The organism is Stieleria mannarensis, assembly GCF_014154935.1.
GTDB lineage: Bacteria > Planctomycetota > Planctomycetia > Pirellulales > Pirellulaceae > Stieleria > Stieleria mannarensis.
The window spans coordinates 1-57,671 of record NZ_JACEHH010000024.1 but is presented as its reverse complement, the minus strand read 5'-3'; the positions used below and the strand labels follow the sequence as shown (position 1 = coordinate 57,671).

At 59.7% G+C, this 57,671-nt stretch carries 36 protein-coding genes (1 of these 36 running past the window's edge); 15 read left to right on the top strand and 21 right to left on the bottom strand.

Annotated features, from left to right (window positions below; all coding sequences use genetic code 11):
• Together H1B37_RS17140 and H1B37_RS17135 are read left to right on the top strand one after the other, a co-directional pair.
• Positions 1 to 115, top strand: the final stretch of a protein-coding gene (locus H1B37_RS17140; RefSeq protein WP_182867879.1) for a vWA domain-containing protein. Its footprint begins 2,129 nt before the window's first position; the window shows 115 of its 2,244 coding nt (coding positions 2,130-2,244); the start codon falls outside the window, past its left edge; it ends in the stop codon at positions 113 to 115.
• Entirely contained in the window at positions 112 to 948 is an 837-nt protein-coding gene (locus H1B37_RS17135; protein WP_182867878.1) for a hypothetical protein, read from the top strand. Before H1B37_RS17140 ends, H1B37_RS17135 begins: the two co-directional genes overlap by 4 nt.
• Here H1B37_RS17135 and H1B37_RS17130 read toward each other — a convergent pair.
• The gene (locus H1B37_RS17130; RefSeq protein WP_182867877.1) at positions 917 to 1,687 is read right to left on the bottom strand and encodes a TlpA family protein disulfide reductase; all 771 of its coding nucleotides are present in this window, start codon (positions 1,685 to 1,687) and stop codon (positions 917 to 919) included. The genes H1B37_RS17135 and H1B37_RS17130 overlap by 32 nt on opposite strands.
• 231 nt (positions 1,688 to 1,918) lie before the next feature.
• On the opposite strand from H1B37_RS17130, the gene H1B37_RS17125 reads away from it, so the two are divergent.
• From H1B37_RS17125 to H1B37_RS17105, 5 genes are all read left to right on the top strand, one after another.
• The gene (locus H1B37_RS17125; RefSeq protein ID WP_182867876.1) at positions 1,919 to 2,557 is read left to right on the top strand and encodes a sigma-70 family RNA polymerase sigma factor; all 639 of its coding nucleotides are present in this window, start codon (positions 1,919 to 1,921) and stop codon (positions 2,555 to 2,557) included.
• A 128-nt stretch (positions 2,558 to 2,685) separates the two neighbouring features.
• Positions 2,686 to 4,875, top strand: a complete 2,190-nt coding sequence (locus H1B37_RS17120; RefSeq protein WP_182867875.1) for a serine/threonine-protein kinase — start codon at positions 2,686 to 2,688, stop codon at positions 4,873 to 4,875.
• 152 nt (positions 4,876 to 5,027) lie between these two features.
• Positions 5,028 to 7,208: a sensor histidine kinase gene (locus H1B37_RS17115; RefSeq protein WP_182867874.1), complete on the top strand. Its 2,181-nt coding sequence runs from the start codon at positions 5,028 to 5,030 to the stop codon at positions 7,206 to 7,208.
• 22 nt (positions 7,209 to 7,230) lie between these two features.
• Entirely contained in the window at positions 7,231 to 9,270 is a 2,040-nt protein-coding gene (locus tag H1B37_RS17110; RefSeq protein WP_182867873.1) for a putative bifunctional diguanylate cyclase/phosphodiesterase, read from the top strand.
• A 302-nt stretch (positions 9,271 to 9,572) separates the two neighbouring features.
• A complete protein-coding gene (locus H1B37_RS17105) occupies positions 9,573 to 10,910 on the top strand; it encodes a sulfatase (RefSeq protein ID WP_220498246.1) in 1,338 nt (445 codons plus the stop codon).
• A 106-nt stretch (positions 10,911 to 11,016) separates the two neighbouring features.
• Here H1B37_RS17105 and H1B37_RS17100 read toward each other — a convergent pair whose 3' ends face one another.
• Entirely contained in the window at positions 11,017 to 12,066 is a 1,050-nt protein-coding gene (locus H1B37_RS17100; RefSeq protein WP_182867871.1) for a hypothetical protein, read from the bottom strand.
• A gap of 61 nt (positions 12,067 to 12,127) precedes the next feature.
• Positions 12,128 to 13,651: a hypothetical protein gene (locus H1B37_RS17095; protein WP_182867870.1), complete on the bottom strand. Its 1,524-nt coding sequence runs from the start codon at positions 13,649 to 13,651 to the stop codon at positions 12,128 to 12,130.
• Between the two features lie 875 nt (positions 13,652 to 14,526).
• Here H1B37_RS17095 and H1B37_RS17090 point away from each other — a divergent pair.
• Entirely contained in the window at positions 14,527 to 16,197 is a 1,671-nt protein-coding gene (locus H1B37_RS17090) for a sigma-70 family RNA polymerase sigma factor (RefSeq protein ID WP_182867869.1), read from the top strand.
• Between the two features lie 385 nt (positions 16,198 to 16,582).
• On the opposite strand, the gene H1B37_RS17085 is transcribed toward H1B37_RS17090, so the two are convergent.
• On the bottom strand, positions 16,583 to 18,004 hold the full coding sequence (locus tag H1B37_RS17085) for a POT family MFS transporter (protein WP_353620857.1): 1,422 nt from the start codon (positions 18,002 to 18,004) through the stop codon (positions 16,583 to 16,585).
• Positions 18,005 to 18,317: 313 nt separating this feature from the next.
• Positions 18,318 to 19,598 (bottom strand): glucose-1-phosphate adenylyltransferase, encoded by a 1,281-nt coding sequence (gene glgC / locus H1B37_RS17080; protein ID WP_182867868.1) that lies wholly within the window; start codon positions 19,596 to 19,598, stop codon positions 18,318 to 18,320.
• Between the two features lie 450 nt (positions 19,599 to 20,048).
• Here glgC and H1B37_RS17075 point away from each other — a divergent pair, with 450 nt between their 5' ends.
• A complete protein-coding gene (locus tag H1B37_RS17075; protein WP_182867867.1) occupies positions 20,049 to 21,551 on the top strand; it encodes a Do family serine endopeptidase in 1,503 nt (500 codons plus the stop codon).
• A gap of 92 nt (positions 21,552 to 21,643) precedes the next feature.
• Complete coding sequence (locus H1B37_RS17070; RefSeq protein ID WP_182867866.1) at positions 21,644 to 22,129, top strand: 6-pyruvoyl trahydropterin synthase family protein; 486 nt, start codon at positions 21,644 to 21,646, stop codon at positions 22,127 to 22,129.
• Positions 22,130 to 22,352: 223 nt separating this feature from the next.
• Here the strand turns inward: H1B37_RS17070 and H1B37_RS17065 are convergent, their stop codons facing one another.
• The 4 genes from H1B37_RS17065 to H1B37_RS17050 all read right to left on the bottom strand — a co-directional run bounded on the left by H1B37_RS17065 (position 22,353) and on the right by H1B37_RS17050 (position 27,781).
• On the bottom strand, positions 22,353 to 23,366 hold the full coding sequence (locus H1B37_RS17065) for a serine/threonine protein kinase (protein ID WP_182867865.1): 1,014 nt from the start codon (positions 23,364 to 23,366) through the stop codon (positions 22,353 to 22,355).
• The gene (rplU, locus tag H1B37_RS17060; protein ID WP_147866372.1) at positions 23,366 to 23,680 is read right to left on the bottom strand and encodes a 50S ribosomal protein L21; all 315 of its coding nucleotides are present in this window, start codon (positions 23,678 to 23,680) and stop codon (positions 23,366 to 23,368) included. The genes H1B37_RS17065 and rplU overlap by 1 nt, the downstream gene beginning before the upstream one ends.
• Positions 23,681 to 23,774: 94 nt before the next feature.
• Entirely contained in the window at positions 23,775 to 25,193 is a 1,419-nt protein-coding gene (locus H1B37_RS17055) for a DUF1501 domain-containing protein (RefSeq protein ID WP_182867864.1), read from the bottom strand.
• A 158-nt stretch (positions 25,194 to 25,351) separates the two neighbouring features.
• Positions 25,352 to 27,781, bottom strand: a complete 2,430-nt coding sequence (locus tag H1B37_RS17050; protein ID WP_220498245.1) for a PSD1 and planctomycete cytochrome C domain-containing protein — start codon at positions 27,779 to 27,781, stop codon at positions 25,352 to 25,354.
• Between the two features lie 193 nt (positions 27,782 to 27,974).
• Here H1B37_RS17050 and pgi point away from each other — a divergent pair, with 193 nt between their 5' ends.
• The 4 genes from pgi to H1B37_RS17030 all read left to right on the top strand — a co-directional run bounded on the left by pgi (position 27,975) and on the right by H1B37_RS17030 (position 34,677).
• A complete protein-coding gene (gene pgi, locus H1B37_RS17045; protein ID WP_182867863.1) occupies positions 27,975 to 29,597 on the top strand; it encodes a glucose-6-phosphate isomerase in 1,623 nt (540 codons plus the stop codon).
• A 347-nt stretch (positions 29,598 to 29,944) separates the two neighbouring features.
• Positions 29,945 to 31,420 (top strand): cytochrome ubiquinol oxidase subunit I, encoded by a 1,476-nt coding sequence (locus H1B37_RS17040; RefSeq protein ID WP_182867862.1) that lies wholly within the window; start codon positions 29,945 to 29,947, stop codon positions 31,418 to 31,420.
• Positions 31,420 to 32,448 carry a cytochrome d ubiquinol oxidase subunit II gene (gene cydB / locus H1B37_RS17035; RefSeq protein WP_182867861.1) on the top strand — a complete coding sequence of 343 codons (1,029 nt, stop codon included), beginning with the start codon at positions 31,420 to 31,422 and terminating at the stop codon, positions 32,446 to 32,448. Before H1B37_RS17040 ends, cydB begins: the two co-directional genes overlap by 1 nt.
• Positions 32,449 to 32,787: 339 nt before the next feature.
• Positions 32,788 to 34,677 carry a tetratricopeptide repeat protein gene (locus H1B37_RS17030; protein ID WP_182867860.1) on the top strand — a complete coding sequence of 630 codons (1,890 nt, stop codon included), beginning with the start codon at positions 32,788 to 32,790 and terminating at the stop codon, positions 34,675 to 34,677.
• 9 nt (positions 34,678 to 34,686) lie between these two features.
• Here H1B37_RS17030 and H1B37_RS17025 read toward each other — a convergent pair whose 3' ends face one another.
• From H1B37_RS17025 to H1B37_RS16970, 12 genes are all read right to left on the bottom strand, one after another.
• Positions 34,687 to 36,849: a DUF1559 family PulG-like putative transporter gene (locus H1B37_RS17025; RefSeq protein ID WP_220498244.1), complete on the bottom strand. Its 2,163-nt coding sequence runs from the start codon at positions 36,847 to 36,849 to the stop codon at positions 34,687 to 34,689.
• The gene (gene pilM / locus H1B37_RS17020) at positions 36,846 to 39,029 is read right to left on the bottom strand and encodes a pilus assembly protein PilM (RefSeq protein WP_182867858.1); all 2,184 of its coding nucleotides are present in this window, start codon (positions 39,027 to 39,029) and stop codon (positions 36,846 to 36,848) included. Before pilM ends, H1B37_RS17025 begins: the two co-directional genes overlap by 4 nt.
• A 72-nt stretch (positions 39,030 to 39,101) precedes the next feature.
• On the bottom strand, positions 39,102 to 40,289 hold the full coding sequence (locus tag H1B37_RS17015; RefSeq protein ID WP_182867857.1) for an Ig-like domain-containing protein: 1,188 nt from the start codon (positions 40,287 to 40,289) through the stop codon (positions 39,102 to 39,104).
• 120 nt (positions 40,290 to 40,409) lie between these two features.
• The gene (locus tag H1B37_RS17010; protein WP_182867856.1) at positions 40,410 to 41,675 is read right to left on the bottom strand and encodes a DUF1559 family PulG-like putative transporter; all 1,266 of its coding nucleotides are present in this window, start codon (positions 41,673 to 41,675) and stop codon (positions 40,410 to 40,412) included.
• A gap of 1,339 nt (positions 41,676 to 43,014) precedes the next feature.
• Entirely contained in the window at positions 43,015 to 43,752 is a 738-nt protein-coding gene (locus H1B37_RS17005) for a 3-keto-disaccharide hydrolase (RefSeq protein WP_182867855.1), read from the bottom strand.
• Positions 43,753 to 43,954: 202 nt separating this feature from the next.
• Positions 43,955 to 44,962 (bottom strand): ABC transporter ATP-binding protein, encoded by a 1,008-nt coding sequence (locus H1B37_RS17000; protein WP_182867854.1) that lies wholly within the window; start codon positions 44,960 to 44,962, stop codon positions 43,955 to 43,957.
• The gene (locus H1B37_RS16995) at positions 44,955 to 45,947 is read right to left on the bottom strand and encodes an ABC transporter ATP-binding protein (protein WP_182867853.1); all 993 of its coding nucleotides are present in this window, start codon (positions 45,945 to 45,947) and stop codon (positions 44,955 to 44,957) included. Before H1B37_RS16995 ends, H1B37_RS17000 begins: the two co-directional genes overlap by 8 nt.
• Before the next feature lie 4 nt (positions 45,948 to 45,951).
• Complete coding sequence (locus H1B37_RS16990; protein ID WP_182867852.1) at positions 45,952 to 47,178, bottom strand: ABC transporter permease; 1,227 nt, start codon at positions 47,176 to 47,178, stop codon at positions 45,952 to 45,954.
• On the bottom strand, positions 47,175 to 48,104 hold the full coding sequence (locus tag H1B37_RS16985) for an ABC transporter permease (RefSeq protein WP_182867851.1): 930 nt from the start codon (positions 48,102 to 48,104) through the stop codon (positions 47,175 to 47,177). The genes H1B37_RS16990 and H1B37_RS16985 overlap by 4 nt, the downstream gene beginning before the upstream one ends.
• 8 nt (positions 48,105 to 48,112) lie before the next feature.
• Positions 48,113 to 50,017 (bottom strand): peptide ABC transporter substrate-binding protein, encoded by a 1,905-nt coding sequence (locus H1B37_RS16980; RefSeq protein ID WP_220498243.1) that lies wholly within the window; start codon positions 50,015 to 50,017, stop codon positions 48,113 to 48,115.
• A gap of 785 nt (positions 50,018 to 50,802) precedes the next feature.
• The gene (locus H1B37_RS16975) at positions 50,803 to 52,407 is read right to left on the bottom strand and encodes a protein adenylyltransferase SelO (protein WP_182867849.1); all 1,605 of its coding nucleotides are present in this window, start codon (positions 52,405 to 52,407) and stop codon (positions 50,803 to 50,805) included.
• 588 nt (positions 52,408 to 52,995) lie between these two features.
• On the bottom strand, positions 52,996 to 56,751 hold the full coding sequence (locus tag H1B37_RS16970) for a translocation/assembly module TamB domain-containing protein (protein ID WP_182867848.1): 3,756 nt from the start codon (positions 56,749 to 56,751) through the stop codon (positions 52,996 to 52,998).
• 409 nt (positions 56,752 to 57,160) lie between these two features.
• Between H1B37_RS16970 and H1B37_RS16965 the strand changes: the two genes are divergently transcribed.
• Positions 57,161 to 57,661: a hypothetical protein gene (locus H1B37_RS16965; protein WP_182867847.1), complete on the top strand. Its 501-nt coding sequence runs from the start codon at positions 57,161 to 57,163 to the stop codon at positions 57,659 to 57,661.
• Positions 57,662 to 57,671 lie beyond the last annotated feature (10 nt).

The window sequence follows — 57,671 nt, the reverse complement described above, 5'->3', positions numbered from 1 at the left end:
GATCGCGGCGCGTCAGGCGAAAGCCCAATTGAAACAGTTGCCACAGTGGGGATCCGCGGTCGAGCAAGAGGAATCGGAGCTGATCCGAATGATGGACGACACGCGACGACGATGACCGAATCAACGCCACGCAAACCACAACTGCAATCAATCGTGCTTTGCAGTGTCGTGTTGATCCATGCGGTTGCCTATTGGGCACTGGTCTTCCAGTGGCAATACCTCGACCAAACCACCTGGCGAGTGATCGCGTTGGGCGTCGTGCTCGGTCAAGGTTCGCTGCTTGCGTTGACGGCGACGCTATTGGCACCCACCCTTCCCGTTCGGATCGCCATGCCGTTGTGCGGGGCATTGGGGTGTTGGTACGGGCTGGCAAAGATCGTCCACTGGGGGTTCGGAGAGCCGGCGGCGACGTGGTGGGGTATCGCGATCGCGGTTCAAACGATCGTGTGTGTGGCCGGTGCCGAAGTGATGCGAGAGAGAGTCAGGTATTGCATGGCGGCGGTCACCAACGCGCCCGGGGCGATGGAACCGCCATTGCAGTTTCCGATCCGTTCTCTGATCGCGCTGACGACGATGTCGGCGATCGGGTTCGCCCTGATCCGTTATGGTCAGCGGAGTGGTTGGTGGTCGCCCGACGCGATCGACATCAACGAGAACCTGATGATGGCGGCCGTCGGATTGACCCTCGGCCTGTCGGCGTTGATCGCGCTGTTTGCCTGTTTATCGCGCAGAATTCACGTCATCGCGGTCCGCATGGCAGCCGTGGTCGTGTCCGTTCCGGTGCTGGGCTATCTGTTGAACGCCGGTGCGGTCCGGGCGGGATTGAGCGGAGCGTCGGAGTCCTGGTTGACGATCGTCTTGCTGGCCGCCCACGTCGCGTGCGTCTTGATCACCTGGGTGATCATCCGATGGTCGTCTAGCCGGCCAGCTTTTCGACAAACGGGATGATGTCCGATTCGTAAGAGAACCCGACCGTGTCACCGGCGTCGACGAATTGTTTGACCAGTTTTCCGCTGGCGTCAAAAATCAGCACCGCGGGGATCGACGGGATGTCGACGGCTGCGAACACGTCGTCGCTGGGCGTGTTGCACAGATAGTTTTCAAACCCCGCCCCCATGGCATTCAGGAACGCGGTGACCTTTTCCTGATAGTATTCCGGCGGACGCGATTTTCGCCCGTCGTAGTCGACCGCCACGCCGATGCAGGAAACGTCCTCGGGCATGGATTGGCTGAGCCGGACCAGGCCGGGGAATTCTTTGACGCAAGGCTCGCAGACGGTCGACCAGAGATCGACGACGGTGATTTTGCCGGTCGATTTGGCGTGCGATTCGATCTCTTGCCAGCTGGCGAATTGCAACTGCACGCCGTTTCGGTTTTCAGCGGCGCCGGATGCCGAATCCTCCGCCGGCGGCAAGGCGTCCAGGTCTGGCATTTCAATGCCTCCGGCCCCCGGCCGGGCCGGCCCCCCCGGCTCTGTCTGGTCCGCGCCCGGGACCACCTGATCGGGCAGCTGCAGGCCGCCGGCGGCGGGCGCGTCCGGGGTGGAGTCCGCTGACGGGGCAGCGGACGCGGATGGGGCAGCAGATTGGCCGGCGTTTTCGTCCGCCGTCGAGTCGGCGGTGCCGCCGCCGGCCGGCTGGGGCGCGGGGGCGTCGCTCGAATCCCCGCCGCCGCAGCCGACGACCAAGGCGGCTGAAAGGAGAAGAAGAACGCGGGACAGCTTCCGTACCGAGAGGTGAAGCGGCCTTTGATCCGAGGGACACATGGACATCGTTGAAGTCTGCCGAAGTTTGACGGGGAACGGGGGAATAGCGACAAAAAATCGGCGACCGACACGATCCGCTGGGTTTGGAGACAGCGTTCTTCAGATAAACTGTGTCCAGTCCGCCGAGCCCCAACATTGTCCAGAATTCGATCGATGACCGCAACTGATGGAGATATGTCGACGACCGAATTAGTGGTCGCGTCCAAACAGGGCGACAATGCGGCGCTCGGTCAATTGCTGGAACAGTACCGCGGTTACCTGTTGATGTTGGCTCACCGCAACCTGTCCGAACAGCTCCGTCGCCGCGTCGATCCGGTCGACATCGTGCAGGTCACTTTTTTGGAAGCAAAACGCGACCTGCATTCCTTTCGCGGCGATTCACCCGGCGAGTTTGCCGCATGGTTGCGCGGCATGTTGAAAAACAACGTGGCCACCGCCGTGACGCGTCACGTGATGACCCAAAAGCGGAGCATCCGGCGCGAAGTCAACGCGGACGCCAAGCCGGGGAATGATTCCGGCGGAGCTCCCTGGATCGCCCAATTGCCCGGCAGCACCACCAGCCCTTCCGGCGTGGTGATCAAAGAGGAAACCGCGATCGCGTTGCTCGAAGCATTGCACCAATTGCCCGAAACGCAGGCCGAAGCGATTCGGTTGCGTTACATGGAAGGATTGCCGTTGGCAAAAATCGTCGACCGGATGGGAAAATCCGACACGGCCGTCGCGGGCTTGCTAAAACGAGGTCTGCAAAAATTGCGGACCATCATTGATCCCAAAAACAACCCCTACATGTAGGGCCGGAGCACGAGGCCGCAAGCGCGCCGGTGCAAATCTGCCGGCCGCCGCGCCCCCGGACCGCGGGGATGTGGCCCTTGACTCTGGCCGGTGCAAACAACCTCTTCCTCCTTTCACCGATCCCCTCGATGCCCGTTCCGTCCGAAGCCGACGACCCGATCGACGAAGCGTTCGCAGCCTACCTGCGTTCGTGCGATGAAGGGTCGGTCGGTTCGCGGGACGAATTCCTGGCGCAGTTCCCCGAGATGGCCGAGGAGTTGCGCAGCTTGATGGACGCGGCCGACGCCATCAACCGATTCACCGGGGCAGCCGCCGCGGATTCGGCGGACGTGGTCCAGGGCGGCGCCGCGGCAGACACCGTCGACGTGCTGGTGGTCGGTCCCGACGATTCGGGCGAGGACCCGGCGGCGACCTTGCCCGAGGCGCATCGGGCCAAGGGCGACCCCGGACCGACGTTGCCCTACACCCTCGGCGATTACGAATTGCTGGAGGTGATCGGACGCGGGGGGATGGGCGTCGTGTACCGCGCGAACCAACGGATGCTCAACCGAACCGTCGCCGTCAAGATGATTCGCGGCGGCATGCTGGCCTGTGAAAACGATGTGCGTCGGTTCTACACCGAAGCCCAAGCGGCGGCCCGCCTGCACCACCCCGGCATCGTCCCGGTTTACCAATTCGGTCACGAAGCCGGGCACCATTTCTTTTCGATGGCATTGATCGAAGGAACCGATCTGCAACGCAAAATCAACGACGGCGAACTGCCGATCGATACGGCAGCCCGCTATGTGCGTGACGTGGCGCGGGCGCTCGATCACGCCCACCAAAACGACCTGCTGCACCGCGACATCAAACCCGCCAACATCTTGATCGATCAAAAGGACCGGGTCCACATCACCGACTTCGGTCTGGCAAAGAATCTGGGCAGCGACAGCAGCGTGACCGGCAGCGGCGCGGCCGTGGGCACGCCCAACTACATGGCGCCCGAACAGGCCGGCGGGCACAGCGATCGGGCCACGCGGCAAAGTGACGTGTATTCGCTCGGCGCGATCCTGTTCGCCTGCGTCACCGGGCGTCCGCCTTTGGTCGGCGACTCGGTGGTGGAAACCTTGATGCAGGTCGTTCACGAACCGCCGCCGACGATGCGTGCCTTTCGCAGTAACGTGCCGACCGATTTGGAAACGATCGTCGCCAAGTGTCTGGAGAAAGAACCTCGCAAGCGTTATCGGACCGCCGGCGATCTCGCCGAGGACCTGGACGCGTTCATGGAAGGACGCCCGATTCTGGCCCGTCCCCGCGGGCGGGTGTTGAAACTCTGGCACTGGGTCTGCGGCGTCCCCCTGGTGGGCGCGTTGATCGGGCGAAAGGTCGTGCGGACCTCGCCGGGACACCGACGATTCCAAGCCGCCATGCTGCTGCTGTTGGCCCTGTCGCCTTTCTTCTTTGTCATCGGCGCGATGCTGTGGAGCCGACACATCGAAGCGATGCCGCAACAGGTGGTGCTGGCCGGTGGGCTGAAACAAGGCGTCTACACCGGCATCTCCCAGGCGATCGCCGATCGCTTGCATCAGTCTGCCGGGGTGGCGGTCCAGGTGATCGCGACCGATGGTTCGTTGGACAATCGCAATCGCTTGCTCGATCGCCAAGTCCAACTCGCACCGATGCAGGCGTCGGCGATTAGTGGTGACGACCTGTGTGTGATCGCCCCGCTGATTTATGAAGCCGCGCATCTGCTGGTCCGCGCGCCCGATCTGTTGCAGCACGACCGACCACTGAACATTCAGATGCTCGCCGGACGCAAAATCGCCGTCGGCCCCCGCGGCAGCGGATCCCGCCGCACCGCCGACATGATCCTCGATTCGCTGAACCTTGCCGCCGATGACACCCCGCGCGAAGTCGTCGCGTGGGAACGGTTGCAAACACCTGACGCACCGGACATCGCCCTGATTTGCATCGGCCGCGGCAGCAGTCTCGTATCGGGTTTGTTGCAAAAACAATGGCGACTGGTGCCCATCCCCCAGGGCATCACCATTTCGATGCAGCACCCGACCTTGCGGACGATCACGATCGATCCATCGCATTACCGGAACGCCGACATCCCCGATGAGGGCTTGGCGACGGTCGGCACAACCGCGTTCCTGGTCACCCGACGCGACGCCCCTTCGGCCTTGGTCCAGACGACGTTGGAATTGCTGTACCAGCCGCCACGGTTATTTCCCGACCTGATCCCCAGGGAACGCGCCGCCGAATGGCAGGGCCTGGATCTTCATCATGCGGCACGACGCTACTTCGAATCCCTGGACGCCGGCGGCAACCGGTGAAAGCGGGCCGCCGGCAGGACTGCTAACCGGTCCAATCCACAAAACCGGCCTTCACGATTCCGCTCCGGTCTGGTTCGTCATCGAGGGTGCGGCCAGTTTGATAACGCGAAACCTAGGGTTGGCTAAGTCTTCGGTCCCTAGGAACAAACCGCATGTCGCCGCAATCGCCTTCTCCACACCATGCCTCCACCGCCGAGGGACTCTCAGCGGGGAAGCCGTTGGATGCTTCCGGCGATGTGGCCAGCGATCTGCAGAATGATTCGCCGGGATCAAATGCCGGAGCCGAACCTTCAACGACGATTCTATGCGAACGCGAACATTCCCAATCGCTGCGTAGCAAGTTGGTCCTGGCACTCGCGCTGATGTTGGGCGTGGTCGTCGGCATCGATGAAATCGTCCGACAAAAGGTCATCGCGCCGGAATTCGCGAACCTGGAACGCGTCGCCGCGCTCAAGGACACCAACCGTGTCCTGTCGGCGATCAACACCGAAGTTGAATTTCTGTCCGAAACGGCGTCCCAAGATGCGATCCGCATCGAAAACCATCTCCGCCGAACCCCGGCACGCGGCTCGACGAAACAGCTTGCCGCCGAACTGCCCCCTGAACTGCCCCCTGGACTGCTCGGCCAGGGGAAACGCGTCGAGTGGGCTGCGATCGTCGATCGGGGCGGTGACTGGACGTGGCTTTCAACGGCCGCATCTGACGCGGACGAAGGCGACGACGGCGACGAAGGCACGCCCGAGACGACATCGTCACGGCCCGACCTGACACAAATCCGATTCCCGGGCATCGTGCAGCGGATCGCGGCTGGCCGCAACACGGTGGTTGATCCCCAAGACATGCCCGCGGTACGCGGGATGACTCGCGGCAGTGACGACCAATTGTATTTGTTCGCCGCCTTTCCGGTTCATCACGCCACGCTCGGCCGAACGGGTCGAAGGGGTACAGAACTGTATTATGTCGTTGGTCGGCGTTTCGGCGACGCGGTGATGACGGACCTGCAACAGCGGACCAGCGTGTTATTTTCGGTTCTCCCGCTCGCCGAGGGCGCATCATTGCAGCAATCGATTCAGATTGAACCGACCGACAAGTCGCTGTTGTGTGTCAATTGGCCGTTGCTAAGTCCATCGGGCCGCCCGCTCGCGGCGTTGGAGGTCCGCTTGCCGCGTGAGGTGACCAGTCGGAGCAATCGAACCACCGCGTTTGCGCGGTATCTATCGCTGTGTGGGGCATGTGCTTCGTTGCTGTTGCTGTTGTTGCTGCTGCAACGGATCGTGATCGGACGCATCGAACGGATCCGCGAGCACACCGAGCAGATCGCGCGGACCGGATTGATATCCGAAGAATCCAGCGCCCCGGTGCTGCGTGTCGCCGGCCGCGACGAGATCGGTCAACTGGCGCAGTCGTTTGATCGCATGCGAACGCGTTTGGGAGACGCCCAGCGTCGCCTTTCGGATGCCTCGCACGCGGCCGGGATGAGCCTGGTTGCCGACACGGTGATCCACAACGTCGGGAACGTTCTGACCAACGTCAACAGTCTGATCGAAACTGCGACCCGTCGGGTGGAACGGTTGCGTATCGAACCGCTGGAAAAACTCGCCGATCGTCTCCGCGGAGAGGACGTCGACCAAGCGTTACAAAGAGCGACGCCCGATTATCTGCATCGTTTGAGCGCGACGCTGGAGGACGACAAAGACGACTTGGCCGCCCTGCTGCAAACGCTCAACGACAACATCCAGCACATCCATCAAGTGATTCGCGACCAGCGCCGTCATGCCAACCAGCCGATCAGATGGGTGCACCTGGACGCCAATCATGTGATCACCGAAGCCGTCCGGTGCAGCCAGGCACGGCTGGAAAAAGACAACGTCCTGGTCGACTTTACCTGCGACATCGACGCCCGGATCTGGACCGATCGCTCGTTGCTGCTGCAAATCCTGATCAACATCATCACCAATGCGGGAAACGCCACCCAACACATCAAGAATCGGCAACCGACCCTCACGATCGATCTGGTCCGCAACCAGTCGAATGTACAGATTCGGTTTCGTGACAACGGATGTGGGATGGATGAAGCCACCCTCGGGCGAGTCTTCGACGCACACTTCACGACGCGACAATCCGGAAGCGGTTTGGGGTTGCACTTTTGCGCGATCGCGATGAAGCGAATCGGCGGCTCGATTCATGCCGAAAGTGACGGGCCGGACCGGGGCGCGACCTTCATCATCGAAGTACCGGTCAACAAACCGTCGTCGCAACGCGACGCCGACCCTTCCAACCACGATCCAGATCTGGTCAACAGCGCCAACCGATCTCCCGACAGCCAGAAATGACGGGGAATCACGGAGAGAATAGATGACAGATTTCGAAACGGAACGCCGCGTTCTGATCATTGATGACCAATCACAGATTCACGAGACCTTTGACCGAATCTTCCGTGGCGCTCAACGCAGCGAGCACGAGTTGGATGATTTCGAAGCGCGTTTTTTGTTGGATGACGCCGAACAACCCGAATCGAAATCCTCCAGCGCCCCCGTGTTTGCGCTCACCCATGCCTACAGCGGTGAGGAAGGGGTCTATGAGGTTCAAAAATCGATCGATGCCGATGAACGGTTTTCGGTCGCGTTTGTCGACATGCGAATGCCCAAAGGAATGGACGGTTTGGCGACCATCCGTCGACTGTGGCGGATCGATGCCGATTTGCAGGTCGTGATCTGCACCGCGTACAGCGATCATACCTGGGACGACATCGTCCGCACCCTCGGTTACAGCGACCGGTTGCTGTTGCTCCGCAAACCGTTCGAACACGACGAGGCGCGACAGCTGGCGTTGGCGCTGAGCGAAAAGTACCGTTTGTCGATCCGCCAGGAGGAAAAACTGGAACTGCTGAAAAACGAAGTCAATCGCCGTCGCAAGGCGGAGTCGGAACTGCGCGACATGGCGCATCGCGACGCCTTGACGGCGCTTCCCAACCGACCCTTCTTGATCGAAAAATTGGAACAAGTGTTGGCCAACCAAGGCCCGCGCCGACGGTCCTACGATGCTTTGCTGTTCCTGGATCTGGACAACTTTAAAATCATCAACGACAGCCTGGGGCACGAGGCCGGAGACGATCTGTTGAACCAGGTTGCCGCGCGGCTTCAGGAATGCGTCCGCGATCATGACACCGCGTCGCGGTGCAGCGATTCGGTCGAAACCCATGACGACGGCGCCGGCGATGAAACCATCCGTCTGGGCGGCGATGAATTTGTCGTGCTGTTGGAACGCTTGGCCCATCGCGACGACGCGTTGCTGGTCGCCCGACGGATCGTGCAGCGAATCTGCGAACCCTTTGAATTGGGCGATCGACTGGTCACCGTCGGCACCAGCGTCGGTGTGGCGTTCATCGATGACTCGTTGACCGACGGCCACGAGGCGCTCCGCAACGCCGACACCGCGATGTACCAGGCCAAGAATTCGGGCAAGGGGCAGATCGCGGTGTTTGACCAAACCATGCACGATGCCGTCGTCGCCCGACACGAACTGGAAGCTCAGCTTCGTGTCGCCCTGCGAGAAGAACGCTTCGAATTGCGTTACCAACCGATCGTGAATTTGAAGACCTGCCAGATCCAAGGCGTCGAAGTCTTGTCCCGCTGGCGAGGCGCCGATGGGGCCTACGTGCCGCCGAGTGAATTTGTGCCCTTCGCCGAAGAAATCGGCTTGATCAACCATTTCGGCGAATGGGTGTTGGAACGATCGATGCGTGAATTCAGCGCGATGATGGCGTCGTTCTGCGACGACCAGCGCCCCCAGGTTTACCTGGGCGTCAATATCTCGCGACGACAACTCGCCGACCCGTTTTTCATTGATCGATTACAGGCGATCATCGATCGCACGCGATTCAAGTGGTCGCTGAAATTGGAAATGTCCGAAAACGGCGACTCGCGACACAACGAACGCTCGCTGCAAACGATGCTGGACCTGCACCAGAGCGGTGTCGGGATTCACATCGACGATTTCGGCAAGGGCAACTCGTCGTTGACGTGCTTCCACGACTACCCGATCGAAACCGTGAAAATCGATCGCACGTTCACCGCGTCGATCACCAGCGACCACGGGCACGCGATCATCACCCAAGCCATCGTCCAGCTCGCGCACCACCTGATGGCAAACATCGTCTGCCAGGGCGTCGAATCCGCCGAACAAGTCAACTTGCTGCAACGCTGGGGGTGTGACCTTGCTCAAGGTTATATCTTTGCACCGCCGTTGGATATCGTTGAATTGGAACGGTTGCTGGTCACGCCCGGTGAAAGCGACGGCATCAAAATTCTAACGTCATTGGCCACCGCGCCGTTGACCTTGCCCGGCGGTCCGACCAGTGGAACGACCGGCGGCATCCAACTGCCGGCACGCTGAAGCGTCCGAAAACGTCACGACCTTCGCAGAGGGAGGGTGAAGTCGTAAACGCCAGTTAAATCAGAGGTCAAAAACCGCTCGACCTCTGGCAGGGAGGGTGGCTTACTTGATCGATGGCTTCACGTCTTGGATTGGTGCGTATGCCTTGGCGATCGCAGCCAGACCGAACGGGCGCGACCAGAAACGCGTGACCCCGGTGGCGGTTACAATGACGGCCCGTCGATTCATCCCACGACACGCCGCTGCCCCCCGCGACCATGATTCCACGACTGACCCTCGTCTGCTTTGTCTTGATCTCCTTGATGGTCGACTTCGCCACGGCCAAGTCACCCGGCGAGATCAAAAATGTGGTGCTGATCGTCGCCGACGACTTGAAAGCGAGTGTGCTGGGGTGCTATGGCGACCAAGTCTGTTCGACGCCGCACCTGGATCGTCTGGCCCGGCAGGGGATGGTCTTTCGGCGAGCGTATTGCCAGGGCACGTGGTGTTTGCCGTCGCGGATTTCGTTCATGTTCGGCCGTTATCAGGACAAGCAGAACGTGTCGCTCGGCCAGCACCTGCAGCGCCACGGGCTGACCAGCACGCGCGTCGGAAAGATCTTTCACATGCGCGTCCCCGGTGACATCATCGCCGGGACCGATGGCCAGGATCATCCGGAGTGTTGGTCGGCGCGGTTCAATTCCCCCGGCCCCGAGGCCCATACGCCGGGCGAGTATGCGTGTTTGAACTTGAACATCGTGACGCGTGATCTGGAAAACCGTCAATCGACTCGTATGCCCCATCGCATGTTCGTTTCGGTCAAGGGCGATGGCGACGGACGTGAACAACCGGATTACAAATCCGCCAGCAAGGCGATCGAGTTGCTTGAGCAACCGCGTGAGCGACCGTTCTTCCTGGCCGTCGGGTTGGTGCGGCCGCATTACCCGATGGTCGCCCCCAGCGAGTACTTCCAGCCTTACACGATCGATCGAATCAACATGCCGGCCAATTGGCAGGACGACACCAACGACATCCCCAAGCTCGGGATCGCCAAGACCAACAATCTGAAAAACTCGATCGGTAAGTATCCCGACAACCAAAAACGGATGTGGGCCGCCTATTACGCCAGCGTCACGTTCATGGATCGTCAAGTCGGACGCATCCTGGACGCCCTGGACGATTCACCGCATCGCGATCAGACCGCGGTGATCTTTACCAGCGATCATGGTTACCACCTCGGGGAGCACGGATTCTGGCAGAAGAGCAACTTGCACGAGGAAGTGATCCGGGTGCCGTTGGTGATCCGTGCCCCCGGAATGCCATCGGGACAGACCGATTCGATCGCCGAGCTGGTGGATTTGTATCCGACGATCTGCGACCTGGTCGGAGTCCCCGCCCCGCCCGCGGCCGAAGGCTCAAGCCTGACCCCGGTGCTTGCCGATGCATCGGCGAGCGTGAAATCAGCAGCGTTTTCGTTTCAAAATGGAACATCGATTCGCACGCCGCGCTGGCACCTGATGCGTTATCGTGACGCCAGCGAGGAACTGTACGACATGGAAAATGACCCCGGTGAGACGCGCAACCTGGTCGGGGATGACCAATACGCCGACACGCTTGCCAAGCTGCGGGATCGGTTGCATCAACGAGCGAATAACGACTGATTGTAGAACCATTGTCCCCAATTGTTCCCCTCAGCCGTCTGGCTGAGAGGACAAGCTGGCTGCCCGCAGGGCGGTCAGCGGAACAGTTGAGGACAACGGTTCGACACTATTTCACCGAACGAAAGACCCAGCGGTAATTCAGCGGGTCTGTCATGCCGTACTTGTCCAGGACATAGGCTTGTTCTTCGGGATCGTCGAACGATGGCATTCCGAAGCGGATTAGGTCTTCGGTTTGATTCATCGCATCACCGGGGCGGAAGAAGTTCAGTTGCAGTGCTTTGCGACGATACGGTGCCTGTTCGCCTTCGCCGTCCTGTTGGAAGGCGTTGGTCAATCCGGAGACATACAACGACAGGTAGTCGACGTTCGGATTGACATCCATCCAGGTCAACACGCCCCACACGCCGGGAGCACTCTCGTCGGTCGACAGCGGGATGCGTTGGCGGGTGATTTCGACGCTGTTGTACAGCGGCGCGGTGATCTGCTCGCGGGCGGCGATCACGTTCTTGGCACTGGGGATGATGCGGTCCAAGTATTCTTGGCCGCTGACGTGGTCTTTCAACGTCACCAGCGGGAAGAACCGCCGCGACTGGTAGGAGATTTCTTCGAGGCGTTGGTAAAGTTTGGATCCGCCCACTTCATCGGCCGCCGGACGCAGGTCGCCGCCGCGATACCGCACGCGATAGACCATGTACCAAACCAGTTTGCGTTGCAGCTTGCCGCCTCCGACCGGGACGTCGACGTACATTTGACGCAGCGGTTTGAAGGAGAACTCCAAGCAATAGATCTCGCGTCGCAAGACGACCTGCTTGGCCATTTCGACCAGCGTTCGCGAGCGGGGATCGAAGTGCGGGGCGCCGTTTTCGAACGTCGGTGCTTTCCATTCCAATTCGGGATGGGCACTCAGAAACGTCTTCAGCGTCAGCGGCCCGTCAAAGGTCTCCTCGGGGCTGGCATCGCCCGGGATGACGTTGACCACGCCGGGGGCGAACTGGGTTTGTTGCTGGGTCGAGGGATCCTTCACTTCGCCGGCGTCTTGGGCGACGGCTTGCCGGCAGCGCACCGACACCAGGCAGACCAACATCAGTCCCAACAGCACTGCGGCACTCCGCGGAATCCTTCGCGCGGGCGTCATCTGATTTTCAGCAAGGGTCATGTTAGGAACTCGGTCAGAGAGAATCTCGATTGCGGGTGGACTTTGGCGGCAAGTGACTTGCCTACCTCAAATCACTGGAACTGGTGGTTTCGGCATCGCCCGGCGCCGATCGGGCAGCGACCTCCGAAGGGGCGGCGACCTCCGAAGGGGCGGCGACCTCCCCGGCGAGCGATTTTTCCTCAACCGGTTTCCCGTCGTGGATTTCCGCTTTCTCCAGGAATCGCAGCGAGTCGGCCAATTGGGCATCGTTGCCGGCAAAGGATTCCACCTTGTCGCCCGACATTGTAAACGTCGCTTGAACTCGGTTTCCGTCGTCATCGGAGAAGTGCATCATAATCCATCGGATCGGCACACCTTGGGTTTCTCCGTCGGCGACGACCCGCAAAACGCGTAATCCTTGGGCGCTGACCCGCTGGTCCCCCTCGATCAGCCGAGTCAGTTTGTCGCCGAGTGTCTGGCGGACGGCCGCCTCAAACGCCTCCAACGTCCACTGCTTGCCTTCGGGCAACTGGACCAGCGGCCGCAAGTTGCACTGGGCGATGCTGGTATTGTTGTCGATCATTCGCATCACCGCCGAACCGGGCGCGTCGCTGATCATCCGCCATTTTCGGTCCATCATTGTCCCGACCCCCAGCTGGCGACTTTGCAGTTCGACATACAGGCGTTCTTGGGGGATCGGTTGGTCGAAGTCGATCACGGCGGGTTGGGCCGGCAGGGCCACCACTTGGGGCAACGGACGGCGGACCATCCGGATGGTGGCCGAGACATCAAACCCTGGCACGGCGCGGCCGATTTCACGGGTCTCGTGAATCGCCAGCGCCAGCCACGTGCAGGTTTTCTCGCGGCGGTCGAAGGTCATTTTCCCGATCAGCCGGAGCCGTGTGCCGACACCGTCGACGGAGCCTTCGATGTCGCCTTCCAATTTGAAACGCACGGCGTCGGCCGAGATCTCCGCCACCTCGCTTTCCACACGCCCGCTGTCGACCGACGTCAGATTCAACACCGAACACAGGGCTTCGGAATCGATCTCATAGCGGTCGCCTTGGATCACGCTTTCGCCCGGCAAAAACCGGTTGACCGAGACGCTGGAGACCGGCGATTTCAACAGCGAAAGCTCGCCGTGGGTGAAAAAGCTGTCCGGGGAATAAATCGATTCGGGCAGGGATTCGCGACGGACGATCGCGTGCCGCATCGACTCTCGCAGATCCTGGTCGGTGGACGTCTTGTTCAAAACGCTCTGGTTGGTCGCGGAGTGATAGTACCGCTCCGCTGCAACAATCTCCGACGATTCGGCGGCATCGGTCGGTTTCAAATACCGCTCTTCGTAATCCAGCACGGCGTCGGATTTGATCGGGAACGTCTGCCGCGTCTGCTGGGACGCGAGCGCGTTGTCCGAAACCCGGACGTTGCCTTTGACGTCGATTTCGATCCGGACACGCATCAGGTCGTGGGCGGCCGCGACCACACTGGCCGACTCAGCCGACACGATCGCCGCTCGCGCGGGAGACGCAATCGACGCCGATGCAACCGCGAGTGAGCTGGCGAGGAAGGCACGACGACTGGCCGTGGCGTCATTGATGGGCATCTGAAAATCCATTTCGGGGGGCTGACCGGGGACGCGATGCGTTCCCCACGGCGTGAGTTGAGGAACGCCGATGCGGGAGAAGCGCATGCCGGGATCGCGTGCTGGAAACCGCTGGTGTCGCTATTGATCGACCGTCCGCGCGGGGCCGGTTCAGCCGAATTGGGGCAGCCGAGACGATTCGGGGGTCAGTTCTCGGGCCCCCGAGGCGTGTAGTCGTCTTGTTCCGCAAAGTCGGTTGTTAGACGACATGTCGCAATGCGAGACTGCCTTTTGTGCAGTCTGACTGAAATTTTTACACGCAATGCAGGCAGCGCCGTGAAAAGCGTTGGTTCGCCGAAAACGCCGCAAAATCTATAAGTCATTCAATGCGAACGACTTAGGGGCGAAACCAGGAAAAAAAGTGACAAATTCCTGCAGAATTGGCCCCAAATTTCCTACAAGGTGTCCTGGACGCAGGCAACCGCTGCCAGGCTCACCGAGCTCGAATTGTAAAAAAAATCTCTCCAAACGACGGGTTTTTGCCCCAAGTAACGAGTTGATTCTTAGAAACTCATTCGAGCCGAGTGAACCGAGCGGCGGAGGCTCTCGTCCTACAGGCATCCGCATTGAGGGGCGGCACCGTTTTTAACGGCTGTTGCCTTGCGACTGTCATTTCGGTCGACATGGAGTCGGCAGGGAACTTGTTCTGGGCGTCCGACCGTTTGGCCGGACCAAAGGTGTCGTGCGAATCGCGACATTCATCCCAGGCCGAGCGACCAAAATCACCTGGAGGAGACAGGTGCCCCCGGGCAACCGAGGCAATTGGACTGGGCGATCCGCCGGGATTGCAAGGACGTTTGGCCAGTCTACGCCAATAGCGCTGGGAGACCACACTGATGCACGACAATTACCGCGATACCAAGATCAAGGACCTTCGAGATCAACTTCGCTTCAATCAAAAAACCAAATTGATTGAGCAGGCTGCCGCTGCAGAAACACTGCTCAGCGAAATCGAAGAAGGCCGCGAATACGCTTACGACTTTCTGTGCTTCCGAATCACCAATTATCGCTCGGACCGTCCGGGACGACACAATATCGCATCGGCCGATCTGGCCCATGATTTACGACTGTTGATCGAAGACCTGAGCGAATTGGCCGATCTGTCGGTCGAAGAGATCGCTGAACAGGTGCACACGGTTCAAGATTTGAGCCGACAGTTCAACGTGTCGACCAAAACGATCAGCCGCTGGCGCGAAGCCGGTCTGGTCAGCCGTCGATTGTTGTTCGGTGGCCGCAAACGCGTCGGATTCCTCAACAGCAGCGTGGAACAGTTCGTCGCCCGCAACAAGGCCAAGATCCAGCGTGGCGAACGGTTCAGCCAGCTGACCGAGGACGAAAAGAGCGAGATCATCGAACGCGCCCGACAGTTGGTCGAAGGCGGTGCGGCGCTGGCCGATGTGACGCGATTGCTGTCCGAGCAGATGGGCCGCAGCGCCGAAACGATCCGCTACACGCTCAAGAATTTCGACGCCGACAACAAGTCGATCGCGATCTTCCCCAACCACCGCGGCGTCCTTTCGGACGACGACAAACGGTCGATCTTCAATCAGTACCTGGGCGGTGTTTCGGTTCCGCAATTGTGCCGACGGTTCAAGCGAACGCGAAACAGCATCCAACGGATCCTGGTCGAAATGAGACGCCAACGGATCATGGAACTGCCGCTGGATTACATCTACAACGAAGACTTTGAGGTCACGTCGCGCGAAGCGGAGTACCTGGGGGTTGAACCCGAACCGGCCAGCGCCCCACGGAAAGTCCGCGTGCCCAGCGATCTGCCCAGCTACCTGGCATCGTTGTACGACGTGCCGCTGCTGACCCGTGAACAGGAATACCACCTGTTCCGCAAGATGAACTACCTGAAACACAAGGCCAGTCGCTTGCGAGAAACGATCGGGACCGAAGCGGCCGGCAAGTCGGCCGTGATGAACGAGATCGAAGCATTGTACGAGCAGGCGGTCAAAGTCAAGAATCGAATCGTCCAAGCCAACTTGCGGCTGGTCGTCTCGATCGCCAAACGCCACCTTGCCGGTACCGACGATTTCTTCTCACTGGTCAGCGACGGGAACATGTCGCTGATCCGTGCTGTCGAAAAATTCGACTACTCGCGGGGCAACAAGTTCAGCACGTACGCCTCCTGGGCGATCATGAAGAACTTTGCCCGCACCATCCCCAACGAATTCAAACACCGAGATCGGTTCCGAACGACTACCGAAGAACTGTTCTTGGCGCGACAAGATGACCGGGTCGATCCGTACGTGGAAGAATCGGCACAACGGACCCGGAAACGCGAACTGTCGCGGATTCTGAATCGTTTGGATGAACGCGAGCAGAAGATTATCTCGGCCCGATTCGGTCTCGAACGCGGCAGCGAACCGTTGACGTTGAAAGAGGTCGGCGAGGAGATGGGCGTGACCAAAGAACGCGTCCGCCAACTCGAAGCCCGGGCGCTAGCCAAGCTGCGAACAGCCGCCAGCGAAAACAACATCGAAATCGATTTCGATCAGTAAGGCGTGCCCTGTTTGAAAACCGTAGCGGAAGCCGCCAAGGCTTTCGCGGGCCACGCGGCACCTGCCGCTCCACTCCGCTGCAGTGCCCTCGTGCCGTCGGCGGTAGTCAGGAGAGGGACGGCAGAATGATGCGGGGCAGAATGATGCGGGGCAGAATGATGGGGCGCGGGTAGGGACGGTCCAGCGCTGGAGCGTTCATCTTTCGGCATACGACAGCCCTTCCGGGCTGTCGCCCGTAGGGCTCAGCGCGACGACCTCGAAAGGACGTCGTACACCCCTCCGCCGACCACCTCTTACCCCAATCGGTTAGGTCATTTGGATTTGTCGCGTTTCGCTTCAGCCCGAAACTGGACGATCCCTGTAGTCGGTGGGCTAACGGCGGATCCTACGCGGTTCCTTCTGCTTCCGATTCGGCTTCGACTTCGGACTCTTGAATGTACTGTTTGCCGCGGTAGGTCAGTGCGACGCCGATGAAGATCACTGCGGCGACCAGCATCAACCCGGTAAAGAACCAATAGTAGGACGCGCCGGGTAACTTGGAGGTCCCATCGGCATTGCTGATGACCGCATTCACGCCGGCGGTGATGAAGTTGCCCAACGACACCGACAGCATGTAGAAGCTCATCACGATGCTCTTCATGCTGTTGGGCGCTTGGGTGTAACTGAATTCCAGGCACGTGATGGACACCATCACTTCGGCCGCCGTCAACAAGATATAGGCCAGCACTTGCCAGGAAATGTTCGGCGTCCCTCCGTTTTGAATCGACGTCTCGATCAGGGCACTCAGCGAGAACGCGAAAACGGTGACGAACATTCCGATCGTGATCTTGCGAAGAGGTGTCAGCGGAAAGACTTTGCTGATTGCCGGGTAGACCGCGTAGCTGAACAGCGGCACCAGGATCAGAATCAGGAACGGGTTGGCCGCCTGGATTTGACTCGAAAGCAGTTCGACGCCCATGACGTTCCGATCCATGTGCTCGGCTTGCAAAACCCAGGCGCTGGCCGTCTGGTCGAACAGACTCCAAAACACCGCAACCAGGATGTAGATCGGCGCCAATCGCAACAGCGCCCGGCCGCCTTCGCCGGTGAACGCATCGCGGAACACCTGGGGGCCGCGGGCCGGAATGTGAACGAATCGGTTTCGCCCCATCCAGAACAACAGCGTCGCAACGGCCATCAAAATGCCCGGCACGCCGAAGGCGACCTGTGACCCGTAGCGGTCCAACAACCAGGGCGTCAGCAGCGTCGATGCGAACGCCCCCAGATTGATCGCGACATAGAACCAGCCAAAGACCTTGCTCAGCAGGTGTGAATTCTTGGTGCCGAACTGGTCACCGACGTGGGCCGACACACAGGGCTTGATCGCCCCGGTGCCCAACGCAATCAAGCTGAGCCCGACGGCCAGCCCGATCCGAGTCTCGTTCAGCGCCAGAGCCAAGTGGCCGAAACAGTACAGCACCGACAGGTAGAGGATGGTTTTGTACTTGCCGAACAACCAGTCGGCGACGAATGCCCCCAACAGCGGCGTGAAATAGGCGGCCATGACGAAGATATGGACCCAGAACTTGGCGTCGTTGTCGTTCATCGGGTCGACGTTGCCGCCGCTGCCGAGCAGATACTGCGTCATGAAGACGGTCAGAATCGCCTTCATGCCGTAGAAACTGAACCGTTCGGCCGCTTCATTGCCGACGATGTAGGGGATCCCCGGCGGCATCGTGGTGATCGGGTACGGCGTCGTCTGCCAGCCCGTGGAATTGTTCGATGACGTGTTCGAATCAGACGCTTCGCTGGGCGGGGTGTAGGGCACGATGCTTCGCCATGGTTGCGTGAAAGGAATCGTTCGCTTTGCCGCACATCATCGCTGACCGGCCGGATTGTCACAACGGAGGTTTGCCAGCGCCCCCCGCGTTTTGCCCGGTTGGCAGCCCTTCGGAACCGCCCAACGCAGGAGGATCGGTCTTATGAGGACGACAGCCCCTTCCAGGCTGTCGTCCTTCGGACTCCGCGCGACGACCTAAAAAAGGACGTCGTACAACCAAACGCTGACCACGCCCTGCCGAATCGGCTGGATCGATCCGTTTTTTTGCCTTTCGCCACTGCCCCCAAACGGGGCGATCCTCTCAGTGGCCCGCCGCGGCGGCCTCGGCCGCGTGGTGCGGCTGGATCAATTCACCCCGGCTGATCACCACCAATCCGCTGTCGGTCACCTTGAACCCGCGTTGCTCGTCGGCGACGCGGTCGAATCCGATCTCGGTTTCCGGTGGAATCGAAACCCCTTTGTCGACGATCACGCGGCGCAGTCGACTGCGGCGGCCGACGTTGACGTCATCGAATAAGATGCTGTCCTCGACCGACGAGTAGCTGTTGATCCGCACGCCGGGCCCGATCACGCTGCGGGCGACGCTGCCGCCGCTGATGATCGCGCCCTGACAGACCAGCGAATCCATCGCCGAACCGCGACGGGTCGAGATACCTTCGCTGCCGAAGACAAACTTGGGCGGCGGCAACATCGGCTGGAACGCACGCACCGGCCAATGCTTGTCATACAGGTTCAATTGGGGATCGATGCTGATCAGATCCATCGTCGCTTCGTAATAGGCGTCGATCGTGCCGACGTCACGCCAGTAGGCGTCGGACTTGCGGTTTTCATCCAAGAACGGGAACGCGCACACCAGGTGCGAATCGATCGCCCCAGGGATGATGTTCTTGCCGAAATCGTGGTCGCTATCCATCCGCGTCGCGTCGGCACACAGCTGCTCGTACAAAAATCGAGCGTTGAACACATAAATTCCCATCGACGCCAAGCAATACTCAGGGTCCTCCGGCGTCGGGGTCGGATGCTCCGGTTTTTCCTGGAACCCGATCACGCGGCCGTCCAGGTCGGTTTGCATCACGCCGAATTGCCGCGCCTCATCGACCGGCACACGCAGTGCCCCGATCGTGATGTCGGCATCCAGCTTGCGATGGTGATCGACCATCGGCCCATAGTTCATCTTGTAGATGTGGTCGCCGGCCAGCACAACGATGTGTTCGGGTTGCTCACGCTCGATCGCATAGATGTTCTGATACACCGCGTCGGCGGTACCCGAGTACCAATTGCCGGCGATCCGTTGCTGCGGCGGGACGACATCGATGAACTCGCCCAGTTCACGACAGAAGTACGTTCGCCAAGCCAGATTGATGTGACGGTCCAGCGACTGCGCCTTGTACTGCGTCAGCAACAACAGCCGTCGCATGTCACTGTTCAGGCAATTGCTGAGCACGAAATCGATGATCCGGTACAGACCACCAAATGGCACGGCGGGCTTGGCCCGGTCTCGTGTCAGGGGTTCCAACCTCGAGCCCCGACCACCGGCCAAAATCACCGTCAAAGTATCACGCATACAAGCCACCCGTTCCATGGTCAGCCGAACCGCCCGGACAAAGGGGCGCGTCGGCTAGTAAATCGTTGCCAATCAAATGGAGTCGGAATCAGTCTCCCGCAGGGACACTCGGCTTGCTGCCGGCGGCCCCTCTCCCAAAACAGCAATAGTCAATAACGTAACAAATATATCGGACCAGACGCAGCGGTAAACGGAAATTAACCCGCCCAAAAAAGCGGATATCGCCGGAATCCCCTCCGTGAATCGCGATTGGCCTAACGTTTGCTACCGACACGCTCTCCCCTGCCAAGCTGTCAGCCCGCGATGCGGTTGCAGACGCAATCACACGTGCTGGCCGTTGGCAAACGCCGTTGACAAACAATGTTGACAAACAATGGCGACTCACGGCGGCCGGCGATCGGATCGGCTGGGCGTGTAAAAATGTCACCAAGGCGGAAGTTTCTACAATCAACAAGGGAGTCCAAAACGATGCCCAACACTTGGAAACCTATCAGTGGTGCCCTCGGCGCAATGATCTTGGGGTCGCTCGTCACCGGGGCGGTGATGACCATGCCCGGATTCATGCGAAACGATCCCGGTGCTCAAGACGCAGCTGTGGGGCAAGCCGTCCCCGCCGCGGGGCAGTTCGGCCAAGCCACGCCGCTGCCGGCCCAGAACCTTGGGGCCGCCCAAGACCTGTCGACCGCGTTTCGCAACGTCGCCAACCTGATGCGTCCCAGCGTGGTCAGCATCAACACCAAAGCGACACAAATCATTCGCGGGCAACGACTGCCGCCGGGCTTTGAGCAATTCTTCAACATCCCCGAAGGTCAGCCGCAACGGCGCGAAGAAAGCGGCATGGGCAGCGGCGTAATCGTCCGCAGCGACGGGTACATCCTGACCAACAACCACGTCGTCGAAGGTGCCGATGAGCTGGAGGTGGAATTCTCCGACGGCAAAAAAGCCCCCGGCCGCATCATCGGGACCGACCCGCAAACCGACCTGGCCGTCGTCAAAGTCGACCGCAATGATCTCAAGCCCGCCCAACTGGGCAACTCCGATGCGATCCAAGTCGGCGACTGGGTCGTCGCGATCGGCAGCCCCTTCGGTCTGGATCAAACCGTCACCGCCGGCATCATCAGCGGCAAGAACCGAATCCGCGGGATCATCGGCGACGGCGCAGGGTTCGAGGACTTTCTGCAAACCGACGCGGCGATCAACCCCGGCAACTCCGGCGGTCCGCTGGTGAACCTGCGCGGCGAACTGGTCGGGATCAACACCGCCATCATGTCCCGCAGCGGATCGAGCGCGGGCATCGGATTCGCCATCCCGGTCTCTCTGGCCGCCCCAGTCCTTAATTCGATCATTGAAAACGGCACGGTCCGACGCGGGTTCCTGGGCGCCAGCTTGGGACCGGTCAATGAGAAAACGATCGAAGGTTATGATCTGAAAACGACGCGGGGGGTGCTGATCGAATCGGTGCTCGAAGGCATGCCGGCCGACCAGGCAGGCATCCAGCCCGGGGACGTCGTCCTCGCGATCGACGGGCGGCCGATGAAGACACACGCACAAATGCGAAACTATGTCGCCAGCCGACCGCCGGGAGCGCAAATGTTGCTGGACCTGAACCGCGGCGGAAAAGCCCTGCAGGTCCGTGTCGACCTAAAGGAACGCACCGAAGAGGTGATGGCTCAGTTCGGATCGGGCGAAGTGATGGGGGCCGAACTGGTGCCGGTCACCGAGGCAACCGCCAGAAAGTACGGCTACCGAAACCTGGAGGACGGGCTGATCATCACCGGCATCAAGGACGGCAGCATTGCCGAGCGCGACGGACTGGAAGTCGGTGATGTGATCCAAACCGCCGGAGGGCTTCCACTTTCGTCGGCCCGCCAGTTGGAGGTGATCCTGGACGAGTACAAGCGGCAAAAACAACCTTGCCGAGTGACGATCCGACGCGGCAATCAAATGTTGTTGATGGTCGTGCGAGAATAGAATGGTTGACGCCTTGTAAGACTCCCCTGTTGCGTTAGTTTCTAACGATTCTGACCGCGTGCCCCCCCAAGTTTTCCCTTCGCGAGATCCCCATGGCTTTGACCATCATGCGCCGCATCAAGTTTTGCGCCGGACACCGGTTGTTCGGCCATGGCGGGAAATGCGAGCACTTTCACGGCCACAACTACGTCGCCGACTTCTTCGTCCAGGGTGACACCCAAGACGACGTCGGCCGCATCCTGGACTTTTCCGTGCTGAAAAAGCGCGTCAAAGGCTGGATTGACGAGCATTGGGACCACAGCTTCTTGATCCATCAAGACGACGCCAACGCTCTTCAGGCCCTCGAACTGGTCAAGCCCTGTCGGTTCTTTGTGATGCCGTACAACCCGACGGCAGAGAACATGGCCAAGTACTTGCTGGAGGAAATGTGCCCGAAGGTCTTGGAAGGGACCGGGGCCCATGCCTGCCAAGTCAGGATCTGGGAAACCGACGAATCGTATGCCGAAGCGGCGCTGGACCCCGCCGGCGGGGAGTCGACGACGTATGCGGCCATGGCCGTCGGTGACGACGTGGGGTAGGCGGATACTCGCTCACGGCCCGTTGATGCCAACCCGACATCCCTCGCTGCGCCCCACCCCATTTGCACCAAGCCTAGCCACGAAGCTGTCGAGCGACTGAAGCCACCCTCCCTCTGGGAGGGTCACGGAGGAGTGCGCGACGACGCGGGGAGGGTTGAGCCGCGATTCGGTGTGACCAGAGAACGAAAGTTTGTCCGACGATTCACCGTTCGACCTCCCCTCGCTAACCCGATTGCATCGAAACGACGATCAGCCCGATGATGATGGCCGCCAGGACGGCAACGGCAATGGCCAATCGTGGCCCGCTGACCGTGTTTTCCATCGGGTCGAGCCGCGCTCGAATTCGGCGGACAAGTTCGTTTCGGCCGGCTTCAAAGACGGGGTTGTCGGGATCGCCTGCTTTTTCCCCCGAATTGTAGCTCCGGGCCGCCTCCATCATCATCGCCTGAACGCGACGGGCGTTGAAAGGCCGGTCATCGGGCGACTTGGCCAGCAATTGCTCAATCACCTTGTCGATCGCTTCGGGACAATCGACAAAGTCACGCACCGAGGGCGGTTTGCTTTTGAGATGCTGGTCAAACAGCTTGGCGTAATCGTCGCTCAAAAAGACCTTGCGTCCGGTCAGCATCTCGAACATGCAGCAACCGAGCGCGTACAGGTCGGCTTTCCCCGAAACGGACTGCTCACCCCGGATCTGCTCGGGCGCCATGTAGGCGTGGGTCCCGACGGTGATGCCGGCCGAAGTCAGATCGCCGGCGGTCAGATCACGCGCGATCCCGAAATCCCCCAGCTTGACCTCTCCTTCGGGGGTCAGGAACAGATTGCTGGGCTTCAGATCGCGATGGACGATTCCAATGTTGTGGGCGCACTGCAATGCACTGCAGATCTGGCGGGTGATCTCAACCACCACCGTCCACGGCAGCGGGCCGCCAAACTCGAGCAGGTCGGCGACCGTACCGCCAGAGACCACTTCCATGGCATAGAACAGGCCTTGGTCCTCGTCGACACGGCCTCCGCCAAAATATTGGACGATGCTGGGGTGCCGCAGCTTCTCGAGAATCATCATCTCGCGTTTGAAGCGCGCCCGGATCAGGGTGTTCTGGCTGACTTTGGGGTGCAGCTTTTTCAGCGCAACGCTTTGCCCAGTCTCCTTTTCCGTCGCACGGTAGATCGTGCCGACGGTTCCCACGCCCAGAATGTCCCCCAGCTCGTAATCGGAGAGCCGGTTGAAAGGCATCAGACGCCCGCGATGTCCGTGATCTTGACCCGCGTGAACAGCTGGCGGTGCCCGATGCGGCTCTTGCTGTGCTTGCGCCGACGGAATTTTTGGACGTAAATCTTCTTGCCTTGCTTGGGGCCCATCACCGACGCGGTCACGCTCGCGCCGTCGACGGTCGGGGAGCCGAGCTTCAATCCCGATTCGCCTTGAACCGCAAGCACTTTTTCAAACGTCAAACTCTCACCAGCGGGCGTTTCCCGGTAGTCCAGGTCGACTTCCATTCCGGGCTCAACTTTGTACTGACGTCCACCGTCAACAATAATGGCGTACATGTCTTGGTCTAACTTCGTCAAAATTCAAGGGGTTATGCGAATTCGGGCCCCAGAGTGTATCGACCGGAATCGGAGGCGTATAGGGCTAAAAAAATCAGGCCAGCACCTCCTTCACCACCCGCGCCTTTTCCACCCCCGTTAGCTTCATGTCCAAACCCTGAAAGGGAAAACTGAACCGGGCATGGTGGATCCCCAGTAAATGTAGCATCGTCGCGTGCAGGTCTCGCACGTGGACAACATTTTCGGTCGCGTGGTAGCCCAGTTCGTCGGTCGCCCCGTAGCTGACCCCCGGTTTGACACCCCCGCCAGCCATCCACATCGAAAACCCCTTGATATGGTGGTCCCGTCCAGGCCCTCCCTTGCCCTGGTACATCGGTGTTCGACCAAACTCCCCGCCCCAGATCACCAGCGTTTCGTCCAGCATCCCCCGCTGCTTCAAATCCTGGATCAACGCCCAGGTCGGCTGATCGGTCAATTTGCAGCAGATGTTCATGTAACGCTCCAGATCGCCGTGGTGATCCCAGCCGCGGTGGTACAGCTGGATGAACCGCACGCCGCGTTCGGCCAGCCGCCGCGCCAGCAGACAGTTGCTGGCGAAGGATCCGTCTCCCGGTTTGGCGCCGTACATGTCCAGAATGTGCTGCGGCTCGTCAGACATGTCGACCAAATCCGGCACCGAGGATTGCATCTGGAAAGCGATCTCGTAGGTCGAAAGTCGTGTTTGGATCTCCGGGTCCGGGTGGCCGGCAAATCGGTTTTGGTTGATCGCGGCGATCGCATCGACGACCGATCGCTGGCCAACCCGGCCGACTCCCGGCGGTGGATCGACGTAGTGAACGGGAACTCCGGTGCTGTTGAATTCCACGCCCTGGTACCGGCTGGGCAGAAAACCCGATGCCCATTGCCGCGATGCGATCGGTTGCGGGTTGCGACCGCCGATGCTGGTCATGACGACGAACCCCGGCAAGTCGTCGCACTCGCTGCCCAGCCCATAGGTGACCCAGGATCCCATCGACGGCCGCCCGCTGATCGCCGTACCGGTGTTCATGAACGTGTGCGCGGGGTCGTGGTTGATCTGCTCGGTGACCATCGATTTCACGATGCACAGATCGTCGGCCATCTGTTGATGGTAGGGCAAAAAGTCGCTGATCGTTTGCCCGCTATCGCCACAGCGCCGAAACGTGGTCATCGGCCCCTGGACCTTCAATTGCTTTCCGGCCAACTGCGCGATCGGTTGTCCGTCGGTGAACGAAGCGGGCATCGGGGAATCGTGCAGCCGCGCCAGTTCCGGTTTTTCGTCGAACGTCTCCAGATGCGACGGGCCGCCGGCCATGCACAAGAAGATCACGCGTTTGATCCGCGGCGGGAAGTGCGGCAACCCGCCCACACCCGGCGGCAAACCCGGCGACGTTTTGGCCGCCGACTCACGCGCCAGCAAGTTCGCAAAGGACGCCGCGCCCAGGGACAGGCCACTTTTGGCCAGGAACGTTCTTCGTTTCAGTTCGTTTGTCATCGGAGAGGGCCAGTGGGGTGGGGATGTGCCGTAGCGGAAGTCGCCAAGACTTTCGGCGATTCGCACGACGCGTGCGAAACTCTTGGCGAGCGATTCGCTGGACGCGTGCGAAACTCTTGGCGAGTTCCGCTACCCCAGAATCGAATTGGGAAAAAGCGTCACGGCCGGTACAGGGTTTCATGCAAATTCAGGACGGCTCGCGCGACGCTGGACCAGGCTGCACGTTCGGCATCGGACGCTTCGGCTGGCCACGCAATTGCAACGTCGTTCGGTGTTGCCAGGAACGCCTCGCGCGCCGCGGGATCGTTTTCGAAACGTCCGATTTCACTCTCCAGCAAACGCGCCAGCGTTTCACGTTCCAGGTCACTGGCATCGCGGCCGATCGCGAGTCGCATCGCCGTGTCGATTCTGGTTTCGATCGCTGCGGACGACGACTCCTCCGTCTTGCTCTCGCGCAGCACCCGTGCGGCAAAGGCTTTCGCGGCAATCACAAAGGTCGGATCGTTCAACAGCGCGAGCGCCTCCAGCGGCGTGTTGCTGCGTGGCCGTACGGCGGTGCATTCCTCGCGGCTCGGTGCATCGAGTGCCTTCAGCGTCGGGTGTAGGAATTGACGCTGCCAATGGGTGTACACGCCGCGTCGCCAAAGCATTCGCCCGCGGTCGTGGGAGTAGATTCGTCGGGGGAAATTCAAGTGCCGATAGTAGCCTTCGGGTTGGTAGGGCCGAACGCTTCGCCCGCCGACCTGATGGTCCAACAGCCCGGACATCTCCAGCACGGCATCACGCACCGTTTCTGCCGGCAGCCGATGCCCGGACTGGGAAGCCGCCAGGTCGTTGTAGGGATCCTGCGTCCGCCGGGCGTCGTTCATCACGACCCTCTGGCGATACGTTTCGCTGGTCACGATCTGCCGCACGGTGGCCTTCAGGTCCCAGCCGGTTTGGATCAGCACACCGGCCAGATGATCCAGCAGATCCGGATTCGTCGGCGGTCGGCCCTGGCCGCCGAAATCGCCCAACGTGGGACTGATCCCGCGGCCGCTGTACAGGTACCACAATCGATTGGCAAACACCCGTGCGGTCAGCCCGCCGATGCCGCGGTCGACATCGAACAACCAATTCGCCAAGTCCAACCGCGTCGCCCGCTGGCCTTCGGGCAAACCGGCAAACGCAGCGATATCGCCCAGGAACTCCGGAACGGCCGGTTGCATCACATCGCCGCTATCGTCCAGCCAATTTCCCCGCGGCAAAAAACGCACGATCCGCGGCTCAACCGCTTTGGTGATCATCGTCCGCTGCTTGCGAGCCAAAATTGCATCGCGTTCCTTTTCCAACGACTTCAACCGCTCGGGATCGGAATCCGGGGCCGACCGGACGGCTCGGATTTCGGCGTCCAAATCGGCCAACCGCAAGCGATCGGTTCGCCCCAGCACATCGATCTCCGGTTCCCGTCGCGTCGGCAGCGCGTTGGTGCCGTTGGTGAAGTGTTTTTCTTCATCCACATCGGCAAAGAAAGCGGCCAGCGAATAAAAGTCCTTGGCCGTGTAGGGGTCGTACTTGTGGTCATGGCACTGCGCGCATCCCATCGTCGCGGCCATCCAGACCGCGGAAACGTTTCGCACGCGATCGGCCGCGTAGATCGCCAAATACTCTTTCGGTTGCAGCCCGCCCTCGTGCGTCGTTTGCAACAGTCGGTTGTATCCGCTGGCGATCTGTTGTTCGATCGTTGGATTCTGCAGCAAGTCCCCGGCCAGCTGTTCGCGGCTGAATCGATCCAGTGGCATGTTGTCGTTGATCGCATCGATCACGTAGTCGCGGTACGGTGCGATGTTGTGAACCTGGTCGCCGTGATAGCCGACCGTGTCGGCAAAGCGGACCAGGTCCAACCAATACTGGGCAAAGCGTTCGCCGAATTGTGGTGACGCGAGCAACGCATCGACGCGGCGCCCGTAAGCGTCGGGCCGTTGGTCGGCGATGAAGTCCGCGATCTGATCGTAGCTGGGCGGAAGCCCGGTCAAGTCATAGTGGAGTCGACGCAGCTGATCTCTCCGCGAGGCACGCGGTGCCGGCGGTAGCGGGCTGCGTGACAATTCGGCTCGCACCAGCCGATCGATCACCCCGGCGTCCGCATCCACTGCGTCCGGCCGACTGCGTGGGTCATTAAACGCGGCCTCCGGCACCGCGACCCGATCCGGTTTGACATACGCCCAATAGGCTTCGTAGGGAGCCCCCGCGTCGATCCAGCGTCGCAAAACCGCCAGTTCGGCTTCGGTGACGCGTTTACCGGTATCCGGGGGAGGCATTTGGACATCGGGATCGGGATCCAAAATCCGGGCGATCAATTCACTCTCGTCGGCGTCGCCCGGCTCGATGGCGACTTCATATGCCGCCTCGGATCGGTCCAGGCGCAGATCGGCCGCCCGATGCGTGTCGTCGGGGCCGTGACAGAAAAAACACTTGTCGCTCAAGATCGGTCGCACATCGCGGTTGAACGACAACGGTCGCTCGCCCGCCACGGTCACACCCAAGGGCATCCAAACAACCGTCGCGGCCAGCGCAAGGATCTGAACGGGAAAAGGGGTCGCAATCACAATGCAATCTTGCGGGGGCAGAGGAAAGGTGGGGAGATTGCCATTTTACCCGCAATGCATCCGACAACACAAATTTGCGGAAAACCTGAAACCTGAAACTGAAAACCACCAACCTGGAACATTACCCCCCAACCGCTAAACTGCCGCTTCCGGCGTCTTCACACCCGACCCCTCGATTCGATCCACCATCACCATGACTGATAGTCTGACCAACCAGGCCGCTTGGAAAAACTTGAACGCCCACTACGAGCAGATCAAGTCGAAGCATTTGCGGGAGCTGTTTGCGGCCGATCCGCAGCGGGGCAAAACCTTTTCGCTCGAAGCGGTCGGGTTGTACTTGGATTATTCCAAGAATCGCATCGACGGTGAAACCGTTTCGCTGTTGATCGAACTCGCCAAGGCGTCGGGTTTGCGCGAGCGGATCGAAGCGATGATGAGAGGTGAAAAGATCAACGTGACCGAAGACCGCGCGGTGTTGCACACCGCGCTGCGAGCGCCACGCGACGCGACGATCGAGTTTGAAGGAAAAAACGTGGTCCCCGACGTCCACGCGGTCTTGGACAAGATGGCCGCGTTTTGCGATTCGGTCACCAGCGGCAAATGGACCGGGCACACTGGCAAACGGATCCGCAACATCGTCAACATCGGGATCGGCGGGTCGGACCTCGGGCCGGTGATGGCCTACGAGGCGCTGCGCCACTACACCAATCGTGATCTGACGCTGCGGTTCGTTTCCAACGTCGACGGCACCGACTTTGCCGAAGCGACGCGCGACCTGGATGCCGCCGAAACGTTGTTCATCATCGCATCGAAAACCTTCACCACCCAAGAGACGATGACCAACGCGCACACCGCGCGGGGTTGGTTGCTGGAACAACTCGGCGGCGACGAATCGGCCGTCGCCAAACACTTCGTTGCGCTCTCGACCAACGCCGAACAAGTTGCCGCCTTTGGGATCGACACCGACAACATGTTCGGGTTTTGGGACTGGGTCGGCGGCCGATACTCGATGGACTCGGCGATCGGGCTTTCCACGATGCTGGCGATCGGGCCGGACCAATTCCGCGAGATGCTCGCGGGCTTTCACGAGATGGACCAACACTACCGCACCGCGCCGCTGGAAGAAAACCTGCCGGTGATCCTGGGCTTGCTAACCGTCTGGTACACCGATTTCTTCGGTGCCCAAACCACCGCGGTCCTGCCCTACGATCAATACCTGAAACGTTTCCCGGCATACCTGCAACAGCTGACGATGGAAAGCAACGGCAAGTCGGTCACGCTTGCCGGCGATCGAGTCGATTACGACACCAGCCCGATCTATTGGGGCGAACCGGGGACGAATGGCCAACACTCGTTCTATCAGTTGATCCACCAAGGCACACACTTGATCCCGTGTGACTTCATCGCCTTTGCCAAGTCGCTCAATCCGCTTGGCGACCATCACGACAAATTGACCGCGAACGTGTTCGCCCAAGGCGAGGCGTTGGCGATGGGCAAGACACGGGAAGAGGTTTTGGCCGAAGGCACGTCGGAGGAACTTGCCCCGCACCGAGTGTTCGAAGGCAATCGCCCATCCAACACGCTGTTGATCGAAAAACTGACGCCCACTGTGCTGGGCAAACTGGTCGCCCTGTATGAACACAGCGTGTTCACCCAAGGCGTGATCTGGCAGGTCAACCCGTTCGATCAATGGGGCGTCGAGCTGGGCAAAGTGCTGGCCAAAAAGATCGTCCCCGAACTCGAGTCCGCCGACGCCCCGCTGGATCACGACAGCAGCACCAACACGCTGATCGAACGTTATCGTTCGCTGAAGTAATTGGTGTCGAATGTCGCCGTGTTCTCCGAACTCGGCGCCCCCAAAAGCGAAGCTTTTTCCCCGCGCCGACCTCGGGGGACGTCAATTGTATTCCTGCAAGTTTTGCGTCTCATCTAAATCCTCTCCCTCGGGGAGAGCCGACGTTTGCGCAGCAAGCAAACGCCAGAGAGGGCTCACGGCTTGCGAAAGTCTTGGCGACTTCCGCTACGATCAACACCGTCACTTAGACAACCGACCTCGCAAGAGGACGGCGACTGAGGACGTGCGACAATTGACCGGCTGCCCGTGGGGGTTGCAGACGTCTATCATTCAAGCGTCGTAATCCTTCACGCGCCACAGTCTTCACCATGATGGACGTCGAACTACTCAGTCGGCTGCAGTTTGCCGGAACGATCATGTTCCACTACCTGTTCCCGCCGCTTTCGATCGGGCTGGGGCTGCAGCTGTTTCTGTGTGAATTGGCCTACGTCCGTACCGGCCACCCGGCGTGGGAATCGGCGGCGCGGTTCTGGACTCGCGTGTTCGCCGTGAACTTTGCGATGGGCGTCGCGACCGGGATCGTGATGGAGTTCGAGTTCGGGACGAATTGGGCGGCCTATTCACGGTTCGTCGGCGACGTCTTCGGATCCGCGCTGGCCGCCGAAGGCATCTTTGCGTTCTTTCTGGAAAGTGGGTTCCTGGCCATCCTGGTGTTCGGCTGGGATCGTGTCGGTCCCAAGATGCATCTATTCAGCACGTTGATGGTGTTTTTGGGGTCGGTATTCAGCGCCGTCTGGATCGTGATCGCCAACAGTTGGCAGCAGACGCCGGCGGGCTACCACATCGTGTGGCAAGAGATCCAAGGGGAGAGCGTCCCGAGAGCCGAAGTCACCGATTTTTGGGCGATGGTCTTTAACCCGTCGTCGGTGGACCGCTTGACGCACACGGTGATCGGAGCCTTGGTGTTGGGCGCCTTCTTCGTCGCGTCGGTTTGCTCGTTCTATTTGTTGAAACAGCGGCATGAAGACGTCGCGCGGCGTTGTCTGTCGATCGCCCTGCCCAGCGCGCTGGTGTTCACGTTGCTTGCCGCGCTGACCGGACACGACTCGGCGCAGAAATTGGTCGAAACCCAACCGGCCAAGCTGGCGGCGATGGAGGCGCATTTTGAAACCACCGACCAGCCGACGGGATTGTATTTGTTCGGATGGCCGGATGCCGAAAACGAAACGGTGCATTTCGGCATCCGTGTCCCGTGGCTGCTCAGCTTGATGGTCTACAACGATCCCGGCAAACCGGTTCCGGGGATGGATCAAATTCCCGAATCGGATCGCCCGCCGGTTTGGTTGCCGTTTCAAATGTTCCACCTGATGGTCGGCCTGGGCACGATGATGATCGTTGCGGCGGGTCTGGCATGTTGGTTGTGGTACCGGAAAACCTACCAGAACCATCGCTGGCTGATGTGGGCGATCGTGCTGATGCCGCTGGCGGCGATGACGGCCAACCAGGCCGGCTGGATCACCGCCGAAGTCGGACGGCAACCCTGGATCGTTCACCCCTCGGTCCAAGACGGCGTGGAGATGATGGGTCTGAGAACCAAGGACGGGCTCAGCGAATCGGTCACCGCCGAGCAGGTGCTCAGCTCGATCGTTTTGTTCGCCGTCATCTACTCGCTGTTATTCGCCGTCTGGATCTTTGTCCTCAATGGCAAGATTCAACACGGCCCGGAAACCATGGACGAACTAGCCAAACGCAAACGAGACCGGGCCGCATCAAGAATGTCCGAGCGGATCGCCCACGGCGGCACCGGGCGTGGCGGCGGGCTGATGGAGGATGAAGCGGGCTGATGAGTTATGACACGATCACCTTGGTTTGGTTCTTTCTGTTAGGCGTCTTGCTGACCGGTTACGCGATCTTGGACGGGTTCGACCTGGGCGTCGGCATCCTGCATCCGTTCATCGCCAAAACCGATCGGGAACGACGGTTGGTGATGAACTCGATCGGGCCGCTGTGGGACGGCAATGAAGTCTGGCTGGTGACCTTCGGCGGCGCGTTGTTCGCCGCGTTTCCGAACGCATATGCGACAGTCTTCAGCAGTTTCTACGCCGCGTTTCATCTGTTGCTGACCTGCTTGATCGGACGCGCGGTCAGTTTGGAATTTCGCTCGAAAGTGCACTCGCCGGCATGGCGGCGGTTCTGGGACGCCGGATTCTTTCTGTCGTCGATCACCGCGGCGGCGCTGTTGGGGATCGCCGGTGGCAACGTGATGGGCGGCATGCAGGTCGGTCCGATGTTCCAGTACCAGGGCGGATTGCTGGATCAGCTGTATTGGTACCCGCTGCTGGTCGGGGCGCTGACCGTGTCCCTGTTCGCGCTGCACGGGGCGATCTATTTGTTCCTCAAGACTGAAGGTGAATTGCAACAACGGGTGCGGAGCCGGATTCTGCCGCTGTTCTATTGTTTTGCATTCCTGTACGCCGCGGTCACACTGGCCACCTGGATCCATGTCCCGCACGCGACCGAGACGCTTTCGCGGCACCCTTGGTTGTGGATCGTTCCGGTGCTGAACGCATTGGCGGTGTTGAACATTCCCCGCGCGATGCACCTGGGCAAACCCGGCTACGCGTTCTTCACGTCGTCGATGGTCATCGCCGCGCTAGCGTCGTTGTTCAGCGTCGCGATCTTCCCCAACTTTGTGCTTTCGACGATCGATCCGGCCTACAGCGTGACGCTGGAAAACGCCCGCAGCAGCCATCAAACCCTGATCACGATGCTGTGGATCGCAATGATCGGCATGCCCTGCGTGGCCAGCTACACGATCACGATCTACTGGATCTTCCGAGGCAAGGTGCAACTGGATTCGAACAGCTACTAAGCCGGCCAACGCCACTTTGCACAAGAAACAATGTGAATCGCCGGTCAATCGTAGCTACCTTCGCCAGAAGGTGGATCCCCGGGATTTCCCACGCTCTGGCGAGCGTAGCTACGTCAAAGTGGCGCTGTCCAGCTAGCTGGCCTGTCGGAACATGAAGGTTTGATGAATCGCCGCGGTGTGGCTTGACCGTTGGTGGGCGATTGGTTTTTTAGGAAACCGAGGCGACTTGCTCATATTGCCGCTTCAGCTCGTTTCCCCGGTAGCGGAACTCGCCAAGAGTTTCGTTCCCCATCCGCAAATCGCCGAAAGTCTTCGCGACTTCCGCTACTGCGAGCCTTCTTGCCCCGCACCCCAACCTTGAACCGCTACACCATCCCCGCTTGCCTGATCGCGCTGTCGCTGGCCGTCTACCTGCAGACGACCGGCTTCCAATTCGTCGCGCTTGACGACGCCGAATACGTCAGCCGCAACCCGAATGTCCAAAACGGGATCAACGCGGCCGATGCGACCTGGGCATTGACCACGACGCGGATGGGCAACTGGCACCCGCTGGTCTGGTGGTCGTTCCAGCTGGACTCACAACTGTACGGCAACGGCCCGCTTGGATTCCACCTGACCAATGTGATCCTGCACACGCTGTCGGTGGTGGTCTTGTTTGTCGCGTTGAAAGTCATGGGGCTGCGAGACACGTTGGCAGCGACCGTCGCGGTGCTGTTCTGCGTCCACCCGCTGAACGTCGAATCGGTGGCCTGGGTCGCCGAACGCAAGGGCACCCTGAGCACCCTGTTTTGGATGCTCGGGATGCTGGCCTATGCTCATTACGCACGGCGGCCAACTCCGCACCGGATGGGCACGGTGTTTCTGTGCATGGCGGCGGGGCTGATGTCCAAACCTTCGCTGCTGACGTTCCCTTTCGCAATGATGCTGCTGGACATCTGGCCGCTGTGCCGTATCCGATTCGGCGAATCTGGCGAATCTGGCGAAAACCTGTCCCCCGATCGGCTCGACGCGTTGTTGTTGAACAGAAACGTCGAATCCAACCGTGAACCGATTTCGTTGCTGCGAAGTGCACTGGAGAAGGCACCGCTGTTGTTGTTGAGCCTGGTATTCTCTTTCGTCGCCTTGTCCGCCCAGCAAAGCACCGGCGCGGTCGCGTCATTGGACGCGGTGCCACTCGGGGAGCGACTGCTGCAGATTCCCTGTGCGTACCTGATCTACCTTTGGCACCTGCTGATGCCGATCGGCCTGACGGTCGGCGTGTTACCGCCCCGCGACGGGATGCCGGTCGGGTTCGCAATCTTTTCCGCCGCAATCCTGACCGGGATTTCGATCTACTGCTGGCGGAATCGGCGTCGCATTCCGATTCTTTTCGTCGGCTGGTTCTGGTTCCTCGGAACGATGTTTCCCACCTCGGGAATCGTCCCCATCGGAATCCAATGGATGGCCGACCGCTACACCTACGTCCCGAACGTCGGGCTGTTTCTGTTGATCGGCGCCGTGATCATGCTCGCGATCGACAAACGCTCCATCTCAAGCAGAACTTTGATCGCGTTTGCGGCCCTTTCCATTGCCACGTTCAGCACCCTGTCACTTCTCCAGGCACGCCATTGGCAAGATTCCAACCGGCTGTTCACCCGAATGTTGCAGATCGATCCAGACAACCATTTGGCGCACTCGAATCTGTCAGCGATCTATCTGTCCGAGGGCAGCTATCCGAAAGCGTTTTCCCATGCCCAGGCGGCGATCGACGCGGGTCTGAAATCCGCAACGACCCGCAACAATTTGGCACTCTGCAAGGCGAAGCTCGGTCGGCGTCAGGAAGCGATGGAAGAATTCGCGAAAGTGATCGAGATCGACCCGCAATTCGCCCAGGCGTACCTCAATCTCGGCAATTTGCTTCGCACGACAAACGTGTCGCAGGCCGAAGCATGCTATCGAAAGGCGATCACGGTGGATCCTGAATACGCGGAAGCCCATAACAACTTGGGCGGGCTGCTTGCTTCGCGGAATCCTGCGGAGGCCCAGAGGCACCTGAAGATTTCCTTGAAGCTATGGCCCGAGAATCCCGACGCCAACGCGAATCTCGGCAATGCGTATGCCAGGCTAGGTGACTATGAAAACGCCATCCGGTTTTACCGACGGACTCTTCAGTTACAACCCAACCATCCGGTAGCGGTTCAAAATCTGGCGGTGGTTACGAAACTCGATCGAGACGACGCCACTGAATAAGCGACCGTTTCAATCGTCGTCGTCATCTCGCCGTGCCACACGTCCCCCTTTGGCCGCGATCGATGTCAAGCTGCTGCTGAGGTCGACTCCGATCTCCTGAGACAATTGGACACACAGCGCGAGGGGGCTACGTCCATCGGTCTGGTCGGCTTCTTGAAGTCGGTTTTTGACGTGGATCCGATCGAGCGACTCGGGCAAACGCTCCATCGCTTGGGTGTACCAGAGCACCGCGCGGTCTTGTGCCCCCTGGCGATAGGCTCCCGAACCGCGTTGGCTGAGTTCCCACCACGCGTCACCGATGGCAACCTGATCGATCGCCCGGGCGGCTCCGCGGAGGTCCAGCTTGGCAACCTCTGCCAAATCACCCTGTCCTTCGGCCACCATCTCCAAACCGGTCTTCCAGTCCCCCTTGATAAAGCACAAGAACGTCCCGAAGGAAGCTCCGGCGGCCGTATTGCTGGGATCGATGCGATACTGTTGCAAATCATCCATCGATTTTTCGTACTCGCGTTGGGCGGCGCCCAGTTGGGTCCTGAGCCGTGTCAACAAACGGGAAACAACGCTGTCACGCGCCCCACCGGCGAAACGGTTGGCGATTCGTGCAACCGAGCTCGCCAACATGTACTCATTCTCGTGAATCCCCGCGTAGATCACCGGGATGGCGCGGCGCAAAATCGCGTCGCCGTTGACGAAGCTCGCATCGCGGCTGGCCGTGGCCGCTCCGAATTCCTGAATCCACTTGAGGTTTTCGCGGAACGAATCGACCTCGAATCGTGCGACCCGCTGATCGATGGCGTCGATCAACGTGTCTCCTTCGGCAGCCTCGATCGCCAGACGCAACGCTGCACGCTGCAAGACGAATGCCCCGGCGGGATCAGCCTCCAGTCCCGCTGCGGTCTCGATCAATTCGGCGGCGAGCTTTCCCTTGTCGTCCGGTTTCGTCGCCTCGGTCAGCTGGTCACGATAGATACGCCGAAGCTTTTCCTGAGCCTTACTGATTTGGACCGCCGAAGGAACGGGCTCCCGGGCGATGTCCACGTCTTCGATCAGCGTCGGCATCTCCATTTCAACCGCAGCCGGCACAGGTTCATTTTCATTCGTCTGTGCCTGCATGTCTTGCTCGGGCAAGGAATCAGACAATTCCGGATCGACATCGACCTCTTCCACGGTGATCGCCCGGTGGATATCCCTGGCCAACAGGGCATCGCTCTTGTCGTAGGTCATCGCCTGGAATAACTGTTGGTCGGACAGATTCTTTTCCAATAGGACCGGAAACCCGTTCGCCCACAACGCGAACGTGCCGTCGACCCGCAACTTGCCCAAATAAGGCGACATCTGCATCATCGACTTGGGCTGGAAATCTTTGGGTTCTGTCCAATGGACCGCGTGCGCGTCGTTGATCTCCAGCAGCATGATGGTGTTTTCGGGACCATCTTCGACCATGGATTGGCTGGTACTGCGGTTGTCTCCGAAAATAAACGGCGCGCTGGTCGGCAAAACAAAATTGGTTTTATCGTCGAAGCGTTCCGGCGAAACGTATTCATCGGGGATGAACTGCAACAGATCTTTGTTGGGCGGCATATTCCAGGCGCGGTCAAAATCAAAACGCTTGTAAAGCTCTTCGTAACCGAGATACGGAAGCAACTCGACCCGCCATGACAACGTCGGGACCCCGCCCGCATTCTGGTGATAGCTGCGTGGGTAGTGACGCGTTTCGTCCAGATAGGCGAGCAGCGCCGCGTTGATCTTTTGCAAGTTGTCGAAGGCACGCCTTCGACGCTGGGCCACCGTTAATTCTGTTTCCGGTTTTCGCTGGGAAATCGGTTGGATACCGACGATTTCTTCCAAGCTTTTGCTTTCCGGCGGTTCACCGGCGTCCACTGGGGGTACCTTGTCAGTTTTCGCCGCTGGCGAGACAGAAACACTGGTTTCGACGACCCTCGGACTTGGCTTTGCCGCGACCTGTCGGGGCGCCGGGGTGGATGGGGCGTCGGGCCTCGCCGTCGGCGTTTTCGCCTCGTCCTGCGTTGCGCCTCCGCGATCCCGTTGGGCGTGTTTCATGAACAGGTCTTGTTGGCTTTCGCCACATCCTGGCATACAGCACGCGGTCGCGATCAAGAGGCGTGTGACGATCGAATGGAAACGGTCGGCGGGTTTGGGTTTCATCTTCATTGGGATTTGCGGTCGCATAGAATTCTCTTGATCCAGCCATGGGTGAAGACTCCGCCGCCGCTGCACCAAGACTGTTTGATGTCGATTTCCTCGTGATCGACGAGGGTGTCGGTCGTGATCTTTCGGAGCCTACCATGCATCTCTTCGATGCGTTGTTCCACCATTTCGAACTGAATTTCTGGACGTGAAAGTGCCGCCGGATTGCGTTTCAGTTTTTCAGCCTCTGCATGTGTCGCTTTCGTCGCTCGACTGATCAGGCGGGTGAATTCGTTTCCGCCGCATTCGAACGACCAAAACCAGTTCGAAGCGCCGCTGATCACGAGCACGGTGGTCATTTCGGCGCCACAATCAAACAAGGCGACCGACGGCAGTTTCAGTTCCAAGTCGCCGCCATCGTTCTGATCCAGGTCAATCAGATTGGCAAACTCGAACGCTGCAAAATTCAATAGCGCGATCGGCGTCGCTTGCAGACCGCTGACGATCAATCCGGCACGGCCGAGGTTCTCCAGGTATCGATCAACGAACTGTTTTTTTGCCGCTGAGACAAACGCGGGACGCCCGATGGCGGTCAACTCATCTTCCGGAAGCGGGCCGATCCAGCTGACACAGGCGACCTCGTCCAGCGGCAGCGGGATCCGAGACTCGACTTCCTTTTCGAACAACGTCTTGACCTGTTTGTCCGCGACCGGAGGTAATTTAACAAACCGCGAAACCAACTCACGTGCCGGAAAACTGACCCAGACGGGCGTCCCTTCGACCTCATGCTCTTGCAAAAATGCTTCCAGCGTTGTGCGAACCTGTTCGTCCAGCTTGGAATCGTCGATGTTCCGTGTCAGCGGGCTCTCGTAAGACAATTTGTGACATTCCGCCAGCTTGGGAAGCCCCTCACCATCGGCTTCCAGGCAAACGGCTTTGATCCCCGACGCGCCGAGATCCAGCCCCCAACATCGCTCCACCTTTTTTCGGCCCAAACGCTTCAGCAAACCTTTCTTGGGAGTGAAGTCCTCGTTGACACGCCCCCGACCAAGCCCCTGGAGTGCCAGACCGAGTGCGACATTGAATTGGCCCGGAGACGCTCGAAAGGTAGCATCAGCGCCAACATCGATGCTTGTGGGAGATGCCAACACCCCCACCGGCCCACCGGCCCAACTTTGGGTTGATCCATCCAGACACGCAAACACATCGCGGGAACTGGCCTTGGGACCTTTGATCCGACGGCTGATTCGATCAAGCACCTTGCGTGCGCGGGGATCACCCTCGGATTCTGCGAGCCATTGCTGTGCAATTCGCCCCAGCGTCGGTGTCGCAAACGGCTCGCCTTTGATCTGGTCGGAAAGCCAGGTGATCCGCCCAACCGACTCACTAAGAGCGGAATATTCCTGACCGCGTGAATTGGCAGGGACGCACTCCAACAGGTTCGCCGCGGACGTGTATTTGTGTGCTTGGCAAAGTGTTTCTGCTTTTGCGATCAGTTTCTTCCCCACTTTCTGCGCCAAGCTGGCGACCGACGCATCATCCGGCTGGAGGTCCAGCAATCGGTCCAGAACCACTCCGGCGGTTGCCCAGTCACGCTTTTGGAAAGCCTCTTGTAGAGAACCTTCTGCTTCCTTCAATTGCTCCAGCAGGACCGTCGATCGTTCCAGCTGACTTTTTGCCTCCGGCGTCAACAGATTCGGCGACAGGGATCCGAGCAGTTCGACCACGCGCGCCGAGTCGCCGACCTCATAGGCCGCTTGCGCCGCTGCGATGCGATCCGAAGCGGACCCGCACTCCTGCTCTGCAATGCGATCGATCTTTTGTTGGGCCGTCATTGCGTTAGCGATCACGTCCTTGAATCGATAATCTTTCTCCCGAGTGACGATCGCCAGCAGCCCCTTGGACCTTTCGAAGTCGCGTTCCTTTGCAGCCTGGATCGCGTCAGCGATTTTCCCTTCCAGCCTGCCTTTTCGCTCCGAGATTGCGGCTACAAGGTCGCATCCGCATTGACCGCAAAACGACTGCTGGAGCGTCACGGGCTTGGTGCATTGGAAGCAAGGTTCATACAAGGCATGACCGCAGCCGGCACAAAACTGGCCGCCCACCGGATTCGTTTCCTTGCAAGCACCACAGGTGATCTTCCCAGTTTGCGCCGGCATTGCGGCGGACGAAGTGATTTCACCGGTCGATGGAGAACTGGACATGTCGCGTTATCAAAAAAAACAATACTGAAACTCACAGCCATTCGGCCGACCCACGTCAGCGATCGAAACGATTCACTTGCCGTCGAATCGCCCCACGACCCCATAGATCGGCAACCAGTTGGAATATGACTTCATCTCGGGGTCACCGATCTGAACGTAGCCGTGCTGTTGTGCCAAATTAAAACGTCGGTAGGGACAGTCCTTGGGGATCGACACTCGAAGCCGATAGCTGCCCTCGGTCTCCAGCGGTTCAAGCTCCGCCTGCAACTCCTTCGGCTCGATATCCAGGACCGCGATTTTTCGCGATCGGTCTGCCCGTGACCGCACGACCACATACAGGTCATGTTGCGTGCTGCTATCAACCGTCCCAAAATCAATTCCGGTACGCCGATCCACGATCGGCCCATAGAACCCGATCGGCGGACGAACCCGACCGACGAAATCGATCGGGTATTGCTTGACGACTCCGTCCAGCTGGACCGACAGCTCGAACACGCCGGCGTATTGGCCATAATCTTTGGATTCAATCTCGATGGATAGACGTTTGGCGACGGTGGCGGATTTGCCTTCGAGTTCGGCGCTCGCCGGATCCTCGGATTGGGCGCCCCATTCCACATCAAACGAGTCACACGCGACGCCGAGAACCTTTAGGTCCTGGCCCAACTGGCTGTAGATCACGCATTCGGCGGTTGAAGCGCGACCGAGGTCATGGCTATCGAACGCGATTTTTGATGGGAGCACCAATTCGCTGCGCTGTCGGCTTTCAACCGAAAGTGTCACGGTGCGATGAAGCGGGTCATTGGTGGTCAGCGTCACCGTTTCACGAGCGGGCCTCGTGATCGGCTCCATTGCCGCGGTCATCGTCACGGTGCACCCAGCCGATTCGCCCGGCGCCAGAGTCTCAACATTCAATTCAGCCGTCACGCGATCGGAGCTGGTCGCTCGCACGCCCAGACGCAGCACGTCATCGCCAACGTTTTCGATCTGAAAGACGTGCCGCAGGTCTTCCCCCGGGCGAACCCAACCGAAGTCGCACCGCGATGGTTGGGCGCTCACGATCGGCCGAGCCCTGTTGGCGTACATGTCGCTCAATTCGGCCTGATGATCCAACTCGGCAAGGCGGCGGTCATAATCATCCCGACGGCTATCGGGCACGCCCCACGGTTTGTAACTGACCGCTTGGCTGAGAGCAAAGGTGACCGACGCGAACCCGATGACGCTTGCGCCGAAAAGAAGTAGCCGTTTGGTGAACTGGTTCATTCGCACGTGGTTGGATGGCGATGTGGTTTAACAGAGGAGACCCCCATCGCATCAAATGCCATGGGGGTCCCCATTTCGGTCCGGTTTTGCCGGAGCAAAACCTACGAACTCAAACTGGGATCAGCTTTCTTCGAACTGGCCCTTGAAGGAGCTTTCGTCGATGAACAGGCCGTTGAACATTTCGGCCGGTTGCAGTTCGACATCCGCGCTGGAGTAGCCGACACCCGAGAAATCGGTTTGGGTTTCATCGATCGGGAAACCGGGGTTCAGGTAACCGTCGCCGTTGTCATCGTAGAACAGCTGAACCGACCCATCACCCATCAGGATGTTGCATCCGCCGCTGTGAATGGCGAACCAGTCACGGGTATCTTGCAGGTAGTAACCCGACGGCGACGCGTTGTCAGCACCGATGGGCAGTTCGCAGTTGATGGTCGACGGAGCACCGCGTTCGCAGTTGATTTGCTCGACCATCGAAACTCCGGCGTTGAGCAAGATCAAACGGTTGTTGTCGGTCGCCAGATAAGCGGGGCCATCATTGAAGGCTTCGGCCAACAGCATCCCACGGGGAAGTTCTTCTTTGGTGTTCGGAACATCTTGACGAAGAATCGCTTCGTCGACGTCTCCGGGACCGGCGTCACCGAGCAGCGGAATGCTGCTGGTCGCGATGCGGCTGCGATCAAGCACGGCAGCCAACAACGGTCCGCTGGTGTCTTGACGCTCTTTGAACTTGCCGCCCGACGAAGAGACGATCGAACCGCTGACGTATTCCATGATCGGAGAAACACGCACCAGGAAGTATCCCGCAGCGTAGTTGGTCATGTAGCCTTGGTCGACGTACGTGGCACCTACATACTCTCGGGTGGTGTTGTACGTGATCGAACCGACGGTGACCGGGGTGGTCAGATTGCCCGTCCCATCGTAGTTGGCGGTCCCATCGGCGGCGTACAGATGCTCGCCTGCTCCCGCTCGCATACGGCTCCAGTCGTTACCAGCCGAAGGTGCGATACCGGCCAGGTTTCCGGACGTGGAAACACCCAGCAGGTCGTTCAGTTTTTCAGGAGCCTTGGCGGGGTTGCTGGGGCACAACATGTCACCGGGAATCGCCGCTCCCGTGTTGACCAAGTCGGCGACCCAGCCGTAGGTGTCCATGTCACCGTCACGCTCGAAGTCCGAAGCACCGGTGCACAGACGGCCCAGGGGGTCACGATCGGAGAACGTGTACATTCCGATCCCGAACTGACGCAGGTTGCTCGAGCACTGCGTGCGGCGGGCGGCTTCGCGAGCCTTGGTCAGTGCCGGCAACGCCAACGCGGCCAGCAGGGAGATGATGGCGATCACCACCAACAGTTCGATCAGGGTGAAACCTGATTTTCGCATACGCGACATTTCGAATTCCTTGTTTGGATTTCTGTGGACAAGGTAAAAAACCCCGCCCAAAATGGGGAAACAACCGGAGCAGTCGGCTGGCGGTCTCACAGGGTGCGACGCGGAATCGTTTGCGGTGACCACGTCTGATCCTGACCTGCTGGCCGGCTTCTCTTTTTTTCTTAAAACTCCAAATACACGGCGTGAACGCCACGCCCATGTGCGGTACGGGAGCCCCGGTGACGCCACCGGAATAAAACGCTCCTTTTCAGAGCTTCCGCCCCGCAGCCGAACCGACCGGTTTGCAGCACCGAAATCGATCGCCCGTGGACAGAACGCAGTGAACCAGATCCCGGCGAAACCTTGATGGGCTGAAGATGAGAAGTCGATGAATCTCGTTCCGCGTCCTCAAACACCCAAGTCGCTTTCCGCGAACCCGGTCGCTTTGACACGCGTATTCAAACGAGCCACCGTTCTGCTGCAATCGCAAACCACTCCATTTGCTTTAACCTTCATCGTTCCTTCGCATTTACACCGCAACGGCTTCACATGACGCGGCACATTGGGGGCCGCGGAACGGAAAATGCACGAAAACGCAACGCGACGCTAACACAACCTTCACAAATAGAGAGATGGCAAACTCTGGCGTCTATCCTTAGCCCAATACCGCTAAGCGATGCCCGCTCGCGCTAACGCGAACCGGCTGATGTCACTCCTGTTTCGTCGCACGATGGCTGCTGGGAGTCGACCATCCATCGCGGAATCATTTCGCGTGAACTCTGAACCACCGCAGAATCCAGATTTTTCGCAGCCCAGTTCCGCCTCTGGCCGAACTGAGTGCGCGTCTGACGGGAGCCACACGTGCAGCGCGTTCCAAGGCGGGGGACGCGAAATCGATTGCCGGTGAATTTCGCGTTGCGTTGCGTGAAGCAATTCCAACACAACCGCGTCGCGGTTGCACGCCAGCGGCGTGTCACAACAAAGCTTGGGGTCGCGATAGCGCACCCCAAGATCAGACGCACCATGCCCGGCAACCCCAACGGGGTTGAACAACACGCGCCGCCCAAGACGCGCGAGCGTTTCGCGGTCCGTTCACATTGCGTCGTTCGTTGAACCCCGATGGGGTTCCGATTCTTATTTCTTCCCGGCCCCGGGGTGCGCTTCGCGACCCCGGGCTGTGTTGTGGCACCGCTCTGCGGTGGAAGCCGAGGGCCACGCTCTGCATCGAAATAGGCGAATGCCCTCTGTGTTGTTGAGCTACATCACTTTACTGAAAAACAAGTCGCTCAGTAATAAGTTCCACGTCCCAGAGCCTTGCAACGAGGGAGGTTGAGAAGGTCAAAAGCCTTGGCGGCTTCCGTTACAGATTCTTCAGGCGGATGTTCTTGAACTCCGCCCACATCGGTGCACCTGCGTGCAATTGCAACCCGATCATGCCCTTGGAGAACGACTTCTCCGGATGGTTGTCGGTGAAGTCCAATACCAGGCGACCGTTCAGGTAGTGGCGGATGTGGTTGCCCTTGGCGATGATCACGACGTCATTCCAATCGTCAACCTTCATCAACTCCTTGAACTCGTCTTTCGTGATCAGCGGCTCGCCTTGGACCTGCTTACCGTCTTCGTTCCAAACCGCTTTCTCGCCGACCATACAGATGCGTCCCCGCGATCCCTTTTCGTCGTAAATGAAACCCGGCACGTTGGGAAAATCTTCTTCGTTGCGGATCTCGTGCTGATAACCACGCAGCACCCACTGGTTGGACGCTCCACGACCCGAGGTCACGCGTTGCGATCGGTATTGAATCCCCGAGTTGTTCGTCGCCGTGCAGCGGAAGGACAATCGAAGCTCGAAATCGGCGACTTCATCTTTCCAAATCAGGAATGTGTTGCCCTTGGTGGAGACCTCCTTGGTCGTTTCGCCGTGGATCACGCCCTCACGAACGCTCCACAACCTCGGGTCACCGTCCCAACCCTCCAAGTTCTCTCCGTCAAACAGCACGGTCATGCCGTCCGGCTCCGGCGGCGCACTCTCCGCGGGCAACTCGGCAACACAAGCAGAAACGAACAAACAAAAGGTGCCAAACAAGAAAGAGCGAAGCATGATGGGTCTCGCGTAGGAAAGGGAGTTTTTTTCGAGCCCGGTAGTATGACCGGACCGAGCGAGACGTGCCAGCGTTTCAAGTTTTAGGTTTCAGGTTGACCCGACATTTTCTTGTCACCCATTTTCTTGTCCACGTTTCCCCCCCCTCCATTTTTCTGCCCCTAATTTTTCTGCCCCCCGGCTTCCAACCGACTCCCACCACCTACCCGCGTTCCCAGCAGGCCACCGTGTGCACTTCGGTCGCAGATCCAACCTGTTCATGTGGCGGCCGCTCGAATCGACATTTGTCGACGACCAGGGGACAGCGATCGGCGAACGAACACCCCACGTGCTCGCGATCCGGCGTCGGGACCTCGCCTTCCAAGCGAATCCGCTGCCGCGATTCAGCCTTGGACGGATCGGGAATCGGCACTGCCGACAAAAGCGCCTCGGTGTACGGGTGCGTCGGATTGGCATACACCGATTCCGCCTCGCCCAATTCGACCAGCCGTCCCAGGTACATCACACCGACGCGCGTGGCGATGTGCCGGACCACACTCAAATCATGCGCGATGAACAGATACGACAGCCCCAAACGTTGCTGCAGATCCATCAGCAGATTGATGATTTGAGCCTGGATGGAAACGTCCAAGGCACTGACCGGTTCATCGCACAGAATCAACTTCGGCTCCACAGCCAACGCCCTGGCGATCCCGATCCGCTGGCGTTGGCCGCCGCTGAATTCGTGCGGGTAACGATTCAGGAATCTTGGATTCAGCCCCACCAGATCCATCAGCCGCAACACTTCCAATTTGCGATCTTTCCCCGACGCCAGCCCATGCACGGCCAACGGTTCACCGATGATGCTGCCGACGGTCATCCGTGGATTCAGCGACGCGAACGGGTCTTGGAAGACCATTTGCACGACGCGACGGTATGGCATCATCTCTCGGTCGCCCAGCCGCGTGATATCGACACCTTCCAACCGAACCGATCCGCTGGTCGGATGCACCAGATTGATGATCGCCCGAGCGGTGGTCGATTTGCCACATCCCGATTCACCGACCAGCGCCAACGTCTCGCCCTTGGCGATGTCAAACGACAATCCATCGACGGCACGAATCACGCCCCGTTGTGGACTGAGAAACGAACCGCGGCTGAACGGGAAATGAACCCGTAGGTCCTGGACCGACAATAACGGTGTCGATGGTGTTGGATTTATTTCAGACATCGACCGCCTCCTGCTGCGCGACCAGACAAGCGGCTTTACGACGGCCATCTAAATTCACGAGTGCCGGATCCTGCGTCTTGCACGCGTCGATCGCGACGGGGCAACGCGGCCGGAATGAACAGCCGTCGGGCAAATGGCCCAGATCGGGCGGTTGACCGGGGATCGCTTCCAGTGTCTCGGCGGTTTGATCGAACCGGGGCAGCGAGCGCAACAAGCCCTGCGTGTAGGGATGCTTCGGATCGGCGAACAACGCATCGGCGTCGGCTTTTTCGACGACGCGTCCGGCATACATCACCAGCACCCGGTGACAGATCTCTGCGACGACGCCCAAGTCATGGGTGATCATGATGATGCTGGTGCCGCGACGCTGTTGCAAGTCACGCAGCAGGTCCAGGATCTGAGCCTGGATCGTCACGTCCAGCGCCGTCGTCGGTTCGTCGGCGATCAACAGGTCGGGTTCGCACGACAACGCCATCGCGATCATCACGCGTTGCCGCATCCCGCCGCTGAACTGATGCGGGTAATCACGCAACCGCTTTTCCGCGCCGCTGATCCCGACCAGATCCAACATCTCGGCCGCCTGGCGATTGGCCTCTTTGCGGCTCAGTCCCAAATGCAACCGCGTCATTTCGGTCAATTGTTGCCCGACCGTCATCAGCGGGTTGAGTGCCGTCATTGGGTCTTGAAAAATCATCGCGATCCGCCGGCCCCGGATCGATTGCATTTGCTGATCGCTCAGCGTCAGCAAGTCCTTTCCCTGATAAAGGACCGTGCCGCCGTCGATTCGGCCCGGTGGTTTGGGGACCAGGCCCATCAAGGCCAAATTGGTCACACTCTTTCCGCTGCCGCTCTCGCCGACCAGCCCTACCGTTTCGCCCGGATAGACGTCGAACGAGACGCCGCGCACGGCGCGGACCTGGGCGTCGTCGGTCTTGAAACTGACCTGCAAGTTGTCGACTTTCAATAGCGGCTGGGATTCACTCATGGCGTCAATCTCGGTTCTTCATCCTCGGGTCGAGCGCATCACGGATGCCGTCGCCAAGAAAATTCAATGCAAACAAGGTCGCCGCCAAAGCACCGCCGGGAAACACAACGACCCACCAAAACACCTTGACGATCGACAACGCTTCGACGCCGTCGTTCAGCAACAATCCCCACGAAACGTCCGGCGGCGAAACGCCCAGCCCTAAAAACGACAAGAACGCTTCGAACAACATCACGCTGGGGATGGTCAACGTCAGATAGACGATCACGACGCCCAACACGTTTGGCACCAGATGCCGAAACACGATCCGCCACGACGACGCACCGACCGTCCGAGCCGCTTCGACGAACTGTTCATGACGCAGCGACATCACTTGACCGCGAACCACCCGCGACATCGTCAACCAATAAATCGCACCGATCACAATGTAAAAGATCGTGATCTGGTCGATGCCCACCGAATCCAGTTTCTTCTTGACCGAGTCTTCGCCCAGAAACGTGACCAGAAAGATCACGACAAAGATGAACGGGATGGAGTACAGCATGTCGACCAGCCGCATCATCGCCGCGTCGACATTTCCGCCAAAGTAACCCGCGATCGCGCCATAGCTGACGCCGATGATCAAACTGACCAGCGTCGCGACGATCCCCACGATCAATGACACACGGGCGCCCCAAAAGACGCGGGCCAGCAGGTCGCGCCCCAGTTTGTCGGTGCCGAACAAGCTGGGGATCGCGTAGTCGCCGAAAATCGCCACCCGCATCTCGCACATCCACCAAGCCACCGGACCGAGGTTGTTCCACATTTGATTGAAGGGATGTTCGACCTCGATGCGGTCGGCGATCGTGACCTCGATCTGACGTTGCTGATCCGGACCGTCCGAAGCGAACTGTGCCCGCAGCGATTCGATCGATTCGTTGAACTCCGCCAGTTCGCCGGTCAACGTTCCACCGGCAAACTTCAACCCCGGGCGGCTGCCCATCACGACCGAACTGAGATTCGGCGGCAGGAAACGCCGGTTGTCCAAATCCTTGTCGATCGGACTTTGCAGCGGCAACAGCGGCGTCAGAAACGCCAGCACCGAGAGCGTCAGCAGGCACCACAATGAGATCATCGCCGTGCGGTTGCGACGCAGACGTTTCCAGGCATCTTGCCACAACGAGACGCCGTGGACCTCGCGTGCTTCGGCCAGGATGCGTTCCAGAGTTTCGCGATCCGCTTCAGACTTCACTGCAACTTGACCCTCGGATCGATGATGGCGTAGGCGAGGTCCACCAGGGTGTTCATCACAAACAGGATGACGGTGTAGGTCAAAACCATGCCCATCGCGAGCGTGTAATCACGTTGCGTCGCGGCGTTGATGAAGTGGCTGCCCATGCCGGGCAGGGCGAAGATTTTTTCCAGCACCAACGAACCGGTCAGAACGCGAGCGACCGCTGGGCCGAGATACGACACCACCGGCAATAAAGCGCCCGGCAACACGTGTCGCAGGATGACCGTTCGGTGCGGTAAACCCTTGGCGATCGCGGTCCGCACGTGATCCTTCGTCAGCATCTCTAACATCCCGGTGCGACTGAGCCGGGCGATGTAGGCCGCCACCGGCAGCCCCAGACAGAACGCCGGCAGGGCGATCTGCTTCAGCGTTCCCCAGCCGCCGGCCGGAAAGATCTGGATCATGAACACGAACAGCAAGATCGCCAGACTGGCCAACACGAAATTCGGAATCGCAATCCCCAAGACCGCGGCGAACATCAAGATGACGTCCGCTTTGGTACGGCGATAGACCGCCGAGATCACGCCGGCGGTGACGCCCAAAAGAATCGCGAACACCAGCGCAAAAATCGCCAATGTCGCCGACACCGGAAACCCCTCGGCCAAGACCTGGTTGACGCTGTAATCCTCCAGCCCCATGCACCATCCCAGGTCGAACCGGGTGACGATGCCCACCAAATAATCCCAATACTGTTGCAGCGGCGGCGCGTCCAGGTTGTAACGCGCTTTGAGTTGTCGTTCGATCGCCGGCGGCAGACTCCGCTCGCCGCTGAACGGGTTGCCCGGCACGCTGCGCATCAAGATGAACGAAACCGTGTACACGGCCCACAGCGTCAGGATCATCCATGCCGCTCGCTTGAGCAGGTAGCCAATCAGATTGCGCATGTCGAATGTCAGTCCTGGGAGTGCGCCGGCGCCGCGTCGTCAGATCGGTAACGCAAGATCGACAGCGGGTGCAGGTCCTGGGCGGACGGTGCAAACCCCACAATGTTCGTCTTGGCCATCTCGGCGGACGTGTAAAAGAAGATCGGAATGATCGGCAACTCCGTCGCCAAGATCGATTCGGCTTGCCGCAACAATTCCATCCGCCGCTGCGGGTTCAATTCGCTGCTGGCCGCCTTGATCAAACGATCGTATTCCGGATTGCTCCAGTTGGTATTGCTCTGCGGATTGCCGGTCACCCACAGGTCCAAAAACGTGTTGGGGTCGGGATAATCGCCGACCCAACCGTAGCGAGCGATCTCGTACTTTTCCTGCTGGACCGTCTCGACGAAACTGCCCCATTCCATGTTCTTCAGTTCCAGTTTGATGTTCAGGTTATTTTGAAGCTGTTGCTGGATCACTTCGGCGATCGGCCGGTGTCGTTCGCTGGTGTTGTACATCAGCGACATCTTGGGAAAGCCGCGTCCGCCCGGGAAACCCGCTTCGGCCAGCAATGCCCGGGCCTGTTCGACGCTTCCCTTCAGTCCCTCGGGGCCTTTGTATCCGGCGATGCCCGGTGGCACGACTGTGAACGCCGGTTGCTCACCCGCCTTGGTCACCTGTTCAACGATTTGACGTCGATCGATCGCCATGCTGATCGCCTGGCGCACGCGGATGTCATCCAACGGAGGGACGTCGTTGTTCAGTTTGTAGAAATAGATCGACAATTTGGGAGCGCTGTGGAAGTCGTCGCGATCCTTCAACTCTTCCAGGACGGAGGCGGGCAGATCCCAGACCCATTGCAGTTGTCCCGTCTCGTACATGTTCATCGCCGTGTTCTGGCTTTCCAGCGACACGAAGTCGATCGTTTCAAAGGAGACTTCATCGGCACGCCAGTAATCCATGAACTTTTCCGCCCGGATGCGGTCACGCAAGCGGCGGAATTTCAATTTGTACGGACCATTGGTCACGATGTTCTCCGCCTTGGTCCACAGCGGGGTGCCGTGTGTTTCGACGCAGTTTTGGTTGACCGGAAACAGCGGGTACCAGGCGACCAGATTCAGAAAGTAGGGCACGGAGTTGTTCAGGTGGACGACGAAGGTTCGGTCGTCGATCGCTTGGGCACCGCCGAAGTGTTTGAAATCGACCAGCACGCCGTGCATCCGCTGCACTGTTTCGTCGCTCGCAGCCACCTCTGCTGACATCGCAAACCGCTCGAGCGTCGCCTGCCCATCGCCCTCCGCATTCGGATCGGCAACCTCGATCTCATAGATCCAACGTTCCTCCCAATCCAGCTGCGCCTGTTCGCGTTGATCGTCCGTCGAGTTCTCGGCCGGCTCCGGGGCGTCGGGCTTGATGATCCCCCGCAGCGTTCCGTACTTCATCGTCCCGCGGGGAAAGTGCTGGACGTTGGCTTCGCTGGTCGGTGTCTCGCCGGGGCGGTCCCACAGTTCGACTTCCACTTTGTCGCCGATGTTGACGACCGAACCGTTGTACTCGGTCGCCAAACGGACTTCGTTGATCAAGTAAGCGTACTCGCACGCCGTCGCCGGATGCAGCATCCGCAGCCAGGACCAGGCAAAATCATGAGCGGTGATCGGTGTCCCATCGGTCCAACGGATGCCTTCACGCAGATGAAACGTGAAGGTCTTGCCGTCCTCGGAGATCTCATACCGCTCCGCCATCGCCGGCTGGGGCGTCAAGGGCTGCAGGCCCGTTTCCGGATCAGGCTCCCCCTCGGGCAGCATCCTCAACAAGCCCTCGAACAGCTCGAAAATGACGCGGCCTTCCGGTTGCCCGGTGGCCCGGTGTGGATCCAGCGTGCTCGGGTCGGTGCCGTTTTGAAACGCAAAGTCGGCCGGGGGGATATGGTCCATTCGCGCGGCCCAGATCACTGCGGCGACAGCGAGCAGGCCCGCAACGATCACGAATCCACGGCGAACTTCCGGGGGCACGAGCGTGTCTCTTCTGGGTTAAGGACAAACGAACGAAGCTGGCCGAGGCAGTTTAGCGGGTTTGGCGGGTTGAGTGCGAGAGCGAGTGGAGAGCAATCGGCGCAATGGCTCCGATGAACGACCACGCCAATCCGTAGCGGAAGCCGCCAAGGCTTTCGACCAACCATCCCGTAGCGGAAGCCGCCAAGGCTTTCGGCCAACCATCCCGTAGCGGAAGCCGCCAAGGCTTTCGGCCAACCATCCCGTAGCGGAAGCCGCCAAGGCTTTCGGCCAACCATCCCGTAGCGGAAGCCGCCAAGGCTTTCGACCGACCATCCCGTAGCGGAAGCCGCCAAGGCTTTCGGCCAACCAGCCCGTAGCGGAAGCCGCCAAGGCTTTCGGCCAACCAGCCCGTAGCGGAAGCCGCCAAGGCTTTCGACCAACCATCCCGTAGCGGAAGCCGCCAAGGCTTTCGACCAACCAGCCCGTAGCGGAAGCCGCCAAGGCTTTCGGCCAGCGCTCCGGTGAGATCAGCCGCCTCGCGTCCCCCTACGGGCATTCCATCATTCTGCCCCGTATCATTCTGCCATCCCTCTCCTGTCCCCTTCGACGCGACAAATAGAGAGGCAGGAAAATTTTGGAGGTAGGAAGATTGGCTGCATCGAATCGATGGTGCATTTCACCGTTTTCTTACCTCCGAAATCTTCTCACCCGATTTCCGCAAGCGGCTAGGAGCTACACGACAACATCGAACACCCCGCGCGATGCCGCGCCCACTCGGGACGCTTCTCGGCATAGGCTTCGCGTCCGGGCTGTTCGTCGTAGGGGTTTCGAAGCACCTCCAACAACTCTGTGATCCCCCCTTGGTCACCCTGCTCGCTGCGATCGATCGCCAATTGAGCCAAGTAGTTGCGCAGTACGTAGAGCGGATTGACGCGGTTCATCCGCCGGCGACGTTTTTCATCCGACACGCCGGCATCCGCGAGCCGACTTTGGTAGCCCGCAAACCAGTCGGCCGTCGCCGTGCGGACTTCGTCGTCAATCTGCTCAGGCCGGTAGTAGGCGTCAGCCAGCCGCTCGCACACCGCATCGGGATCGCTCTCACTCGGCACATCAGCCAACCGTCGATAGAACAGCGTCATGTCGGTCTCGGCCAACTGCAACACATCCAACAGCGCTGCAAACAACCGCTGGTCCGCTTCACCGCGAAACTTGTCCAGCCCGAGCTTGGCGGCCATCATCGAATTCCAACCGTCGTCAAAGGTTTCGACGTACAGATGCAATCCCTTTTGCAGCACGTCGACGTCTTGATTGACCAGCGGCAACAACGACCCGGCAAACTGCGCCAGATTCCACTGAGCCACCTGCGGTTGGTGGCCATAGCGGTAACGTCGCCCTTGGGCATCGGTTGTGTTCGGTGTCCAGCCCGGATCGTAGTCTTCCAACCAACCATAGGGGCCGTAGTCGATCGTCAGCCCCAGGATCGACAGGTTGTCGGTGTTCATCACGCCGTGCACGAAACCGACTCGCATCCAGTGCACCATCAACTCCGCCGTCCGCTGACAGACCTCGGCGAAGAACTCCGCATAAACCTCCGGCGAAGGCTCGCCCAAGTGGGGAAAGTCCTGGCGGATCGTAAAATCGGCCAGACGCCGCAGCGTGTCGACATCGTCGCGGCTGGCGAAGATTTGAAAATTCCCCAGGCGGACGAACGACGGCGCGACGCGACACACGATCGCGCCGGGTTCCTGCTTCGGGTTGCCGTCGTAAAACATGTCGCGGGTCACCGCGTCACCGGTCAGGACCAGACTGAGCGCCCGAGTCGTCGGCACGCCCAGGTGGTGCATCGCTTCGCTGCACAGAAACTCGCGAACGCTGCTGCGCAACACCGCCAGCCCGTCGGCGAAACGCGAGTAGGGCGTCGGACCGGCCCCTTTCAGCTGCAACGTCTGATGACGCCCATGCACATCGATGACTTCGCCCAGGTTGATCGCGCGGCCATCGCCAAGCTGGCCGGCCCAGTTTCCGAATTGATGCCCGCCATAGCACATCGCAAACGGGTCCATCCCCGGATGAACCGCGTTGCCCCCCATCACGTCGGCGAACTGCTGGGACTGTAGTAACTCCTCCGTCACCCCCAACTGCTCGGCGACTTCACGCGAGTGGGCGATCAGCTGCGGCGCCGCGACCGGTTTGGGCAGCACACGAGAGTAACACGCCCCGCGCACTTGGCGGATCTGATTGGTTTGATCCGGATCAGCCGGCAGCTGCCGCGTGAAGCGGTTGTCAAAGGTCAGTGATTCCCAGGCATCGATCCATTGTTGTTGTGACATGCCTGTAGTTTAGGGACGAGGGGAGATTGTGGCAGGTGGTGGGTGGAGAAGGACAGAAAAATGGCCGTAGCGGAAGTCGCCAAGACTTTCGGCCACGCGTGACATCAGACAAGAAAATGCCAACACTCGCTGGCCAACGTAGCTACCTTCGCCAGAAGGTGGTCCCCAGCAAACCCACGCTCCCGTCGCATCGCGACAAACACCAGCCGGCAATCCGTGGTTACGCTCTGCCATCGGTGGGTTTTCTTTGCCACCTAGCGTTCGCCGCCCCCTTCACGCGACGCCCGACCCCATCGGCGTCAAGTTGAGAGGCGACACCCTCCCTGCCAGGGTGGCCTGATGAAAAGTACGTGGCGTCGAAAACTGGTGAACCGGCAACGATTGAAAACTGCAAAATGAACAATGCAAATTGCGAAATGATTTGAGCGACGATTCCCGGCAAATTTGAATTTTGCAATGATCAGTTTGCAATTTGCAATCAAGGGATCCAGCAGAATCGTTGAAAGTCCCCGAACCTACGCAACGTTCCAAGTTGCATTGATTTTCGCCAGCCCTCTTCCAGGGAGGGTTTTGTCTCCACGCGCCGCGTCAAAACCCAAGGATCTTCTCAAGCCCCGAATTAAGCTGCTCCATCCCCGAACCGAGTTGTTTTTGAATCAGGCCGTCGAGCCGGTTTTGAATCACTTCGGCGCCGGCTTTGCTGCCCAGTTCGGTCATCACGGCGCGGACCGCGGTGTCGTCCAGTTTGGGGCGATCGAGTGTTCCGGTGATGGGGAACGTCAGCGTCTGTCCGGCCAAGCCTTTTAGATCGCTGCCCAGCCAACGGGCGTCCAGGGGGACTTGGGCGACCAGATTGATGCTGCTGTCGGTGGCGACACGTCCGCTGGTCATCAAATTCGCGCGATCGATTTTGAAATACATTCGCTGGTGGGTGGCGACTCCGTTTTCAAAACTGAACTCGACACTTTGGGGCGGCATCTCGATCAACGTCTTCGCACTCGCCGGTTCGGCTTGCCCACCGGTCAGTCGTGCCAGTGACTTGATCTGCTCCACGCCTTGGATCAACTGATTCGCCAACGGCCCCGAGGCCAACCGCATCGTTTGGATGTCCATCCGCCCGCGAATAACACTTGCGTAGGGATCGTCGACATTCAAAACCGCTTCGTCAAACTCGGCGGCGATCGCCCCGTCGATGCTGGTCGCGTTGGCCGCCAACGGGGCCAGGTACTTCAACCATCCCGCGGCGGTCGACGGTGTGATCTGCAGCGATTTGATTTTGGCCCCCGGTCCCAGTCGAACGGTCATCGGGCTGGCCGTGTAATCGACGTGAGCGGCCAATTCGACTTGGCCCGCTTCGGTGGTCGCGGCGGGATTAGTCGCACCGGAGTTGGTCGTGCCGAGCGAGAGGATCGGGAACGTGGTGCGGTTGATCTGGAGCGCTTGATCGGTCATCTGGAACGGCAGCTTTGTTGCCCCGATGCGGATGTCAGCCACTTCGCATTGGTCCCAACCGAGTTCTCCCTTGATCCGCAGCGACGCGTCTTGGGCAGCCGACGTCGACCACAGCAATTCGATCGGCGCTTCGTGAATGCCACTGGCCTGAATCGGCGTTCCCAGCAAATTGGCCAGCCGTGCGGCCACGACGTCCATCTTCCAACGCGAGGGACCGGACAGCCGCACCGAAGACGCCTCTCCTTTCGTCGTCACTTCGCCGGTCAACGTGCCGGCAAAGCCGTCGCTGGCGATCTGCAGTTCCGGCAACGCGACGATTCCCGTTTCGGCGTTGTATTGCATCCGACCGTCAACTTTCAGCCGCGGTTCCTGCCACAACAGATCTCCCGTCGGGGTCGGTTGCGTGTTTCCGAAACCCTGGCCGAACGTCGGTCGCGGGTTCGGGCCGTAAGCCCCCGCGGGCGTTCCCGGCGGGTAGTTGCGCTGGTCCGACGGCGAATAAATGGAAACGTTGGTCGCCGAGGCCGATGCGTCGATGTTCCACTGGACCGGATCGCCGCTCAGATTCAGTTTTCCGCTGGACAGTCCGCTGATCGTGTACGCGTTGTCCTGGACCGGCCGGTAACTGATCGGGCGGACGACGTTGGTCGATGCCGCGCGTGCGATCGTCGATCCGACGCTTTCTTGCAACCGTTTCAAGTCTGCGTTCCAAGCGATGTCCAAGTTCGTTTTCTCGCGGCTCGCTTCTCCGCGCACCGCCAACGACAACGCTTCGCCGCGAACGGTCAGTTCTTGTGAGGCAAAATTGCCGCTCGGCCAGTCGAGCACGCCGTTGAAATTGACCGTCACACTCTGCTGCACGTACCAGTGGCTGTCGTAATTGACGCGTGGCTGGCTGACGACGAATTCGGCTTTGGAAAGCGAGCCGCCCGAACGGCTGACCTTGGCGATCGCCGATCCCGTCAATCGGCCCTCGGCGCTGCGAAGAGGATCGGGCAGCCAGGGCCGCAACGATTCGCTGAGATTCTCCAGCCGTCCATCGGTTTCCAGTCGAACCGGGTAGATCGAATCGGCGTCGGGCCGCGAAACCGGCGACAGCAATGCGGCACGCAAGGAAACACCGCCGCTGCGGATCCCGACGTCGGCGCTGGTCAACTGCTCCAACGTTCGGCCGTTCCATTGCCCTTTGGCCGCCACGTCGCCTTGCACGATCGTGCGTTTGAAACGGTGGCCGCTGGGCAGGGTGACCAACAAGTTGTTCGCTTCGCCGTTGCCGATCAGATCCCACTGGTCGGATCGTCCATCGGGAGTGCGATTGACGGTCCATCGCACCTGGGCGTCGGCGGTCCCGCCGAGTGAAAGGTCCGACAGATCGATGACCGGGCGAAGCATCGTGTACAGCCGACCGAAATCGATTCGCAATTCCGCCGTTCCGTCTTGCAGTGTTCCCGATCCCGACGCGTTGGCGAACGAACTCTTGACGTCGAATCGCTCCGCACGAAGCGCCCCCTTGTCGTCAGTGACCGTGGCCGACAATTCGATCGGTTCGATCACCACGATCCGCCCGTCGGCGCGGGCGCGCAACGAATTGCTCGACAGTGACAGGTTGCTGCGCCGCGTCGCTACATGGCCGGGTCCGGATGACGCGGCACTATTGTCGATGATGCCGCTTGCCCGGCCGGACACCAACGTGACGTTGCTGCGCAGCGGGATCAGCCCCGGCAGCGCTTGATCCAGTGACGCCAAATCGACGTCGACGCGCGCTTTACCGTTCAGGGCTTGCAGCCAGCTGAGTGGATTGTCGTCCGAGCCGACCAGGGAGATCGTGGTCGGAAAGGAACCGTCGAGTGTCGCCGATGCGAAGTCGGTGGTCAGCTCCAAGCCTTGGCCGAGCAACCAACCGCCCGAGAGTGCGACGTCGCCGTCGAGTGTCGCCAGTTCATTGTTCCATTGTTTTTGCGCGGTACCCGCTTGCCCGGACGCATCGCCCGTCGACGCGAAGAGTGTTTTCAGGTTGCGGATCCGCACGTCGCCCAAACTGGCTTTGACGGCCCCGTCGGGGGCACCGACCAGTTTCAATCGACCGGTTGTGTCGCCGGAGAATTGTTGTGGCAAACCGTCGACCGCACCGGAGAATCGTCGCGCGACGAGATTGGCGACCGACAGCGGAAACGACTCGGTATCGAACGAAAGACTCCACAAGTCCTCCGAGCCGTCTTGCCAGACAAACTGACTTTGGATCGCACCACCGCTGCCGCCCGGTTCATTGACCACCCCGGCGACCTCCGCGGTGATCCGGTTTCCATCAAGACTGACGTTCACATTCGATTGGTTCAGCGACCAAGCGTCGCCGGTGATCGAATCGGTCGCAGTGGCACCGAAGTCTTGGATTTGGATCGACGCACGGACCAATGCCTGCGGTTGATCGCTCGGCTCCAGCAGAGTTGCCAAGTCCGACTCGATCGACGACCGGCCATCGGCGACGCTGCAGGCCAGCGCGACGCCGCGAAGCGAAACTTCGCCGATCGATGCGGGGTCAAGATTCAGTAGTTGCATCACCGTCAACGCGGTGTCGGCGCGATCGATCTGCACGACCGTTTCACCCGATTGGCCGGTCAGCTTCAATCCTCGGATGGATAGCGGGGTGATCCAACCGACATCGATCGAATCGGCCGATGCGGTCCAGCCGTACGTCGCGGCGTTGGACGCCAGCATGGAGCGCGCGATCCCGGTGTGGCTGACCAGACTGGGCGCGGCGAGCGCGAGCAGGGCGAGAAATCCGAGTGCTAGCAAGAGCATTCGATAATAGCGTCGGGAGCGATTGGCACGTCGCCGCCGAGTGGCGTCGAGCTGCGATCGCTCGAGATCATCCAGCAAATAGTCGTCTCTCACCACGGTCACATCCTTGTGCCTGCCGCACAGAAATCCATTTCGCGAAAAAGCGCTTTGGGCGAGAGTACGAAGAAACGCGGCTCCAGCGCAAGGTCAATCCGGCGGAGTGTCGGCGGTGTCGGAGCGGACGAGGTAATGGGGGTCAAAAAATGGAGTGGTCAAAAAATCACTCCCCCTCCGCTCTCATTTTTTGACCACCTCGTTTTTTGACCCTCTTTCCCTCCAATGCATGGCCTCATCCGCCGCCGAGGCCCAAACGCGGTAATCCGCCCGTCCCGAACCACTGCCCCAATCTTGACCGCACCACCGCCATGCCCTACCATCGGGTGGCGGGAGATATTCCGCGGTCCGACCGGGGAATATCGGTTTTTACCCCAGTCGGACCACCAATAATTAGTTGTTCTGTCGTATGAGCATTCCCATTTCCCTGCGATTGAAAGTTTGGTTCTACCGGATGCTCACTGGATTCCAGCCGGTTCCACAAATCCAGTGCATCCCGGTTGACCCCGACCCAATTCTTGGCGCATGTACATTCAATGGATTGGATGCTTACGACTGCTCTCGTATTGCTCCAACTCCGCATTCGCCAAACGTAAACTTTGCATCTCATCTTTGGATTGACGGAGAATCCCCGACCGACCGCCAGAAGGCCGTTTTCGACGCATTGTTGAGCAACTACGATCAACTGTGGCCCTCTATCGCACGAACATTACTTGACCTACATCCTGCACTTACCAGTATCACAGAAGTTGAAGCTCACCTTAGTAACCGCATCGCTGTTACAATCGGTGAATACACGGAAGACTCACTCGAGTTAATTTACGAATTTGATTTGCCCGATGAGGGATCGCGTTGTTTCTTCCTGCGAATTTCTGGCAACGAAATACTTGACGCGGTCATCGCGGTATGATGAGACAGAA

Excerpts from the sequence above, each read along its gene's own strand:
- H1B37_RS17135 (WP_182867878.1), top strand. The coding sequence starts at position 112 with ATGACCGAATCAACGCCACGCAAACCACAACTGCAATCAATCGTGCTT.
- H1B37_RS17125 (WP_182867876.1), top strand. The coding sequence starts at position 1,919 with ATGACCGCAACTGATGGAGATATGTCGACGACCGAATTAGTGGTCGCG.
- H1B37_RS17120 (WP_182867875.1), top strand. The coding sequence starts at position 2,686 with ATGCCCGTTCCGTCCGAAGCCGACGACCCGATCGACGAAGCGTTCGCA.
- H1B37_RS17115 (WP_182867874.1), top strand. The coding sequence starts at position 5,028 with ATGTCGCCGCAATCGCCTTCTCCACACCATGCCTCCACCGCCGAGGGA.
- H1B37_RS17110 (WP_182867873.1), top strand. The coding sequence starts at position 7,231 with ATGACAGATTTCGAAACGGAACGCCGCGTTCTGATCATTGATGACCAA.
- H1B37_RS17105 (WP_220498246.1), top strand. The coding sequence starts at position 9,573 with ATGGTCGACTTCGCCACGGCCAAGTCACCCGGCGAGATCAAAAATGTG.
- H1B37_RS17100 (WP_182867871.1), bottom strand. The coding sequence starts at position 12,066 with ATGACCCTTGCTGAAAATCAGATGACGCCCGCGCGAAGGATTCCGCGG.
- H1B37_RS17095 (WP_182867870.1), bottom strand. The coding sequence starts at position 13,651 with ATGCCCATCAATGACGCCACGGCCAGTCGTCGTGCCTTCCTCGCCAGC.
- H1B37_RS17090 (WP_182867869.1), top strand. The coding sequence starts at position 14,527 with ATGCACGACAATTACCGCGATACCAAGATCAAGGACCTTCGAGATCAA.
- glgC (WP_182867868.1), bottom strand. The coding sequence starts at position 19,598 with ATGGAACGGGTGGCTTGTATGCGTGATACTTTGACGGTGATTTTGGCC.
- H1B37_RS17075 (WP_182867867.1), top strand. The coding sequence starts at position 20,049 with ATGCCCAACACTTGGAAACCTATCAGTGGTGCCCTCGGCGCAATGATC.
- H1B37_RS17070 (WP_182867866.1), top strand. The coding sequence starts at position 21,644 with ATGGCTTTGACCATCATGCGCCGCATCAAGTTTTGCGCCGGACACCGG.
- H1B37_RS17065 (WP_182867865.1), bottom strand. The coding sequence starts at position 23,366 with ATGCCTTTCAACCGGCTCTCCGATTACGAGCTGGGGGACATTCTGGGC.
- rplU (WP_147866372.1), bottom strand. The coding sequence starts at position 23,680 with ATGTACGCCATTATTGTTGACGGTGGACGTCAGTACAAAGTTGAGCCC.
- H1B37_RS17055 (WP_182867864.1), bottom strand. The coding sequence starts at position 25,193 with ATGACAAACGAACTGAAACGAAGAACGTTCCTGGCCAAAAGTGGCCTG.
- pgi (WP_182867863.1), top strand. The coding sequence starts at position 27,975 with ATGACTGATAGTCTGACCAACCAGGCCGCTTGGAAAAACTTGAACGCC.
- H1B37_RS17040 (WP_182867862.1), top strand. The coding sequence starts at position 29,945 with ATGATGGACGTCGAACTACTCAGTCGGCTGCAGTTTGCCGGAACGATC.
- cydB (WP_182867861.1), top strand. The coding sequence starts at position 31,420 with ATGAGTTATGACACGATCACCTTGGTTTGGTTCTTTCTGTTAGGCGTC.
- H1B37_RS17025 (WP_220498244.1), bottom strand. The coding sequence starts at position 36,849 with ATGAAGATGAAACCCAAACCCGCCGACCGTTTCCATTCGATCGTCACA.
- pilM (WP_182867858.1), bottom strand. The coding sequence starts at position 39,029 with ATGTCCAGTTCTCCATCGACCGGTGAAATCACTTCGTCCGCCGCAATG.
- H1B37_RS17015 (WP_182867857.1), bottom strand. The coding sequence starts at position 40,289 with ATGAACCAGTTCACCAAACGGCTACTTCTTTTCGGCGCAAGCGTCATC.
- H1B37_RS17010 (WP_182867856.1), bottom strand. The coding sequence starts at position 41,675 with ATGTCGCGTATGCGAAAATCAGGTTTCACCCTGATCGAACTGTTGGTG.
- H1B37_RS17005 (WP_182867855.1), bottom strand. The coding sequence starts at position 43,752 with ATGCTTCGCTCTTTCTTGTTTGGCACCTTTTGTTTGTTCGTTTCTGCT.
- H1B37_RS17000 (WP_182867854.1), bottom strand. The coding sequence starts at position 44,962 with ATGTCTGAAATAAATCCAACACCATCGACACCGTTATTGTCGGTCCAG.
- H1B37_RS16995 (WP_182867853.1), bottom strand. The coding sequence starts at position 45,947 with ATGAGTGAATCCCAGCCGCTATTGAAAGTCGACAACTTGCAGGTCAGT.
- H1B37_RS16985 (WP_182867851.1), bottom strand. The coding sequence starts at position 48,104 with ATGCGCAATCTGATTGGCTACCTGCTCAAGCGAGCGGCATGGATGATC.
- H1B37_RS16980 (WP_220498243.1), bottom strand. The coding sequence starts at position 50,017 with ATGGACCATATCCCCCCGGCCGACTTTGCGTTTCAAAACGGCACCGAC.
- H1B37_RS16975 (WP_182867849.1), bottom strand. The coding sequence starts at position 52,407 with ATGTCACAACAACAATGGATCGATGCCTGGGAATCACTGACCTTTGAC.
- H1B37_RS16965 (WP_182867847.1), top strand. The coding sequence starts at position 57,161 with ATGAGCATTCCCATTTCCCTGCGATTGAAAGTTTGGTTCTACCGGATG.